The organism is Chelativorans intermedius (genome assembly GCF_025398255.1).
GTDB classification, from domain to species: Bacteria; Pseudomonadota; Alphaproteobacteria; order Rhizobiales; family Rhizobiaceae; genus Chelativorans; species Chelativorans intermedius.
Map to the genome: position 1 here is coordinate 1 of NZ_JAODNW010000019.1, position 56,525 is coordinate 56,525.

Annotated in this window: 53 protein-coding genes and 1 tRNA gene (1 of these 54 running past the window's edge); 27 read left to right on the forward strand and 27 right to left on the reverse strand. The window is 65.2% G+C overall.

Annotated elements, in window-relative coordinates; all coding sequences use genetic code 11:
* Nucleotides 1-45: 45 nt before the first annotated feature.
* From NYR58_RS13910 to NYR58_RS13940, 7 genes are all read right to left on the reverse strand, one after another.
* The gene (locus NYR58_RS13910; RefSeq protein WP_261521506.1) at nt 46-393 is read right to left on the reverse strand and encodes a hypothetical protein; all 348 of its coding nucleotides are present in this window, start codon (nt 391-393) and stop codon (nt 46-48) included.
* A 14-nt stretch (nt 394-407) separates the two neighbouring features.
* Entirely contained in the window at nt 408-1,946 is a 1,539-nt protein-coding gene (locus tag NYR58_RS13915) for a CapA family protein (protein WP_261521507.1), read from the reverse strand.
* Between the two features lie 280 nt (nt 1,947-2,226).
* Entirely contained in the window at nt 2,227-3,432 is a 1,206-nt protein-coding gene (locus NYR58_RS13920) for a molybdopterin molybdotransferase MoeA (protein WP_261521508.1), read from the reverse strand.
* The gene (gene moaC / locus NYR58_RS13925; RefSeq protein WP_261521509.1) at nt 3,429-3,938 is read right to left on the reverse strand and encodes a cyclic pyranopterin monophosphate synthase MoaC; all 510 of its coding nucleotides are present in this window, start codon (nt 3,936-3,938) and stop codon (nt 3,429-3,431) included. Before moaC ends, NYR58_RS13920 begins: the two co-directional genes overlap by 4 nt.
* Nucleotide 3,939: 1 nt before the next feature.
* Nucleotides 3,940-4,755: an indole-3-glycerol phosphate synthase TrpC gene (gene trpC, locus NYR58_RS13930; protein WP_261521511.1), complete on the reverse strand. Its 816-nt coding sequence runs from the start codon at nt 4,753-4,755 to the stop codon at nt 3,940-3,942.
* 9 nt (nt 4,756-4,764) lie between these two features.
* Nucleotides 4,765-5,787 (reverse strand): anthranilate phosphoribosyltransferase, encoded by a 1,023-nt coding sequence (trpD, locus tag NYR58_RS13935; RefSeq protein ID WP_261521513.1) that lies wholly within the window; start codon nt 5,785-5,787, stop codon nt 4,765-4,767.
* Nucleotides 5,788-5,795: 8 nt separating this feature from the next.
* Complete coding sequence (locus NYR58_RS13940) at nt 5,796-7,682, reverse strand: peptidyl-prolyl cis-trans isomerase (protein ID WP_261521514.1); 1,887 nt, start codon at nt 7,680-7,682, stop codon at nt 5,796-5,798.
* 137 nt (nt 7,683-7,819) lie between these two features.
* On the opposite strand from NYR58_RS13940, the gene tpiA reads away from it, so the two are divergent.
* From tpiA to NYR58_RS14020, 16 genes are all read left to right on the forward strand, one after another.
* Nucleotides 7,820-8,584, forward strand: a complete 765-nt coding sequence (tpiA, locus tag NYR58_RS13945) for a triose-phosphate isomerase (protein ID WP_261521515.1) — start codon at nt 7,820-7,822, stop codon at nt 8,582-8,584.
* Between the two features lie 144 nt (nt 8,585-8,728).
* A complete protein-coding gene (secG, locus tag NYR58_RS13950) occupies nt 8,729-9,127 on the forward strand; it encodes a preprotein translocase subunit SecG (protein WP_261521516.1) in 399 nt (132 codons plus the stop codon).
* Nucleotides 9,128-9,279: 152 nt separating this feature from the next.
* Nucleotides 9,280-10,908, forward strand: coding sequence for a CTP synthase (locus tag NYR58_RS13955; protein ID WP_261521517.1), 1,629 nt, complete (start codon nt 9,280-9,282; stop codon nt 10,906-10,908).
* Nucleotides 10,909-10,978: 70 nt separating this feature from the next.
* Nucleotides 10,979-11,833, forward strand: coding sequence for a VOC family protein (locus NYR58_RS13960; RefSeq protein ID WP_261521519.1), 855 nt, complete (start codon nt 10,979-10,981; stop codon nt 11,831-11,833).
* Nucleotides 11,830-12,660 (forward strand): 3-deoxy-8-phosphooctulonate synthase, encoded by an 831-nt coding sequence (gene kdsA / locus NYR58_RS13965; RefSeq protein WP_261521521.1) that lies wholly within the window; start codon nt 11,830-11,832, stop codon nt 12,658-12,660. The genes NYR58_RS13960 and kdsA overlap by 4 nt, the downstream gene beginning before the upstream one ends.
* A 139-nt stretch (nt 12,661-12,799) precedes the next feature.
* The gene (gene eno, locus NYR58_RS13970) at nt 12,800-14,077 is read left to right on the forward strand and encodes a phosphopyruvate hydratase (RefSeq protein ID WP_261521523.1); all 1,278 of its coding nucleotides are present in this window, start codon (nt 12,800-12,802) and stop codon (nt 14,075-14,077) included.
* Nucleotides 14,078-14,221: 144 nt separating this feature from the next.
* The gene (locus NYR58_RS13975; protein WP_261521525.1) at nt 14,222-14,548 is read left to right on the forward strand and encodes an FtsB family cell division protein; all 327 of its coding nucleotides are present in this window, start codon (nt 14,222-14,224) and stop codon (nt 14,546-14,548) included.
* Between the two features lie 233 nt (nt 14,549-14,781).
* Nucleotides 14,782-15,870: a pyruvate dehydrogenase (acetyl-transferring) E1 component subunit alpha gene (gene pdhA / locus NYR58_RS13980; protein ID WP_261521528.1), complete on the forward strand. Its 1,089-nt coding sequence runs from the start codon at nt 14,782-14,784 to the stop codon at nt 15,868-15,870.
* Nucleotides 15,871-15,886: 16 nt separating this feature from the next.
* Nucleotides 15,887-17,305, forward strand: coding sequence for a pyruvate dehydrogenase complex E1 component subunit beta (locus tag NYR58_RS13985; RefSeq protein ID WP_261521532.1), 1,419 nt, complete (start codon nt 15,887-15,889; stop codon nt 17,303-17,305).
* A gap of 15 nt (nt 17,306-17,320) precedes the next feature.
* Nucleotides 17,321-18,703 carry a pyruvate dehydrogenase complex dihydrolipoamide acetyltransferase gene (locus NYR58_RS13990; protein ID WP_261521533.1) on the forward strand — a complete coding sequence of 461 codons (1,383 nt, stop codon included), beginning with the start codon at nt 17,321-17,323 and terminating at the stop codon, nt 18,701-18,703.
* 90 nt (nt 18,704-18,793) lie between these two features.
* Nucleotides 18,794-19,432: an SGNH/GDSL hydrolase family protein gene (locus tag NYR58_RS13995; protein ID WP_261521537.1), complete on the forward strand. Its 639-nt coding sequence runs from the start codon at nt 18,794-18,796 to the stop codon at nt 19,430-19,432.
* A gap of 18 nt (nt 19,433-19,450) precedes the next feature.
* Nucleotides 19,451-20,005, forward strand: a complete 555-nt coding sequence (locus NYR58_RS14000; protein WP_261521539.1) for an HdeD family acid-resistance protein — start codon at nt 19,451-19,453, stop codon at nt 20,003-20,005.
* Nucleotides 20,006-20,053: 48 nt separating this feature from the next.
* Nucleotides 20,054-21,517, forward strand: a complete 1,464-nt coding sequence (gene lpdA / locus NYR58_RS14005; RefSeq protein ID WP_261521542.1) for a dihydrolipoyl dehydrogenase — start codon at nt 20,054-20,056, stop codon at nt 21,515-21,517.
* Nucleotides 21,518-21,598: 81 nt separating this feature from the next.
* A complete protein-coding gene (locus tag NYR58_RS14010; protein WP_261521543.1) occupies nt 21,599-21,853 on the forward strand; it encodes a GlsB/YeaQ/YmgE family stress response membrane protein in 255 nt (84 codons plus the stop codon).
* Between the two features lie 118 nt (nt 21,854-21,971).
* Nucleotides 21,972-22,949, forward strand: coding sequence for a lipoyl synthase (gene lipA, locus NYR58_RS14015; RefSeq protein ID WP_261521545.1), 978 nt, complete (start codon nt 21,972-21,974; stop codon nt 22,947-22,949).
* A gap of 9 nt (nt 22,950-22,958) precedes the next feature.
* A complete protein-coding gene (locus NYR58_RS14020; protein WP_261521546.1) occupies nt 22,959-23,414 on the forward strand; it encodes a type II toxin-antitoxin system RatA family toxin in 456 nt (151 codons plus the stop codon).
* Here the strand turns inward: NYR58_RS14020 and NYR58_RS14025 are convergent.
* Both NYR58_RS14025 and NYR58_RS14030 read right to left on the reverse strand, forming a co-directional pair.
* On the reverse strand, nt 23,396-23,890 hold the full coding sequence (locus NYR58_RS14025; protein ID WP_261521547.1) for a CinA family protein: 495 nt from the start codon (nt 23,888-23,890) through the stop codon (nt 23,396-23,398). The genes NYR58_RS14020 and NYR58_RS14025 overlap by 19 nt on opposite strands.
* Nucleotides 23,891-23,897: 7 nt before the next feature.
* The gene (locus tag NYR58_RS14030; protein WP_261521548.1) at nt 23,898-25,124 is read right to left on the reverse strand and encodes a bifunctional 2-C-methyl-D-erythritol 4-phosphate cytidylyltransferase/2-C-methyl-D-erythritol 2,4-cyclodiphosphate synthase; all 1,227 of its coding nucleotides are present in this window, start codon (nt 25,122-25,124) and stop codon (nt 23,898-23,900) included.
* A gap of 111 nt (nt 25,125-25,235) precedes the next feature.
* On the opposite strand from NYR58_RS14030, the gene dusB reads away from it, so the two are divergent.
* The 9 genes from dusB to hflX all read left to right on the forward strand — a co-directional run bounded on the left by dusB (nt 25,236) and on the right by hflX (nt 36,829).
* Complete coding sequence (gene dusB, locus NYR58_RS14035; RefSeq protein WP_261521550.1) at nt 25,236-26,282, forward strand: tRNA dihydrouridine synthase DusB; 1,047 nt, start codon at nt 25,236-25,238, stop codon at nt 26,280-26,282.
* Nucleotides 26,279-27,418 (forward strand): two-component system sensor histidine kinase NtrB, encoded by a 1,140-nt coding sequence (locus NYR58_RS14040; protein WP_261521551.1) that lies wholly within the window; start codon nt 26,279-26,281, stop codon nt 27,416-27,418. Before dusB ends, NYR58_RS14040 begins: the two co-directional genes overlap by 4 nt.
* On the forward strand, nt 27,415-28,896 hold the full coding sequence (ntrC, locus tag NYR58_RS14045; RefSeq protein WP_261521553.1) for a nitrogen regulation protein NR(I): 1,482 nt from the start codon (nt 27,415-27,417) through the stop codon (nt 28,894-28,896). Before NYR58_RS14040 ends, ntrC begins: the two co-directional genes overlap by 4 nt.
* A gap of 163 nt (nt 28,897-29,059) precedes the next feature.
* On the forward strand, nt 29,060-31,348 hold the full coding sequence (locus NYR58_RS14050) for a sensor histidine kinase NtrY-like (protein ID WP_261521554.1): 2,289 nt from the start codon (nt 29,060-29,062) through the stop codon (nt 31,346-31,348).
* Complete coding sequence (gene ntrX / locus NYR58_RS14055) at nt 31,338-32,699, forward strand: nitrogen assimilation response regulator NtrX (RefSeq protein WP_261521555.1); 1,362 nt, start codon at nt 31,338-31,340, stop codon at nt 32,697-32,699. Before NYR58_RS14050 ends, ntrX begins: the two co-directional genes overlap by 11 nt.
* Nucleotides 32,700-32,791: 92 nt before the next feature.
* On the forward strand, nt 32,792-34,168 hold the full coding sequence (gene trkA / locus NYR58_RS14060) for a Trk system potassium transporter TrkA (RefSeq protein ID WP_261521556.1): 1,377 nt from the start codon (nt 32,792-32,794) through the stop codon (nt 34,166-34,168).
* 39 nt (nt 34,169-34,207) lie between these two features.
* The gene (locus NYR58_RS14065; RefSeq protein WP_261521558.1) at nt 34,208-35,071 is read left to right on the forward strand and encodes a D-amino-acid transaminase; all 864 of its coding nucleotides are present in this window, start codon (nt 34,208-34,210) and stop codon (nt 35,069-35,071) included.
* 147 nt (nt 35,072-35,218) lie between these two features.
* Nucleotides 35,219-35,467: an RNA chaperone Hfq gene (gene hfq, locus NYR58_RS14070; RefSeq protein ID WP_261521559.1), complete on the forward strand. Its 249-nt coding sequence runs from the start codon at nt 35,219-35,221 to the stop codon at nt 35,465-35,467.
* Nucleotides 35,468-36,829, forward strand: coding sequence for a GTPase HflX (gene hflX, locus NYR58_RS14075; protein ID WP_378074621.1), 1,362 nt, complete (start codon nt 35,468-35,470; stop codon nt 36,827-36,829). It begins immediately after the preceding gene.
* Between the two features lie 6 nt (nt 36,830-36,835).
* On the opposite strand, the gene mazG is transcribed toward hflX, so the two are convergent.
* A complete protein-coding gene (gene mazG / locus NYR58_RS14080; RefSeq protein WP_261521560.1) occupies nt 36,836-37,648 on the reverse strand; it encodes a nucleoside triphosphate pyrophosphohydrolase in 813 nt (270 codons plus the stop codon).
* 197 nt (nt 37,649-37,845) lie between these two features.
* On the opposite strand from mazG, the gene NYR58_RS14085 reads away from it, so the two are divergent.
* Entirely contained in the window at nt 37,846-39,189 is a 1,344-nt protein-coding gene (locus NYR58_RS14085; protein WP_261521562.1) for an MFS transporter, read from the forward strand.
* A 159-nt stretch (nt 39,190-39,348) separates the two neighbouring features.
* On the opposite strand, the gene NYR58_RS14090 is transcribed toward NYR58_RS14085, so the two are convergent.
* The 8 genes from NYR58_RS14090 to NYR58_RS20535 form a co-directional block, all read right to left on the reverse strand.
* The gene (locus NYR58_RS14090; RefSeq protein ID WP_261521563.1) at nt 39,349-39,819 is read right to left on the reverse strand and encodes a YbaK/EbsC family protein; all 471 of its coding nucleotides are present in this window, start codon (nt 39,817-39,819) and stop codon (nt 39,349-39,351) included.
* A gap of 17 nt (nt 39,820-39,836) precedes the next feature.
* Nucleotides 39,837-40,655: an MBL fold metallo-hydrolase gene (locus NYR58_RS14095; RefSeq protein ID WP_261521565.1), complete on the reverse strand. Its 819-nt coding sequence runs from the start codon at nt 40,653-40,655 to the stop codon at nt 39,837-39,839.
* A gap of 2 nt (nt 40,656-40,657) precedes the next feature.
* Entirely contained in the window at nt 40,658-41,452 is a 795-nt protein-coding gene (locus tag NYR58_RS14100) for a TatD family hydrolase (RefSeq protein ID WP_261521567.1), read from the reverse strand.
* A gap of 5 nt (nt 41,453-41,457) precedes the next feature.
* The gene (metG, locus tag NYR58_RS14105; protein WP_261521569.1) at nt 41,458-43,017 is read right to left on the reverse strand and encodes a methionine--tRNA ligase; all 1,560 of its coding nucleotides are present in this window, start codon (nt 43,015-43,017) and stop codon (nt 41,458-41,460) included.
* A gap of 80 nt (nt 43,018-43,097) precedes the next feature.
* Complete coding sequence (locus NYR58_RS14110; RefSeq protein WP_261521571.1) at nt 43,098-44,162, reverse strand: DNA polymerase III subunit delta'; 1,065 nt, start codon at nt 44,160-44,162, stop codon at nt 43,098-43,100.
* Nucleotides 44,155-44,808, reverse strand: a complete 654-nt coding sequence (gene tmk / locus NYR58_RS14115; RefSeq protein ID WP_261521573.1) for a dTMP kinase — start codon at nt 44,806-44,808, stop codon at nt 44,155-44,157. Before tmk ends, NYR58_RS14110 begins: the two co-directional genes overlap by 8 nt.
* 91 nt (nt 44,809-44,899) lie before the next feature.
* The gene (locus NYR58_RS14120) at nt 44,900-46,057 is read right to left on the reverse strand and encodes a D-alanyl-D-alanine carboxypeptidase family protein (protein ID WP_315903341.1); all 1,158 of its coding nucleotides are present in this window, start codon (nt 46,055-46,057) and stop codon (nt 44,900-44,902) included.
* A gap of 103 nt (nt 46,058-46,160) precedes the next feature.
* Nucleotides 46,161-47,345, reverse strand: a complete 1,185-nt coding sequence (locus tag NYR58_RS20535) for a septal ring lytic transglycosylase RlpA family protein (RefSeq protein WP_315903342.1) — start codon at nt 47,343-47,345, stop codon at nt 46,161-46,163.
* A gap of 238 nt (nt 47,346-47,583) precedes the next feature.
* On the opposite strand from NYR58_RS20535, the gene NYR58_RS14130 reads away from it, so the two are divergent.
* Nucleotides 47,584-47,673, forward strand: a tRNA-Ser gene (locus NYR58_RS14130).
* 61 nt (nt 47,674-47,734) lie between these two features.
* Here NYR58_RS14130 and NYR58_RS14135 read toward each other — a convergent pair.
* The 9 genes from NYR58_RS14135 to kynA all read right to left on the reverse strand — a co-directional run.
* Complete coding sequence (locus tag NYR58_RS14135; protein WP_261521574.1) at nt 47,735-48,034, reverse strand: hypothetical protein; 300 nt, start codon at nt 48,032-48,034, stop codon at nt 47,735-47,737.
* A gap of 344 nt (nt 48,035-48,378) precedes the next feature.
* Entirely contained in the window at nt 48,379-49,194 is an 816-nt protein-coding gene (locus NYR58_RS14140; RefSeq protein WP_261521576.1) for a porin, read from the reverse strand.
* Between the two features lie 13 nt (nt 49,195-49,207).
* Nucleotides 49,208-50,665 carry a metal-dependent hydrolase family protein gene (locus NYR58_RS14145; protein ID WP_261521577.1) on the reverse strand — a complete coding sequence of 486 codons (1,458 nt, stop codon included), beginning with the start codon at nt 50,663-50,665 and terminating at the stop codon, nt 49,208-49,210.
* Nucleotides 50,666-51,014: 349 nt separating this feature from the next.
* Complete coding sequence (locus tag NYR58_RS14150) at nt 51,015-52,214, reverse strand: ABC transporter substrate-binding protein (RefSeq protein WP_261521579.1); 1,200 nt, start codon at nt 52,212-52,214, stop codon at nt 51,015-51,017.
* Between the two features lie 165 nt (nt 52,215-52,379).
* Nucleotides 52,380-53,330 (reverse strand): branched-chain amino acid ABC transporter permease, encoded by a 951-nt coding sequence (locus NYR58_RS14155; protein WP_261521581.1) that lies wholly within the window; start codon nt 53,328-53,330, stop codon nt 52,380-52,382.
* 10 nt (nt 53,331-53,340) lie between these two features.
* The gene (locus NYR58_RS14160; RefSeq protein WP_261521582.1) at nt 53,341-54,213 is read right to left on the reverse strand and encodes a branched-chain amino acid ABC transporter permease; all 873 of its coding nucleotides are present in this window, start codon (nt 54,211-54,213) and stop codon (nt 53,341-53,343) included.
* A gap of 17 nt (nt 54,214-54,230) precedes the next feature.
* Nucleotides 54,231-54,938 (reverse strand): ABC transporter ATP-binding protein, encoded by a 708-nt coding sequence (locus NYR58_RS14165; protein ID WP_261521584.1) that lies wholly within the window; start codon nt 54,936-54,938, stop codon nt 54,231-54,233.
* On the reverse strand, nt 54,935-55,705 hold the full coding sequence (locus NYR58_RS14170; protein WP_261521585.1) for an ABC transporter ATP-binding protein: 771 nt from the start codon (nt 55,703-55,705) through the stop codon (nt 54,935-54,937). The genes NYR58_RS14165 and NYR58_RS14170 overlap by 4 nt, the downstream gene beginning before the upstream one ends.
* Nucleotides 55,706-55,913: 208 nt before the next feature.
* A protein-coding gene (gene kynA, locus NYR58_RS14175; RefSeq protein ID WP_261521589.1) for a tryptophan 2,3-dioxygenase crosses the window boundary here: on the reverse strand, nt 55,914-56,525 show its 3' portion. It continues 234 nt past the right edge of the window; 612 of the gene's 846 nt are visible here — the last part of the coding sequence; its start codon lies beyond the right edge, outside the window — the gene reads right to left on this strand; it ends in the stop codon at nt 55,914-55,916.

Sequence of the window (56,525 nt, forward strand, 5' to 3'; positions counted from 1 at the left end):
TCTTTCGCATTCGTCTGCTCCTTCAAAGTTGGCGCAGACTCTACATCACGGTGAGGGATTTTGCGGGGGGCAGGTCACCGGCAGAAGCAGATCGGCGGAGGAATGCCGCGCCGGGTCGAAGCGGTCGGCGGCCTGAAGGTCGTCATACATGTTGTGAAGCGGAACACCTTCCGGCAGAAGCCCGCTTGAGCGCAGAAGGGCTTCGGCATGACGCAATCGTGGGTTGTATCGGGCGGTCAGTATGGAGGGCGAGATGCCAAGCTCTCGGGAAAACAAAACGGCGCGCAGCAGCGATGCGTTTTCAACGCCCGATCGCTGCCGCCCCATGTCTATGTTGAGAAAGCTGAAGCGGCACTGCTCGATGGGAATGGGGCGTCGCTTGTCGAGGTTCATCGCAGCCCTCGTTCTCATAGCGGGTTGACGAGCCCGACTTCGATATCGAGCTGTGCGTTGCGAAGACTGTTGGAGGCCGGGGGGCGCAGCCCAACATAGTCACGGTAGATCTGACGGGGCTGCCACCTGGTCGTCGGCAGCATCCAGTCGCATGGGTCGTGATCCATCCCGCCGCCCCAGACGACGGGCGTTGCCCGGTCGTTGGACACGGCCCTTATGTCGAGCCGCCAGTTGGCTGTCGGCGTCTCAAGGCAAATCCAGAAACTTTCGACCCAGAGCATCGCCCGGCCAGTCAGCTTCCTTGTGCTGCAGCGCAGGCCGAGAAGAACGAGCGGACCGAGGCGGATCGGATTGTCGAGGCGCGCGTCAGCGGGAACCTCCCGCGCAATCCATTCGTTCCGCACCCCGATTGTGGCCAGCGCGGATGCAATTGCGTCGTCGGATACGAAGGGCTCTCTCGAAACCGCAGATTCCGGTTGGCGGGGCGGGCTGCAGCATTCGCGGATGGTGAGCGTCGCGGAGCCGTCGTCTTCGAGCTCGACTGCGCTTCCGAGTTCGGAGCACAAGGCCGCAAAATTCTCGCTGATCTTTGCTGCTTCAGCCTGCGGGAGTTCATGGGTGTGGCCGAACCTTGCGCGCGCAGGCGCAAACTGGACACGATAAACGCCTTCACTGTCGACGTGAAGTCTGAAGACTCCGGTGTCGTATTCGCCTTGTATCGAGTCAAACAGGAGGTTGCCCGCATCATAGATGATGGGCTTTCCCTTATAGATCTCTGTCCCCTGCAATATATGTGCAGAAGAGCCCAATACGGCGTCTGCGCCAAGGTCGATGATCGTATGGCCGAGCGCTATTTCAGCCTCAGTGGGCCTTGCCGCGAAATTCTTCCCCCAATGCAGGGCAATCAAGACCAGATCGGCATTTCCGCGGGCTTCCAAGATCCGTTTTTCAAGAGTCCGTCGCCATAGATCCGGCTTCTGGATATCGAGATAGGCGATACCGGCCGCATTCTCGGTTGCGGCGAAACGATGCTGAGTCGTATCAAAGGAGAAAAATGCGATCCGGTACGGTCCGGCTTGCGCGTAGCACGGTTCAAAGGCCTCATGAATGTTGTTGCCGGCGCCGGCGTGCTTGATTGCGAATGTATCCAGCCACTTGCCTTGCTCGATCAAAGCCTCTCGCCCATAGTCGCCGGAGTGGTTGTTTGCCACGGCTACCACATCGATCCCGGCAGCGCGGAGTATGTGCAGCATCTCCGGGCGCGCACGATAGTAGAACGGGCCAGACTCGCCCTTGTCGATGCCGAATTGGCCACAGGTTGAAACCACGCATTCAAGATTGACGATTCTCAAGTCGGCCGTTCGCATCGCGGGAAGGTCGAGGACGTTGTGAACCCCGATCTCCTCGGTTCTGTAGTGCTGCCGGCGTCCGAGGTTGACATCGCCTCCCCAGCAAATGATGGCGCTCTCGGGCTTGCCGGAGGCAGGCTGGGATGATCCGCGTGCCGGCTGTTGCACGTCCGCGCCGCTCTTTGTGTTCTCGAACTCGGTCATCATCTCGTCAAATACAGTTATCTCTGGTATTCGTATGATTTGGTATGTCGTGTTAAATATATGATTTTATGAGTAGAAATTCTGTATATTCGCACCATTTGCGCCGTGCCCTGCAGTTTGCACGTCGGGCGTATAAACAATACGTCGTCTGCGTTTACTTTTCCAGTCGTTTGCAGCAGGCGGCCTGCGTCTGCCTTCGATGATGGATGCGCCGTCTATAACGGTGTGGTGCTGCTGGCGCCGTTGCGGGCTCCTGTTCCGTCGGCCGCCGCAGCCGGTCTCAACGCAGCATCAGCACCTGGCAGCGCGCGCCGGCTTCGCTCGCCGGTGCACCGGCCTCACGCACGATGAGGGCGTTGGCGGCGGCCAGCGTGCTGAGCATGGAGGAGTCCTGAATCTGAAAGGGTGTGGCGACCAGACCGCGCGGCCCCGCCGTCACCGTGGCGCGCACATAGTCGCGCCGCCCGCCTGTGGCTTCCATCGGCGCGGCAAGCTCTGCCTGGCGCAGATCGGGCGTGAAGAGGCGGCTGCAAAGTCGCGCAATCGCCGGCCGCAGGAAGAGATGCGCGCAGACAAGCGCGGAGACCGGATTGCCGGGAAGGCCGAGCACGCGCGCCGCCTCCAGACGGCCATACATCATCGGCTTTCCGGGGCGCATGGCGATCTTCCAGAAGGAAAGCCGAGCACCTTCGCTATCAAGGGCCTGGTGCACCAGATCGTGGTCGCCGACTGAGGCGCCGCCGAGCGTCACGACAATGTCGCTGCCTGCGGCGAGCGCCTGGCGCAGCGCCGCAGCGATGGCCTGCCGCTCATCGGGAACGATGCCCAGGTCAAGCACGCGGGCGCCATCCAGGCTGGCAAGAGCCGCGATGCCGCAGCTGTTGGATGCGACAATCTGGTCCGGGCCCGGCTCGCCTCCCGGCGGCACCAGTTCGTCACCCGTTGCGATGATGGCCACCAACGGGCGGCGCACCACCGGCAGCACCGCATGGCCGGCCGCCGCGGCGAGGGAAAGGGCTGCCGGGTCCAGAACGCGGCCCTGTTCGAGAACCGTTTCGCCGGCGCGGAAGTCGAGCCCGGCGCGGCGGATGTGCCGCCCGGCGGCCACGCCTGCGGTGGCCGTGATGCGCCCGTCCTCCAGCCTCTCGGTGTTCTCCTGGATGAGAATCGTGTCTGCCCCCGCGGGCACCGGCGCGCCGGTGAAGATGCGCACCGCCTCGCCGGAGCCGACTTTCCCGGCAAAGCGCCGCCCGGCCGCCGATTCGCCGATGACCGCCAGCACCGCCGGCGCCTGCGCGACATCAGCGGCGCGCACCGCATAGCCGTCCATGGCGGAGGCATCGAAGGGTGGCTGCGTACGCCGGGCGGTCAACGGAGCGGCCAGCACGCGCCCGGCCGCCTCGGCCAGCGGCACCGTCTCGTGGTCGAGGGGCGCAAGTCCCTCCAGAACCCGTTCCAGCGCCTCGTCAACGGGAATGAGGGTCATCGGCCGCCGGACTCCTCTGCCCGCCAGTCACCGGATTTGCCGCCGCTCTTTTCGAGAAGGCGCACCGCCCCGATCACCATGCCTCTGTCGAGCGCCTTGGCCATGTCATAGATCGTCAGGCAGGCCACGGAAACGGCTGTGAGCGCCTCCATCTCCACACCCGTCTTGCCTGTCACCCGCGCCATCGCTTCCACGCGCAGGCCGGGCAGCCTCTCGTCGGGCACGATGTCGACGTTCACGCGGGTGAGCGGCAGGGGATGACAAAGGGGAATGAGGTCGTGCGTCTTCTTGGCCGCCATGATGCCGGCGAGCCGGGCGACGGCGATCACGTCGCCCTTCTTGGCATTGCCCGCCAGGATGGCCCGCAGCGTTTCCGGCGCCATGGTGACGGTGCCGGCGGCGACCGCCGTGCGCGCCGTCTCGGGTTTGTCTCCCACATCCACCATCTGCGCCCGCCCATCGGCGGCGAGATGGGTCAGCCTGTCTTTCGCCGCGTCGCCCGCCATCTCAGCTTGCCGCCCGTGCGGCGGTCTCCCGGCCCAGCAGCGCGCGTGTGGCCGCCTCCACGTCGTCCTCGCGCATCAGGCTCTCGCCGACCAGAAAACTGCGGATGCCGACCCGGGCGAGCCTGTGGCAGTCCTCGTGGGTGAATATTCCGCTCTCGCCGATCACGATCCGCCCTTCGGGCACCAGCGGCGCCAGCCGTTCACTGGTGGCAAGCGTCGTCTCAAAGGTGCGCAGGTTGCGATTGTTGATGCCAATGAGCGGGGAGGAAAGCTTCAGCGCCCGTTCCAGTTCCGCCTCGTCGTGCACTTCGATCAGCGTATCCATTCCGAGCGCGCCGGCCGTCTCCTCCAGCGCGCGCGCCTCCGCGTCGCTGACGCTTGCCATGATGATGAGGATGGCATCGGCGCCCCAGGAGCGGGCCTCGTAGACCTGATAGGGCTCGAACATGAAGTCCTTGCGCAGCACGGGCAGCGCCGTGGCCTGTCGCGCCTCTCTCAGGAAGGCTGGCGCGCCCTGAAAGGAGGGAGCGTCGGTGAGCACCGAAAGGCAGGCAGCCCCCGCCCGCTCATAGGCTTCTGCCAGGCGGGGCGGGTCGAAATCGGCGCGGATAAGCCCCTTGGAAGGGCTGGCCTTCTTGATCTCGGCGATGAGCGCGAAGCCGCCTGCCGCGTGCCGGGCACGCAAGGCGGCGGCGAAGCCGCGCACCGGGGGCGCCCGGCGTGCCTGCTGCGCAAGTGCCGCCTCGGGCAGGGCGGCCTTGGCGTCGGCGATCTCCCGGCGCTTGTAGGCTTCGATCTTGCGCAGAATGTCGGCCATGGCCGCTCCCTAGGACGGATTTTTACGGTTGGATACTTCGATCAGCTTTTCGAGCGCGGCCAGCGCGCGGCCCTCGTCCAGGGCTGCGGCGGCCTGCGCCACGCCCGCGCGCAGCGTGTCGGCCTTGCCGGCCACCACCAGCGCACCGCCGGCGTTCAGAAGGGCGATGTCGCGATAGGCGTTCTTCTCACCTTCCAGAACGGCGCGCAGCGCCCTGGCATTGTGCACGCCGTCGCCACCCTTGAGCGCGGCCATCTCGGCGCGGGCCAGCCCGACCTCCTCGGGCGTGACCTCGAAGATGCGCACCTCGCCATCCTCCAGCGCAGCCACGCGGGTGGTGCCGGCCGTCGTCATCTCGTCGAGCCCGTCGCCATGCACCACCCAGGCGCGCTCCGCGCCGAGCTGCCTGAGCACATGGGCGAGCGGCTCGACCCATTCGGGCGAAAAGACCCCGACGAGCTGGCGGCGGACGCGTGCCGGGTTCGACAGCGGCCCCAGCAGGTTGAAGATGGTGCGCGTGCCGAGCTCCACGCGGGTGGGGCCCACATGGCGCATGGCCGCATGGTGGGAGGGCGCGAACATGAAGCCGACACCCGCCTGCGCGATACACGCGGCAATGCGGTCGGGCCCGATCTCGATGTCGACACCCAGCGCGGCCAGACTGTCGGCCGCGCCCGAGCGCGAGGAGAGCGCCCTGTTGCCATGCTTGGCCACAGGCACCCCGCAACCCGCGACGATGAAGGCGGCGCAGGTGGACACGTTGTAGGTGCCGGAGGCATCTCCGCCGGTACCCACGATGTCGATGGCATCTTCCGGGGCTTCCACCGGCAGCATCTTGGCGCGCATGGTATCGACGGCGCCACTGATCTCGTCCACCGTCTCGCCGCGCACTCTGAGCGCCATCAGGAAGCCGCCGATCTGGCTCGGCGTGGCCTCTCCCGACATGATGATGTCGAAGGCCTCGCGCGCTTCGGCAAAGGAAAGTGCTGCTCCGCTGGCCGCCTTGGCGATGTAGGGCCTCAGATCCGCCATAGCCTGCCTCAGAAGCTCAGCGCCTGCTGGAGGGCGGTCTGGTTGACCGTCACCTCGTGCTCGCTCTGCAGGCGGGCGATGAGCTGGTCCAGCAGGTCGTTGGATATGCCCTGCGCCAACGCTGTGGCCACCTCCTGGGGAACCGCATCGGCCGATGCCGATGCCGGCTCGAAGACCTCGGTCACCTTGAAGAGAAACTTGCCCTGTCCTGCCGGGTTGTCGAAAACGCCTGTGCCGTTCTTGGGCACGCCGAAGACGGCGGCCACGCCCGCGCGGCCGAGATCGGCATCGTCCGCCTGGCGTTTCAGCCCGCGCTTGACCACCTTTTCCTGGCCGACTTCGGCGGCGATGTCGTCAAGCGTTCTTCCCTCCGCCAATGCGCGCTCCAGTTCGCGTGCGCGCTCGGCGAGACGCGCCTCGGCTTCGGCCTCGCGCCAGTCCTCCATTGCCCGCTCGCGCACCTCATCGAGGGTCCGCTCGCGCGCCGGCGTGATCTCCGCCACCTCGTAGAAGAGGTAGCCGTTGCCGGGCAGGCTGATGGGGGGATTTTCCAGCCCCTTGTCGGTCTCGAAGGCTTCCCTCAGAAGCTCGCGCGACTGCGGCAGGTCGTCGATCACCGAGCCGTCCGGACGGCGGCCGGTGCGGTCGACCGCCTCGACCGTGCGCATGGTAAGCCTCAGTTTCTCGGCGGCTTCCTGCATGGTCTGGCCGGCGGCGCGCGCATCCTCATAGGCATCGTAGGTGTCGTGCACCAGCGCGCTTGCCTCGTCGAGCGCCAGTTCTCGGCGGATCTCCTCGCTCACCTGTTCGAGCGGAGTCACCTTTTCCGGCTCGACCTTGGTGACGCGCAGGAGCACGGGGCCGAAGGTGCCATCCACCACGTCGCTTACCGCCCCTTCACGCAGGGCGAAGGCGGCTTCGGCGATCGCCTCGTCGGCCACTTCTTCTCGCGTAAAGGTGCCAAGCAGGATGTCCTCTTCGGTGCGATCCTGCATCTGGGCCACGTCGAGGAAGGTTGCGCCGGTGCGCAGGCTTTCGCGCGCTGCGGCGGCATCCTCGCGGCTGGCGAAGTTGATCTGCTCGATGGTGCGGCGCTCCGGCGTGGTGTAGCGTTCCAGATTCCGTTCGTAATAGGTGCGCACCTGCTCGTCGGAGATCACGGAGGGGTCGGCGATGTCCTCGGCCTCCAGCTTCACATACTGGATCGTGCGATATTCGGGGGCGGCATAGTCCTGCTTGTGCTCCTCGAACCAGCGCTCCAGTTCCACCGCAGCGGGAGCTTCGACCGGCTCGACCAGGGAGCGGGGCAGGGGCACGTATTCCACGGTCCTGTCCTCTCCGCGATAGAGCGCCACATTGTGCAGAAGCGTATCGGGGGCGGCAATTCCGCTCACCACGACATCGACGATCTGCTGGCGTTTGGCGGCCTGCTCGCGGTTTTTCAGATAGTCCTCGGGGCGCATGCCCACCTGGCTCAACACGAAGTCGAACTGGCGCCGGTCGAAGCGCCCGTCAGCCCCCCTGAAGGCAGGGTCGGAGGCCGCCAGCTCGGCGAGCTTGTCCTGGGAGATGCCCAGGTCCATGGTGCGCGCCGTTTCGTCCAGCACGGCGCCGGCGGCGAGCTGGGCGAGAACCTGGTTGTCGACGCCCAGCGCCACAGCCTGTTCACGGGTCAGCCGCGTGCCTAGGCGCTGGGAAAGCTCCGCAACCTGGCGATCATAGGCGAGCCGGAAGTCGAGGGGCGAGACGCTGGTCTGCCCGGCCGTCAGCACTGCGCCGCCCGGGCCGCTCAGGATCTGACCCGAGATACCCCAAACGGCAAAACTGAGGACCAGAAGGCCGATCAGAAGCTTCGCAATCCATGTGGAGGCCGCTTTTCTCAGGCTGTCGAGCATGACGATCCGCTAAAAGTTCCCGTTGTCTGTGGTCATTGTTGGCAATAACGCCGTTGAGGGCCAGTGTCGATTGCTTTGTCATGCCTTTTTGGTAGTGAAGGCGTCTTGAGCGCAGTCGAGAAGCAACCGGAGGCCCCATGACACCCGCGATCCGTCCCCTCATTGCCGGGAATTGGAAGATGCACGGCACATCCGCGTCTCTTGGCGAGTTGAAGGCCATCGCCGAGGGCTTCGCCGGTGCCGCCGGGCAGGGGGCGGATGGGCTGGTCTGCGTGCCGGCGACGCTTCTGTCGCGGGCGGTGGAGGCGGTGCGCGGAACACCGCTCGCCATCGGCGCGCAGGATTGCCACGCCGCCGAAAGCGGTGCGCATACGGGCGACATCGCCGCCGGGATGATCGCAGACTGCGGCGCCACCCACGTCATCGTCGGCCATTCGGAGCGGCGCACCGATCATGGCGAGAGCGATGCCGAGGTGGCGGCCAAGGCCGCGGCGGCCTGGCGCGCCGGACTTGTGGCCATGATCTGCCTGGGCGAAACTAGGGCCGAGCGCGAGGCAGGCGAGACGCTTGCCGTCCTGTCGCGGCAGCTTGCGGGCTCCGTGCCGGAGGGGGCGACGGCGGCCAACACGGTCATCGCCTACGAACCAGTGTGGGCCATCGGCACGGGGCTCACGCCGACGGTCGAGGATGTGGAAGAGGCACACGCACACCTTCGCACCGAGCTGGAAACCCGGTTCGGCGCGGAAGGCGGGCGGATGCGCCTCCTCTATGGCGGCTCGGTCAAGCCGGCCAATGCGCACGAGCTTCTGTCGGTCGCCAATGTCGACGGTGCGCTTGTCGGGGGCGCCAGCCTCAAGGCCGTCGACTTTCTGGGCATCGCCTCCGCCGTGCGCTCCTCTTAGGGCAGCGCTCCGTCTTTGCCTTGCAATGGTGCGCAGCCGTCCTATCTCCCTTGGGCACGGGGCTTGGAAAAGCGGACAAAGGGGTGTAATGAGCCGCGCGTCTAAGCTCACAGGCCCGCTTTGCTCCAGGCGCCGGAAGGAATCATGCAAACGATAGTCATCGTCATCCACCTGCTCGTCGTGATCGCGCTTGTCGGCGCGGTGCTCCTGCAGCGTTCCGAAGGCGGGGGGCTCGGCATTGGCGGCGGCTCCGGCTTCATGACGGCGCGCGGAGCGGCCAATGCGCTGACGCGCACGACGGCCATTCTCGCCGCTGCCTTTTTCGCGACCTCGCTCACCCTGTCGCTGCTTGCCCGCTATCAGAGCCAGCCGACCGACATCTTCGAGCGGCTTCCGCAGACGGAGCAGCAAGAGGGCGAGGGCGGCGGCGCCGGCATTCTCGATGCGCTCGGCGGCGGCGAGGGCACGGCCGTGCCTTCCGGGGATGCAGAAGCGCCGGCGGCGCCGGCCCCTTCCGAGCCACAGGTGCCCACGGGTCAGTGACGGGTTCTGCCGCAAGCCCTTGCAAGGCGGAGACAGGATCGGCATAGACGGCGGGCACGCCGATGGTCGGGCGTTGCCTTCAGCAAAAATCAAGTGGGCGCGGGCATTTTGCTCTGGCGGAATCGCGCGCGTCCGGTTAAGCGATGAGTCCCATGGCGCGATATGTTTTCATAACCGGCGGCGTGGTTTCCTCCCTTGGCAAAGGCATTGCATCGGCGGCCCTTGGCGCGCTGCTGCAGGCACGCGGCTATCGCGTGCGCCTGAGGAAGCTCGATCCGTACCTCAATGTCGATCCCGGCACCATGTCGCCGTATCAGCACGGCGAGGTGTTCGTCACCGACGACGGCGCGGAGACCGATCTCGATCTCGGCCATTATGAGCGCTTCACCGGCCGCTCGGCCAGCAAGCAGGACAACATCACCACCGGCCGGATCTACCAGAACATCATCGAGAAGGAACGGCGCGGCGACTATCTTGGCGCCACGGTTCAGGTCATCCCGCATGTGACGGACGAGATCAAGCAGTTCATCCTCGAGGGCAACGAGGACGTCGATTTCGTCCTGTGCGAGATCGGTGGCACGGTGGGCGACATCGAGGCCATGCCGTTTCTGGAGGCGATCCGCCAGCTCGGCAACGAGCTGCCGCGCGGCAGCGCCGTCTATGTGCATCTGACGCTCATGCCCTGGATTCCGGCCGCTGGAGAGCTCAAGACCAAGCCCACCCAGCATTCCGTGAAGGAACTGCGTTCCATCGGCATTGCCCCCGACATCCTGCTGGTGCGCGCCGACCGCGAAATCCCCAGGGAGGAGCGGCGCAAGCTTTCGCTCTTCTGCAACGTTCGCGAGTCCGCCGTCATTCAGGCGCTCGACGTGGCCCATATCTACGACGTACCGATGGCCTATCACCGCGAGGGGCTGGATTCGGAAGTGCTCGCCGCCTTCGGCATCGACCCGGCGCCCAAGCCGCGTCTGGAGCGCTGGCAGGAAGTTTCCCACCGCATCCACAATCCCGAGGGCGAGGTGACCATTGCGGTGGTGGGCAAGTATACCGGCCTCAAGGATGCCTATAAGTCTCTCAACGAGGCGCTGGCCCATGGCGGCATCGCTAACCGCGTGCGAGTCCGCCTGGAATGGATCGAATCGGAAATCTTCGAGAAGGAGGATCCGGCGCCGTGGCTGGAAAAGGTGCACGGCATCCTGGTGCCTGGCGGCTTCGGCGAGCGTGGTGCGGAAGGCAAGATCCTTGCCGCCAAGTTCGCGCGTGAGCGCAAGGTGCCCTATTTCGGCATCTGCTTCGGCATGCAGATGGCTTGCATCGAGGCCGCCCGTTCGCTCGCCGGCATCGAGAATGCCTCCTCCACGGAGTTCGGCCACACCGAGGAGCCCGTGGTCGGGCTGATGACCGAGTGGCTGAAGGGCAACATGCTGGAGAAACGCACGGCCACCGGCGATCTCGGCGGCACGATGCGCCTCGGCGCCTATGAGGCGCGGCTTCAGCCGGGTTCAAAGATTGCCGCCATCTATGGCCGCGAGGAGATTTCCGAGCGACACCGTCACCGCTACGAGGTGAACATCGGCTACCGCGAGCGGTTGGAGAAGTGCGGGCTGATCTTTGCCGGCCTGTCCCCGGATGGCGTGCTGCCGGAGACCGTGGAATATGCCGATCATCCCTGGTTCATCGGCGTGCAGTACCACCCCGAGCTCAAGAGCCGCCCCTTCGAGCCGCACCCGCTCTTCGCGTCCTTCATCGCCGCTGCGGTGGAGCAGTCGCGGCTGGTGTAGCGCCGCCGCGTCCCGTCGCGGTATCGCGGCGGCTTGTCGTTTCTGCGCCGGACAATCGGGAGGTTCGTGAATGATGGTCGATCATTGCGTTCTGCCAACGGCCACCCTCGGCGCGGCAAGGGAAAGGCTGGAGGCATTGGGCTTCACCGTGGCGCCGGATGCCCGACATCCTTTCGGCACCGCCAATTGCTGCGTCTTCTTCGAGGATGGTTCCTATCTCGAACCGCTGGCCGTGGCGGATCGCGCTGCCGCACAGGCGGCTGCCGATGCGGACAACACCTTTGTCCTGCGCGACCGGTTGTTCCGGCTGCACAGCGGGGAGGAGGGATTTTCCGCGCTCGTTCTGCGCACGCAAGACGCGGCAGCCGACCAAGCGCGCTTCGTCGAACAGGGAATTTCGGCTGGCCCACCGCTGTCCTTCTCCCGGCCGATGGTCGATCGCGATGGCGTTCGCGGAGAAGCTTCCTTCCGCCTGGCCTTCGCGGCGCCGGACTCGCCCGCATGCTTCTTCTTCACCTGCGAGCGGGTGGCGATGCCGGCAACGGGCGCCCGCCTGTCGCAAGGCCATGACAACGGTGCTCTGGGCATCGCCAAGGTGCTGGCCGTGGCAGGGGAGAGGCAGGACGATGCGGCGTTCCTCGCGCGCCTTTTCGCAGGCGCGGGCGATGTGCAGGACTGGGCGCTCGGCGATGCCGTCTTCAGCCTGCTTGCGCCCCGTGAGGCCCGCCGCCTCTACGGCATCGAGACCGGTGGCGAGAAGAGGCTGAGGCTTGCCGGCATCGTCTTCCGGGTGCGGGAAACCGCGGTGCTGCTGCAGCGGCTTGCCGTTGCGAAGATCGCGCATACGGTGCATGAAGGCAGCATCGTGGTGCCGCCCGCGCCGGGGCAGGGCGCCCATTTCATCTTCGAGGAGCCTGCAGCATGAAGCCCAATCCGCGCGTCGAGATCGGCAGCGCCGTCTTCGCCAACGACGCCCCGCTTGCCCTGATCGCCGGTCCCTGCCAGCTCGAATCCCGCGACCATGCCTTCGAGATGGCCGGCCGGCTGAAGGAAATGGCCGAAAGGCTTGGAATGGGTTTCGTCTACAAGACGAGCTTCGACAAGGCCAACCGCACCTCGCTTTCCGGCAAGCGCGGTGCCGGGCTCGATGCTGCACTTCCCATCTTTGCCGATCTGCGCCGGCAGCTCGGCGTGCCGGTGCTTACCGATGTGCATACGCAGGAGCAGTGCGGCGCGGTCGCAGAGGTCGTGGACGTGTTGCAGATCCCCGCCTTCCTGTGCCGCCAGACGGACCTTCTCATCGCCGCGGCGAGAACGGGAAGGCCGGTAAATGTGAAGAAGGGCCAGTTCCTTGCTCCCTGGGACATGAGGAACGTGATCGCCAAGATCACGGGCTCCGGCAATGGCAATGTGCTGGTGACCGAGCGCGGCACGTCCTTCGGCTACAACACGCTGGTCAACGACATGCGCGGCCTGCCCATCATGGCGGAGATGGGCGCGCCGGTCATCTTCGATGCCACCCACTCGGTGCAGCAGCCGGGCGGACAGGGCAGTGCCACCGGTGGCGAGCGTCGTTTCGTGGAGACGCTGGCGCGCGCAGCGGTGGCGGTCGGGGTTGCCGGCGTCTTCATCGAAACGCACGAGGACCCGGACAACGCCCCCTCGGACGGGCCCAACATGGTGCGGCTTTCCGACATGCCGGCCCTTCTCGAACGGCTGATGGCCTTCGACCGGGTGGCAAAGGGGAGATGAGCCCAGGGGCGTTTGCCCGGTGTGCCTCCTGGCCTGCATTTCGCCCCTCTCGGGCCGCCCGCTGCATTGTCTTTTTCGCCGCGTGCGCTAAGAGGAGCCACAAGCTCTCCAACACCAATCCGAGCCAGAGGAACAAGTCATGACTGCCATTGTCGACATCGTCGGACGTGAAATCCTTGACAGCCGCGGCAATCCCACCGTCGAGGTCGATGTCGTGCTGGAGGACGGCTCCACGGGCCGGGCGGCGGTGCCTTCCGGCGCTTCCACCGGCGCTCATGAAGCGGTGGAGCTGCGCGATGGCGGCCCCCGTTTCCTCGGCAAGGGCGTGGCCCGCGCCGTCGAGGCGGTCAATGGCGAGATCTTCGAAGCCATCGGCGGCATGGAAGCGGAGGACCAGATCCATATCGACCGCACTCTGATCGAGCTCGACGGCACACCCAACAAGAGCCGGCTGGGCGCCAATGCCATTCTCGGCGTTTCTCTGGCTGTCGCCAAGGCGGCCGCGGCGGCCTCCGGTCTGCCGCTCTACCGCTATGTCGGCGGCGCAGCGGCGCATGTGTTGCCCGTGCCGATGATGAACATTGTCAATGGCGGCGCACATGCCGACAACCCCATCGACTTTCAGGAGTTCATGATCATGCCCGTCGGCGCCGAGACGCTGAAGGATGCAGTGCGCTGGGGTTCGGAAATTTTCCATACGCTCAAGGCCGGCTTGAAGGCGACCGGCCACAACACCAATGTGGGCGATGAGGGCGGCTTTGCGCCGGGCTTGAAGAGTGCGACTGAAGCACTTGATTTTATTATGAAGTCTGTCGAAAAGGCGGGTTACAAACCCGGCGAGGACGTCGCGATCGCGCTCGACTGCGCAGCCACCGAATTCTTCAAGGACGGCAAATATGTCTATGAAGGAGAAGGCAGGACGCGCGGGGCTGAGGAGCAGGCAAGGTATCTTGCCGAGCTTGCCGGCAACTATCCCATCGTCTCCATCGAGGACGGCATGGCTGAGGACGACTTCGAGGGCTGGAAGGTTCTCACCGACCTTGTTGGCGACAAGGTGCAGCTTGTCGGCGACGACCTGTTCGTGACCAACTCGCAGCGGCTTTCCGACGGCATCAAGATGGGAATCGCCAATTCGATCCTCGTCAAGGTCAACCAGATCGGAACGCTCACGGAAACGCTCGACGCGGTGGAGACGGCGCACAAGGCCGCCTATACGGCGGTCATGTCGCACCGCTCCGGCGAGACGGAGGATTCCACCATCGCCGACCTGGCCGTGGCCACCAATTGCGGGCAGATCAAGACCGGCTCGCTGGCCCGGTCCGACCGGCTTGCCAAGTACAACCAGCTCATCCGCATCGAGGAGGCGCTCGGCAAGCAGGCGCGTTATGCGGGGCGCGCGGTGGTCAAGGCCGGGTAGGCTCTTTCGCGCTTCCGGCAGGCCGCCGCGGGTGCGGCCTGCCGTCTTCAGGCGCAGATGATGCCGGCGCCGCGATTGCCGGCTTCGGCTAACGCTCCATTAAGCAAGATATGGCCACATGCGGGCTGCAAGGAAGTGTGCCGCATGTGGACCCGCCATCACAAACGCCGCAACACCGGTCGGCTGATCGTCCCAGCGATCGCCACGCTGGTGCTCGCCTATTTCGGCTTTCACGCCTATCATGGCGACTATGGCCTGATCGCCAAGGAAAGGCTGGAGGCGCGCATCGCCACGCTTGAAGGCGAGCTCGAGGCTCTGCGCGAGGCCCGCAGGAAGCTGGAGCGGCGGGTGAGCCTGCTCAACGACGGTTCTCTGGAAAGGGACATGCTGGACGAGCAGGCGCGGCGGTCCCTGAATCTGGCGCGGAAGAACGAAATCGTCATATTCCGAACCGGCGGCAGCTTGAATTAACCGTTTTCAGGTTAATTTCTAATAATACTAACAATCACAACAAGTTAAGCGGCATAGCAGCCATGCATAAAAGCGCGTGGTGAAAGCCTCGAAGGCGTGATAGCGTCCGCGGCCGGTTGGGCTTGCTGGAGGGAGGCTTGCTTTGCGTGGACTAAAGGCGCGTCCTGCGGCAGTATGGGTTCACAACAAGCCAGATCACTTGTCCGCCAAGAGACATTTCTAGGGAGCGACAGATGGCGACAGCCGCCAGAAAAACTGCATCGAAATCCGCGTCGAAATCGCCGGCGCCGAAAACCCGCGGCAGGCGCGGCTCCTCGGCCGTGGCGACGGGAACCCCCGTCGTCAAGACGCCCCGGCCGGAAGAGTTCACCAAGGAACAGGAGCTTGCGGCCTACCGCGAGATGCTCCTCATCCGCCGCTTCGAGGAGAAGGCCGGCCAGCTCTACGGCATGGGGCTGATCGGCGGCTTCTGCCACCTCTATATCGGGCAGGAGGCCGTGGTGGTCGGAATGCAGATGGCGCTCAAGGAGGGCGACCAGGTGATCACCGGCTACCGTGACCATGGCCACATGCTGGCCACGGGCATGGAGGCGCGCGGCGTTATGGCGGAGCTGACCGGCCGCAGAAACGGCTACTCAAAGGGCAAGGGCGGCTCCATGCACATGTTCTCGAAGGAGAAGCACTTCTATGGCGGCCACGGCATCGTCGGCGCGCAGGTGCCGCTCGGCACCGGCCTTGCCTTTGCCAATCGCTACCGTGGCAACGATCATGTCTCGCTGACCTATTTCGGCGATGGCGCGGCCAACCAGGGCCAGGTCTACGAGAGCTTCAACATGGCCGCGCTCTGGAAGCTGCCCGTCGTCTACATCATCGAGAACAACCGTTACGCCATGGGCACCGCCGTCACGCGCTCTTCCGCGGAGACGAACCTTTCGCACCGCGGGCTCTCCTTCAAGATTCCGGGCATCCAGGTCGATGGAATGGACGTGCGCGCCGTGAAGGCTGCCGGCGACATGGCGGTCGAGTGGTGCCGGTCCGGCAAGGGACCAATCATCCTGGAGATGCAGACCTACCGCTATCGCGGCCACTCCATGTCGGACCCCGCGAAATACCGCTCCAAGGACGAAGTGCAGAAGATGCGCTCCGAGCGTGATCCCATCGAGCAGGTCAAGCAGCGGCTCATCGAGAAGAAGTGGGCGAGCGAGGAGGACCTCAAGGCTGTCGACAGGGAGGTGCGTGACATCGTCGCCGATGCGGCGGATTTCGCGCAGAACGACCCCGAGCCGGATCCTTCCGAGCTCTACACCGACATCCTGCTCTAAGAAGGGAGGCGCTTTCATGCCCACGGAGATTCTCATGCCCGCGCTCTCTCCGACCATGGAAGAGGGCAATCTCGCCAAATGGCTGAAGAAGGAGGGCGATCAGGTTGCCCCCGGCGATGTGATCGCCGAGATCGAGACCGACAAGGCCACCATGGAGGTGGAGGCCGTCGACGAAGGCCGGATCGGCAAGATCCTGATCGGCGAGGGGACGGAAGGCGTGAAGGTCAATACGCCGATAGCCATTCTCCTTGCCGACGGCGAGAGCGAGGAAGACCTGGCCAAGGCTGCCGACGGTTCGTCCTCCGGCAAGGCCAACGGAAGCGCCCAGACCGAGGAGAAGCAGGAGGCGAAGGCCCCGGCCGACGGCGAGGGCGAGGTCAAGGCTCCGGCTGCGCCCAAGCCTGCTGCCGAGGCCCTGCCGGCCGACCCCGACATTCCCGAAGGCACGGAGATGGTTCCCACCACGGTTCGCGAGGCGCTGCGCGATGCCATGGCCGAGGAGATGCGCCGAGACCCGGACGTCTTCATCATGGGCGAGGAGGTGGCCGAGTATGAAGGCGCCTACAAGGTCACCCAGGGGCTTCTGAAGGAATTCGGCGACAAGCGCGTCATCGACACGCCGATCACCGAGCACGGCTTTGCGGGCGTGGGCATCGGTGCCGCCTTTGCAGGGCTCAAGCCCATCGTCGAATTCATGACCTTCAACTTCGCCATGCAGGCGATGGACCAGATCGTCAATTCCGCAGCCAAGACGCTTTACATGGCCGGCGGTCAGATGGGGGCTCCCATCGTCTTTCGCGGCCCCAACGGGGCGGCGGCGCGGGTGGCCGCTCAGCACAGCCAGGATTATGCCGCCTGGTATGGCCATATCCCGGGCCTTAAGGTCGTCATGCCCTACACGGCGGCTGATGCCAAGGGACTGTTGAAGGCGGCGATCCGCGATCCCAACCCGGTGGTCTTCCTGGAGAACGAGATCCTCTACGGCCAGACCTTCGACGTGCCGAAGCTCGACGATTTCGTGCTGCCCATCGGCAAGGCGCGCATTCACAAGAAGGGCAGCGATGTCACCATCGTTTCCTTCGGCATCGGCATGACCTATGCCGTCAAGGCCGAGGAGCAGCTGCGCGAAATGGGCATCGACGCGGAGATCATCGACTTGCGCACCATCCGGCCGATGGATCTCGATACGGTGATCGAATCGGTGAAGAAGACGAACCGCCTGGTAACTGTCGAAGAGGGCTTTCCGCAGTCCTCCGTGGGCGATCACATCGCCTCCCAGGTCATGCAGCGCGCCTTCGACCATCTGGACGCGCCGGTGATCACCATAACGGGCAAGGACGTGCCCATGCCCTATGCCGCCAATCTGGAAAAGCTCGCTCTGCCCAGCGTGGCCGAGGTGGTCGAGGCGGTGAAGGCCGTCACATATCGGGACTGAGGAGAGGGAAGGTTCATGCCGATTCAAGTCACCATGCCGGCCCTTTCGCCCACCATGGAGGAGGGCAACCTCGCCAAGTGGCTGGTCAAGGAGGGCGACAGCGTTTCGCCGGGCGACGTGATCGCCGAGATCGAGACCGACAAGGCCACCATGGAAGTGGAAGCCGTCGATGAGGGGACCGTCGCCAGGATCGTCGTGCCGGAGGGCACCGAAGGAGTGAAGGTCAACGCGCTCATCGCGGTGCTGGCCGGCGAGGGCGAGGACCCCGAGGAAGCCGCCAAGGCCGCCGATGGCTCGTCCGCCGGCGGGGCGGGCAAGACCGCGCCGCAAGCGCCGGCGCAGGAAAAGCCCGTAAGAGCAGAGGCGAAAACGGACGAGAATGCCGGCGCCGAGCCGGCTGCGCGAAAGGCCGATGGCGGTGCCGGCCGGGCGGAAGCGGCTGCTGCCGCGCCCAAGGCGCAGGACGGCAAGCGCATCTTCGCCTCGCCGCTGGCTCGCCGGCTTGCCAGGGAGGCAGGCATCGACCTTGCCGCCGTCTCCGGCTCCGGCCCGCACGGGCGGGTGGTTAAGGCGGATGTCGAGGCGGCCGCCGCCGCGGGAACCACCAGTGCCCCGGCGCCCCAGGCTGTAGCCGAAGCGCCCAAGCCGATGGCCGACGATCAGGTGCTCAAGCTCTTCGAGGAAGGGTCCTACGAGCTCGTGCCGCACGACAACATGCGCAAGACGATCGCCCGTCGCCTGGTCGAGGCCAAGCGCACCATCCCGCATTTCTACCTCACCGTGGACTGCCACATCGACGCGCTTCTGGCGCTCAGAAAGCAGCTCAACGATGCCGCACCCAAGGCAAAGGCAGAGGACGGCGAGAAGCCGGCCTACAAGCTGTCGGTCAACGACTTCGTCATCAAGGCGATGGCCATGGCGCTGAAGGCCGTTCCGGAGGCCAATGTCTCCTGGACCGAAAGCGCCATGGTGAAGCACAAGCATGCGGATGTCGGCGTGGCCGTGGCCATTCCCGGTGGCCTGATTACGCCCGTTGTACGCCGTGCCGAGGAGAAGACGCTGTCGGCCATCTCCAACGAGATGAAGGATCTGGCGGCGCGGGCGCGCAACCGCAAGCTCAAGCCCGAGGAATATCAGGGCGGCACGACGGCCGTTTCCAATCTTGGCATGTTCGGCATCAAGGATTTCTCCGCAGTCATCAACCCGCCGCATGCCACAATCCTCGCCGTGGGCGCGGGCGAGCAGCGGGCGGTGGTGAAGGATGGCGAGATCAAGCCGGCCACCGTCATGTCCGTCACGCTGTCCACGGATCATCGCGCCGTGGACGGCGCGTTGGGTGCCGAGCTGCTCTCGGCCTTCAGGGAGCTTGTGGAGAACCCGCTTGGGATGCTGGTCTAGAACGTCCCTGGCAACGGGGAGGGCGGGCCGCCGGTCCGCGCCTTGCAACGCGGACGCGGCCTGCCGTGTCAGCCCGCAAAGGGGGGGCGCATGAAGACGATCCTCTGTTATGGCGACTCGCTTACCTGGGGCTACGACGCCGAGGGCCCCTCGCGCCATCCCTACGATGAGCGTTGGCCCTCCGTTCTGGAGGCGCGTCTCGGCGGCGCGGTGCGGGTCATCGCCGAAGGGCTCAACGGCCGCACCACGGCCTATGACGACTGGCTTTCCGGGGCGGACCGCAACGGCGCGCGCCTTCTGCCCACGCTGCTTTCCACCCATGCCCCGCTCGATCTCGTCATCTTCATGCTGGGCACCAATGATATGAAGCCCTTCATCTGCGGGCGTGCGATCGGTGCCAGGCAGGGCCTGGAGAGGCTGATCGGCATCGTGCGCGGCCATGATTATCCGCTGGATGCCGCCGCACCGGCAATTCTGCTCGTCGCGCCGCCCGTGCCGTGCGAGACGGGGGACGAGGACTTTGCGGCCATGTTCGAGGGTGCGGTCACGGAGGCGCGCAAGCTGGCGCCTCTCTACGCGCAGCTTGCCCGGGATACCGGCTGCACCTTTTTCGACGCGGGCACCGTCGCCCGCACCACGCCGCTCGACGGCGTTCATCTCGACGCGGAGAACACGCGCGCCGTGGGGGCGGCGCTGGAGCCGGTGGTTCGCCGCATACTCGGCCTTTGATCCAAGGAGGGAACGACAATGGCCAATTCCATCGAGCACGCGCAGTTGCGGTCATCCTGGGGGTGGCTTGCTGTTCTCGGCGCCATCTCTCTGGCCGGCGGGATTCTGGCGCTTGCCAATCCTTTCGCAGCCACCATGACCGCGGCACTGCTCGCGGCCTGGACGTTCATCCTTTACGGCGTGCTGCAGATCGTGCAGGCGTTTCGCGTGCGCGGGCGATGGCCCGTTTTCCTCGGGTCCCTGCTGCTCGGCGTGCTTGCACTTGCCATCGGCATTTCGCTGATCGCCAGGCCGATGGCGGGCATCATCTCGCTGACCATCCTTGTGGCCATCATCTTCATCGTGCTGGGGGTGGTGAAGCTGATGTATGCCTATGCGCTGCGCCCGATCTCCGGCTGGGTCTGGGTGTTCGTCTCGGGTCTCCTGTCGCTGGTGCTGGGCGGCATGATCCTGGCAGACATGCCGTGGTCGGCCGCCTCGATCCTGGGCATTCTGCTGGCCGTGGAGCTGCTGTCGAACGGGGCCTTCCTGCTGGCCGTGGCCTTCGGCCTGCGGGCCGCCAGCCGGCACTGACGCCATTGCCTGCCGCGCTTGCCAATCGAATGAAGGAGAAAGACAGCCGTGGCTGAAACCTACGACGTCATCATCATCGGCTCCGGTCCCGGCGGCTATGTGGCCGCCGTGCGGGCTGCCCAGCTCGGCCTGAAGACCGCCATCGTGGAGCGCGAGCATCTGGGCGGCATCTGCCTCAACTGGGGCTGCATCCCCACCAAGGCGCTGCTCCGCTCGGCCGAGATCCTGCACTATGCCGAAAACGCCAGGGACTACGGCCTCAAGATCGACGGCACGATCTCCGTGGATGCGGCAGCCGTCGTCGAGCGTTCGCGCAAGGTCTCTGGCAGGCTGAACGGCGGCGTCGGCTTTCTGATGAAGAAGAACAAGGTGGACGTCATCTGGGGCGAAGCCAGGCTGTCCAAGGCTCCGGCGGGCGCGCAGCCCGGCGAGATCAAGGTTTCCAAGCCGACAAAGAAGGCGATGGAGCCGCAGCATCCGGCTCCGAAGAACACGCTGGGCGAGGGAACCTACAAGGCCCGCCACATCATCCTGGCCACGGGCGCGCGCCCGCGCATCCTGCCCGGCATCGAGCCCGACGGCAAGCTGATCTGGACCTATTTCGAGGCCATGGTGCCCAGGGAAATTCCGAAATCGCTCATCGTCATGGGGTCCGGCGCCATCGGGATCGAGTTCGCCAGCTTCTACCGCACGCTCGGCGCTGAGGTGACGGTGGTGGAGCTTCTGCCGCAGATCCTGCCCGTCGAGGATGCCGAGATCTCCAAGTTTGCCCGCCGCCAGCTCGAGAAGCAGGGCATCAAGTTCCATGTCGAGGCGAAAGTGGAGAAGGTGGAGAAGGGCGCCGACACGGTGACGGCGCACGTGCAGATGAAGGATGGCAAGACGCAGAAGATCGAGGCCGAGCGCCTGATCTCGGCCGTCGGCGTCCAGGGCAATGTCGAGAATCTGGGGCTTGAGGCGCTGGGGGTGAAGGTGGAGCGCGGCACTGTTGCGGTCGATGGGTTCGGACGCACCAACGTCGCGGGCATCTATGCCATCGGCGATGTCGCCGGCCCGCCGATGCTCGCCCACAAGGCCGAGCACGAGGGTGTGATCTGCGTCGAGAAGATCGCCGGTGTGCCGGGCGTCCACCCGCTCGACAAGAAGCGGGTTCCGGGCTGCACCTATTGCCAGCCGCAGGTCGCCTCCGTGGGGCTGACGGAAGAGGAGGCGAAGAAGCAGGGCCGCGACATTCGTGTCGGCCGTTTCCAGTTCGGCGCCAACGGCAAGGCCATCGCGCTCGGCGAGGACCAGGGCTTCATCAAGACGATCCTCGACAGGAAGACGGGCGAGCTTCTGGGCGCCCACATGGTGGGCGCGGAGGTGACGGAGTTGATCCAGGGCTTCGTGATCGCCATGAATCTGGAGACCACGGAAGAGGAGCTCATGCACACCATCTTCCCGCATCCCACGCTGTCGGAGATGATGAAGGAGAGCGTGCTCGACGCCTATGGGCGGACGCTGAATGCGTGAATCGTCTTGCGCCGGTGGCTGCCGGCGCAAGAATATCGTGTATAATCGAAACCCACCCGCAACCAGAGCAGGAGAGTTGGAATGGAGGGTCTTGGTTGGATTTTGACGATTGTCATCGGCGGCATCGCCGGTTGGCTCGCCGAGAAGATCATGAAGGCCGAACATGGCCTTCTTCTCAACATCGTGCTGGGCATCGCCGGTGCCGTGGTCCTGAACGCGATCCTGTTTGCGGTCATGGGCGCCACCTTCGGCGGCATCATCGGCCAGCTCGTTGTCGCCGTCATCGGCGCCTGCCTGCTGATCTGGCTCTACCGGCTGGTGCGCGGGGCGAGCTGAGCCGGTAACGCATGTCTCGCCCGCCTGCCACCCGCGGGCGGGCTTTCCTATCCTCCGCCGCGTTCATATATGGCCTGCAGGCGCACATATGCGGGCGCCCTGGAAACCAGAGGAAGCAATGGTCACCGTTCTCGATACCGTCTCCGCCAGGCCGCGGCCGCGCCACCCGGAAAAGGCGCACCGGCCGGATCAGGAGGTGATGCGCAAGCCCGACTGGATTCGCGTCAAGGCGCCCACCTCCAAGGGCTATCTCGAGACGCGCGAGATCGTGAAATCGAACAAGCTCGTCACGGTGTGCGAGGAGGCGGGCTGCCCCAATATCGGCGAGTGCTGGGACAAGAAGCACGCCACCTTCATGATCATGGGGGAGATCTGCACGCGCGCCTGCGCCTTCTGCAACGTGGCGACCGGCATTCCCGGGCCCCTCGATCCACAGGAACCCGCCAATGTGGCCAAGGCCGTGCGCGAGATGGGGCTCAGCCATGTCGTCATCACCTCGGTCGACCGTGACGACCTTGCCGATGGGGGGGCGCAGCATTTCGCCGACGTCATCCATGCCGTTCGCGCTGCCTCGCCGGCCACGACCATCGAGATTCTCACCCCTGATTTCCTGCGCAAGGACGGCGCACTGGAGGTCGTGGTGGCGGCAAGGCCCGATGTCTTCAATCACAATCTGGAGACCGTGCCGTCAAAATATCTCACGGTGCGTCCCGGCGCCCGCTACTTTCATTCCATCCGCCTCTTGCAGCGGGTGAAGGAGATCGACCCCACCATCTTCACCAAGTCCGGCATCATGGTGGGGCTCGGCGAGGAGCGCAACGAGGTGCTTCAGCTCATGGACGACCTGCGCTCGGCCGATGTCGACTTCATCACCATCGGCCAGTACCTGCAGCCCACGCGCAAGCACCATCCGGTGAAGAAGTTCGTGACGCCGGAGGAGTTCAAGGCTTATGAGACCATCGCCTACACCAAGGGCTTCCTCATGGTCTCCTCCAGCCCGTTGACGCGCTCCTCCCATCATGCGGGCGAGGATTTCGCCCGGCTCCGGGCCGCGCGGGAGGCGCGCCTTCAGGCAGCAGCGGCGAAGACGGCATAAGCGCATCCCATGCCCAAGCATGAGACGGTCCGCCGGGTAAACCACCCGCCAGAACAGATGTTTGCCCTGGTGGCGGATGTCGAATCCTATCCCGCGTTCGTGCCAATGTGCGAGGCGCTCACCGTGCGCTCGCGCAAGGAGCGCGACGGGGTCACCGTGCTGGTGGCCGACATGACGGTGGGTTACAAGGCCATCCGCGAGACCTTTACCAGCCAGGTGGTGCTGAAGCCTGCGGAGCGCACCATCGACGTGCGCTACATCGACGGGCCGTTTCGTTTTCTGCAGAATTGCTGGCGCTTCGATCCCGTGGGCGAAGGGCAGACCGATGTCCACTTCTTCATCGAATACGAGTTCAAGAGCCGCATGCTGGGCGCGCTGATGGGCGCCATGTTCGACCGCGCCTTCCGCATGTTCGCCGAAGCCTTCGAGCGGCGGGCCGATCAGGTCTACGGGCGTTCGGCGTAGGCCGCTTCCAGCGCCAGTTCCAGGGCTTTTGCCACGCTGCTCCTGCGCACGGCATCGCGCGGGCCCGTAAAGAGCTGCCTTTCCACACGCACCTGTCCGTCACTGGTGGCCAGTCCGAACCAGACGAGGCCGACGGGTTTCTGCGCCGTGCCGCCGCCGGGGCCTGCCACGCCGGTGACGGAGACGGCGATCGCGGCGCGCGACCGGGCAAGCGCCCCCGCCGCCATTTCCCCCGCGGTCTCGGCGGAAACGGCACCGTGGGTTGCCAGCGTTTCCTGCGCAACCCCCAGCATCTCCATCTTCGCTTCGTTGGAGTAGGTTATGAATCCGCGTTCCAGCACATCCGATGCACCGGCGAGATCCGTCAGCGCCGCGGCGATCATGCCGCCGGTGCAGGATTCGGCAGTGGCCAGCATCATGCGGCGCGCCCGGCAGGCCTCCAGCACCTCTTTTGCCAAAGTCTCGACATCGCGCATGTCACCCTCACTCGGGCAGGAAGCCCGGATAGACGACGGTTGCCGTGGCGATTGCGGCAATGCCTTCACGTCGCCCGACAAAGCCCATCTTCTCGTTGGTCGTCGCCTTCACCGAGATTCGTTCGGGCGAAATGCCCAGCATGTCCGAAAGTTCCGCCACCATGGCATCACGATGCGGGCCGATGCGCGGCGCTTCGCAGATCAGCGTTATGTCGGCGTTGGCGATGCGCCCGCCGCGGGCGCGCAGCAGCGTCACCGCATGTTCCACGAAAAGCCGCGAGGCCGCCCCCTTCCAGCGCGCATCGGAGGGCGGGAAATGCGTGCCGATGTCGCCTTCGCCGCAGGTGGCCAGCAGCGCATCGGTCAGCGCGTGCAATCCCACATCGGCGTCGGAATGGCCACAAAGCGCCTTCTCATGCGGGATGGCCACACCACACAGCCAAACCTGGTTGCCCTCGGCAAAGGCATGTACGTCGTAGCCGTTGCCCGTGCGCACATCGGGCAGCCTTACGGCGCTCAGCCGCGCCTCGGCCAGCGCCATGTCACGCGGCCAAGTGAGCTTGATGTTCTCGGGCGAGCCCTCGACCAGCCGAACCGCTATGCCTGCCCATTCGGCAATGGCCGCATCGTCTGTGAAATCGAGCCGGCCTTCCCGGAAAGCCTTCTCATGTGCGGCGCGAATGGCGGGAAAGGGAAAGCCCTGCGGCGTCTGCGCGGCATAGAGGCCATCGCGGGAGACCGTGCCTTCCACCAGCATCCGCTTTCCTCCGCGCTTCAGCGTGTCGGAAACCGCGATGGCCGGCAGCGCGCCCTGGTTCTCCGCCAGGCCGTCAATCACACGGTCGATCAGATTCGCGTCAAGGAAAGGGCGCACCCCATCATGGATCAGCACGATGTCGGGAGCCTCCGAATCGAGGGCGGCGAGTGCCAGCCTGGTGGACTCCTGCCGCGTGGCGCCGCCATGCACCACGCGCACGGCGCGGCCCAGGCCCTGGGCAGCGGCGGAAAAGAGCGCATCGTCATCCCGGTGGATGGCGACGACAATGGTGCCGATCCGCGCATGTCCGGCGAAGGCTTCCAGCGTGCGCCGGATCACCGGCTTGCCGCCGATCGGCTGATACTGCTTGGGGCCATGCCCGTTTCGCCCGGCGCGTTCGCCGCGCCCGGCGGCCACGATCACCGCGGCGATCCGCCGCCCGGCGCCCCCCTTGCCCTGGTCATGATCTGCGTTCATGCCGGCAGGCATAGTCGGCACCGCTACGAAATGCCAGCGCATTTCTGCCTTTGTTGTGCGGCAAGCCCGTTGCGCGTCCCATTGTTTGTGTCTAAGAATTAAGCACGAAAGATGAGTGCTTTCTTTTTGAGCAAAAATCCTGTGAAGATACTCTCGCAGCCCTTGCAGGTTGGACCCGTCACGCTGCGCAACCGCGTCTTCCTGGCGCCCATGTCCGGTGTAACGGATCTGCCGTTCCGCCTGCGCGCGCATGCTCATGGGGCGGGCCTTGTGGTTTCCGAAATGGTGGCGAGCGGCGAATTGGCGCGCGGCCGCGCAGAAAGCGCGCGGCGTATCCGTCGTCACCCCGGAATCGATGTCCACATGGTGCAGATCGCCGGTCGCGAGGCCCGCTGGATGGCGGAGGCCGCCCGCATCGCCGTGGGCGAGGGGGCGGATATTGTGGACATCAACATGGGCTGCCCCGCCAAGAAGGTGACTGGCGGCTATGCCGGCTCCGCGCTCATGCGCGAGCCCGACCTTGCGTTGTCGCTCGTCGAGGCGGTGGTGGAAGCCGTTCGCGTTCCGGTGACGGTGAAGATGCGGCTCGGCTGGGATGAAAACGGTCTCAACGCGCCGGTGATCGCGCGTCGTGTGCAGGAAGTGGGCGTTTCCATGGTCACGGTGCACGGGCGCACGCGTTGCCAGTTCTACAAGGGCAGGGCCGACTGGCGGGCGATCGCCCGCGTGAAGCAGGCCGTCTCCATACCCGTCGTCGCCAATGGCGATTGCTGCGGGGCGGTGGAAGCCGAGGCCATGCTCGCCCAGTCGGGTGCCGATGCGGTGATGATCGGCAGGGCGCATTACGGCGCTCCGTGGACGGCGGGCGCGCTTGCCCACCATGCAGCCGGCGGTCAGGCGCCGGGCGTTCCGTGCGGCGGGCGCGATATGGCCGACTATGTTGCCGCCCACTACGAGGACATGCTGGCCCACTACGGGGTGGGACAAGGCGTGCGCCATGCACGAAAGCATCTGGGCTGGTATCTGGAGCGGCATGGCGGCGAGGCGGGCGCGGCGATGCGCACCGCCATCGTGACCGAGACGGAACCTGCCAGGGTTCTGCGCCTGCTTGCAACGGCCTTCGCCGCGCCCGACGCACCGCAAAGGATGGTCGCATGAATACGGGTTCCCCGCTTCCCGGCGATGGCTTGGCAAATGTCGCCCAGCTCGCCATCGACGCCATCGGCCATCCCGTCATCGTGGTTGACAGGCAGGGGCACATCCCATTTGCCAATGCCGAGGCGGAAGATTTCTTCCGTCTCAGCGCGACGATGCTGGCGCGCAACCGGCTGGCCGATTTCGTGCCCTTCGGCAGCCCGCTGCTCACCCTGGTCGAACAGGTGCGCGAGCGGCGCGCCCCGGTCAACGAATATCGCGTCGATATCTCTTCGCCGCGCCTCGGCACCGACAAGGTGGTGGACATCTATGTCGCACCGGTCGCGGAGCTGCCCGGCTGTGTCGTCATCATGTTTCAGGAACGTTCGATGGCGGAGAAGATCGACCGCCAGATGACGCACCGCGGCGCGGCCCGCTCCGTAACCGGCCTTGCCGCCATGCTGGCACACGAGATCAAGAATCCGCTGTCGGGCATCCGCGGGGCCGCACAGCTTCTGGAAAATGTCGTCTCCGACGAGGATCGGGCGCTTGCCCGCCTGATCACCGAGGAGACGGACCGCATCGTCAAGCTGGTCGATCGCATGGAGGTCTTCTCCGACGAGCGCCCGGTGGACCGCGAGCCGGTCAACATTCACGTCATCCTCGATCATGTGAAGGCGCTGGCGTCCAGCGGCTTTGCCAGCCATATCCCGATCGTCGAGGAGTATGATCCCTCGCTGCCGCCCGTGCTGGCCAACCGGGATCAGCTCATCCAGGTTTTCCTGAACCTCATCAAGAACGCCGCCGAGGCCATCGGCGACAGGAGCGGCGGCGAGATCCGGCTTTCCACGGCCTTCCGGCCCGGAATCCGCTTTTCCGTGCCCGGCACCCGCGAGCGCGTCTCGCTGCCCATGGAGTTCTGTGTCCACGACAACGGCCCCGGCGTGCCGGAAGACATCCGCGCTATCATCTTCGATCCCTTCATCACCACCAAGCAGAACGGCTCGGGGCTCGGGCTTGCGCTGGTGGCGAAGATCGTCGGCGCCCATGGCGGCGTGATCGAATGCGATTCATCCTCCCGCGGCACCACATTCCGCATTCTCATGCCGGCCTGGCGCGAACAGACGCAGACGGAGCAGACAACGGAAGCCAAGCCATGAGCGTGCAAGGCAGCATTCTCGTCGCCGATGACGACGCGGCCATCCGAACCGTCCTCAACCAGGCCCTGTCGCGTGTCGGTCATCATGTGCGGGTCACGTCCAATGCCGCCACCCTGTGGCGCTGGGTTTCGGCGGGCGAGGGGGATCTCGTGATCACCGATGTGGTGATGCCCGACGAAAATGCCTTCGACATGCTGCCGCGCATCCGCAAGCTGCGCCCGGACCTGCCGGTCATCGTGATGAGCGCCCAGAACACCTTCATGACGGCCATCCGCGCCTCGGAGGTGGGAGCCTATGAATATCTTCCGAAGCCTTTCGACCTGACGGAGCTTCTCGGCATTGTCGGTCGTGCGCTGGCCGAGCCAAAGGGCAAGCCTGCCCAGCCGCGGGCCAGCGAGCAGCCGGAATCCATGCCGCTGATCGGCCGCTCGCCGGCCATGCAGGACATCTACCGCATGCTCGCGCGCATGATGCAGACGGATCTGACCGTCATGATCACCGGCGAGTCCGGCACCGGCAAGGAGCTGGTGGCGCGCGCGCTCCATGAGTTCGGGCGCCGGCGCAACGGCCCGTTCGTGGCCATCAACATGGCCGCCATCCCGCGCGACCTCATCGAGTCGGAGCTTTTCGGCCACGAGAAGGGCGCCTTCACCGGCGCTCAGCACCGCTCCTCGGGCCGTTTCGAGCAGGCGGAGGGCGGCACGCTGTTCCTCGACGAGATCGGGGACATGCCCATGGAAGCCCAGACACGCCTGCTGCGCGTTCTGCAGCAGGGCGAGTACACGACGGTCGGCGGGCGGACGCCCATCAAGACGGACGTGCGCATCGTGGCCGCCACGAACAAGGACCTGCGTGCCCTCATCAATCAGGGCCTTTTCCGCGAGGACCTCTTCTACCGGCTGAACGTCGTTCCCCTGCGCCTGCCGCCGCTGCGCGAGCGCGTGGAGGACATTCCCGATCTCGTGCGCCACTTCTTTGCCGAGGCGGAGAAGGAGGGGCTGCAGTCCAAGCGCATCGACAAGGGCGGGCTCGGCGTCATGATGCAGTATTCCTGGCCGGGCAATGTGCGCGAGCTGGAGAATCTCGTGCGCCGGTTGGCTGCGCTCTATCCGCAGGACGTGATCACCGAAGAGATCATCGCCAGCGAGCTGCGCGGCGCCACGTCCATCGAGACGCCGCGCACCGGCGAGGGGCTGCCGGAGGACATGCCCCTCGGCCAGGCCGTTGAGCAGTATCTGCAGCGCCACTTCCGCAGCTTCGGAACCGCGCTGCCGCCGCCAGGGCTCTATCACCGCATCATCGCCGAGGTGGAATATCCGCTGGTGCTGGCCGCGCTCGCTGCCACGCAGGGAAACCAGATCCGCGCTGCGGAGCTGCTGGGCCTCAACCGCAACACGCTGCGCAAGAAGATCCGCGAGCTGGGCGTGGATGTGTACCGCGCCTCCAAGCACCCCTCGGGCGAGCCGGTGTCGGGATAGGGCAGGGAGCGGAAATCCCCTGAAAATTGCCCTAATTTCCCCTTTTCACCACTGTGAAATGGGCAAACGTTGCAAAGTCGCCACATTGCGTTGCATACCTGCAACGCATATGGGGTCGCCCGAATGGGGTGCCCGGCGCTTGCGCCGCCAGACAGGCAATGAGATGAGCACACAGGCTTCTGCCATAACCGGAGAGCGGGACCATCAATCCGCGGCCAGGGAAGGCCGCCGGCTGATGGCATGGCCCGGCATTCTTGCAACAGCCGGTGCGCTGGCGACGGCGGCGGTCTCCTTTGCCGTGCTGCTCGGTCTGACGCCGCTCACCCCCGACGCCGACACCACGCTCGCCCTGATCGCCATCAATGCCGCCTTCGTACTTCTGCTTCTGGTGCTCATCGGCCGCGAGGCCCATCGCATCTACACTGCACGAAAGGGGGCCAGGGCGGCCTCGCGGCTGCATGTGCGCATCGTCGCCATGTTCTCGCTGGTGGCGGCGATTCCGGCCATTCTGGTGGCTATCGTCGCTTCCATCACGCTCGATCTCGGCCTCGACCGCTGGTTCGAGCTTCGCACGCGCGTCATCGTGCAGTCCTCCCTGTCGATCGCCGAAGCCTATGTGCTCGACCATGCGCGCAACCTCCAGGGCACCACGCTTTCCATGGCGATCGACCTTGACCGCCTGCGTTCCTACTACAGCCTGGATCGCACCGGCTTTCGCCAGCGGCTCACCCAGCAGGCGGTGGTGCGCGGCCTGGCCCAGGCGGTGCTGATGCGCGAGGAGGGCGAGGTCATCATGGGCGCCGACATGCCCGATTCGATCGAGGTGCCCGCTCCGCCCGAAGGCGCCCTTCAGCGGGCTGCGGAAGGCCGGCCCGTGCTGTTCGATCTGCCGCCGGGCAACCTGATCGGCGCCATCGTCCGGCTGCGCGAGATCCCGGACGCCTATCTCTACGCACTGCGCGAGCTCGATCCCCAGCTCATCAAGGCGCAGCGTCTGGTGGCTGAGAACACGGGCGAGTATCGCTCCCTCGAAGAAAACCGCTTCAACACGCAGGTGGCCTTCGCGCTGCTCTATCTCATCGTCACCCTGGCCATCGTTCTGGCGGCGATCTGGACGGGCATTGCCGTGGCCGACCGGCTGGTGAGGCCGATCCGGCAGCTCATCGGTGCTGCCGGCGCGGTCTCCGCCGGCAATCTCGACGTGGCGGTGCCCGTGCGCGCTTCCGATGGCGATGTCGCCTCGCTCGGCGACACCTTCAACAAGATGATCCTGCAATTGAAGACCCAGCGCGACCAGCTCATCGCCGCGCGCGACACGATCGACGAGCGCCGTCGCTTCACCGAGGCCGTGCTTTCCGGCGTCAGCGCGGGTGTGATCGGTGTCGATGCGCGCGGCACGGTCACCATGGTCAATCCCTCCGCCGAGACCATGCTGGCGATTTCGGCCGACAACGCGATCGGTCGCAACCTCTCTGCCGTTTTGCCGCAGATCGGTCGCGTGTTCGAGGTGGGGCGCACCTCCGATCGCGAGGTCTACCGCGATCAGGTCACCTTCTACCGCGCCGGCGCGGAGCGCACCTTCAACGTGCAGATCACCACCGAGGAAAGCGTCGAGGAGACGGAGGAGCGCTCCTATGTGGTGACGGTGGACGACATCACCGACCTCGTGCAGGCGCAGCGCGCTTCCGCCTGGGCGGATGTGGCGCGCCGCATCGCACATGAGATCAAGAACCCGCTCACCCCCATCCAGCTTTCCGCCGAGCGCATCCGTCGCCGCTACGGCAAGGTGATCACCGAGGACCGCGAGGTCTTCGACCAGTGCACCGACACCATCATCCGCCAGGTGGGCGACATCGGCCGCATGGTGGACGAGTTTTCCGCCTTTGCGCGCATGCCCAAGCCCGACATCCAGCGGCTTGACCTGCGAGAGCCGCTGCGCGAGGCTTCCTTCCTCATCGAGGTCAGCCGCACGGACATCACCATGGAGCGCGATCTGGGGGAGGAGCCGCTGATCGGCCGTTTCGACACGCGGCTGATGAGCCAGGCCTTCGGCAACATCATCAAGAACGCTGCGGAGGCCATCGACGCTGCGGCCCGCGAGGAGGGCGAGCTGCGCGGCATCATCCGCATCACCGCGCGCCGGGCCGGCGAAAACATAGAGGTTGCCGTCATGGACAACGGCAAGGGCCTGCCGCGGGAAAACCGCCAGCGCCTGCTCGAACCCTATATGACGACGCGCGAGAAAGGCACGGGCCTCGGCCTTGCCATCGTCAAGAAGATTATCGAAGACCACGGGGGACAGCTGGAGCTCCATGATGCGCCAGCCGATTTTCACGGCGGGAAGGGCGCGTTGATCCGCATGATTCTGCCGGCAGCGCCAGAGGAGGGCGCCGGCGGACAGGCGGCGGACAATTCTTCTGGAAAGACGGAAAAGGTCGACAATGGCGTCTGACATACTGGTCATCGACGACGAGGAAGACATCCGCGAGCTTGTCGCCGGAATCCTGAGCGACGAGGGGCATGAGGCGCGCACCGCCGGCAACAGCGATGCGGCCCTTGCAGCCATCGCCGAGCGCGTGCCGCGGCTCGTTCTGCTCGACATCTGGCTGCAGGGCTCGACGCTGGACGGGCTGGCGCTGCTCGACAAGATCAAGGAGATGCATCCCGATCTGCCGGTCGTGATGATCTCCGGCCATGGCACCATCGAGACGGCGGTCTCGGCCATCAAGCGCGGCGCATACGATTTCATCGAGAAGCCCTTCAAGGCCGACCGTCTCATCCTCATCTGCGAGCGCGCGCTGGAGACCTCCAAGCTCAGGCGCGAGGTCATGGACCTGAAGAAGCGCAGTGGCGAAAGCTTCGACCTCGTCGGCAATTCGCCCGCCATGAACGCCCTGCGCCAGACCATCGAGCGCGTGGCTCCCTCGAACAGCCGCATCATGCTCATCGGCCCCTCGGGCTCCGGCAAGGAGCTGGCGGCGCGCGCCATCCATGCGCTTTCGCAGCGCGCCAACGGGCCCTTCGTCTCCGTCAACGCGGCCTCCATCACGCCCGAGCGCATGGAGATCGAGCTGTTCGGCACCGAGTCGAACGGCGCCGAGCGCAAGGTGGGGGCGCTCGAAGAGGCGCATCGCGGCACCCTCTATCTCGACGAGGTGGCCGACATGCCGCGCGAGACGCAAGGCAAGATCCTGCGTGTGCTCGTCGATCAACAGTTCGAGAGGGTGGGCGGCACCAAGCGGGTGAAGGTGGATGTGCGCATCATCTCCTCCACCGCCCGCAATCTGGAACAGATGATTGCCGAGGGCCGCTTCCGCGAGGACCTTTATCACAGGCTGGCGGTTGTCCCGGTTGCGGTGCCGGGCCTGTCGGAGCGGCGGGAGGACATTCCGCTGCTCGTCGAGCATTTCATGCAGCAGATCGCCACCCAGGTGGGCATAAAGCCGCGGCGCCTGGCGGAGGATGCCATGGCCGTTCTGCAGGCGCACAACTGGCCCGGCAATGTCCGCCAGCTTCGCAACAATATCGAGCGGCTGTTGATTCTCACCCGCGGCGAGGAGGGCGATGCGCCGATCACCGCCAGCCTGCTTCCCGCCGAGATCGGCGACGTCATGCCGCGTGTGCCGAACCAGTCGGACCAGCATATCATGGCGCTGCCCTTGCGCGAGGCCCGTGAGATGTTCGAAAAGGAATACCTTCTTGCGCAGATCAACCGCTTCGGCGGCAACATCTCGCGCACGGCGGAGTTCATCGGCATGGAGCGCTCGGCGCTGCACCGCAAGCTGAAGTCGCTGGGAGTATAGGTGTTGAGGCAACAGGCGGATCAAGCAGGGATTTGCCGGCACGCCGTGCCGTCTCTGCCGGCTGTTTCCTCGTTTGACGGGACCAGAAGCGCATGAAGGTCATCATCTGCGGCGCCGGGCGCGTGGGCTACGGCATTGCCGAGCAGCTTTCCGTGGAGCAGAACGACGTCTCGGTGATCGACACGTCGGTGGAGCTTATCCGCGCGATCCGCGACACGCTCGACGTGCGCGGTTTCGTCGGCCATGGCGCGCACCCGGAGGTGCTGGCCGCAGCCGGTGCCCAGCAGGCGGACATGATCATCGCCGTCACCCTCTATGACGAGGTCAACATGGTGGCCTGCCAGGTGGCGCATTCGCTCTTCAATGTGCCAACAAAGGTGGCCCGGATCCGCTCCCAGTCCTATCTCCAGTCCCACTATATGGACCTGTTTTCGCGCGATCACCTGCCCATCGACGTGATCATCTCGCCTGAGCGCGAGGTGGGCGAGATGGTCCTGAGGCGCATCGCGCTTCCCGGTGCCACGGATGTCGTGGCCTTTGCCGACGGGCAGGTGGCCATGGTTGCCATCGAGTGCCAGGAGGAGTGCCCGGTGATCGACACGCCGCTGGCGCAGCTCACGGAGCTGTTTCCCGATCTGCCGTCCACCGTGGTCGGCGTGTCGCGCGGCGGCAGCCTGTTCGTTCCCCACTCGCGGGATCAGCTCATGGCCGGTGACATGGCCTATGTGGTGACGACGAAGGACCAGGTGCGCCGCACCCTTGGCCTGTTCGGGCACGAGGAGACGGAAGCCACGCGCATCGTGATTGCCGGCGGCGGCAATATCGGCCGCTATGTTGCCCGCTCGCTGGAGAAGAAGGGCAGCCGCACCAAGGTGAAGATCATCGAGAGCAACCGCGAGCGCGCCGTGGCCATCGCCGACGATCTGCGCCGCACGGTCGTGCTGCACGGCAGCGCGCTGGAGCAGAAGCTGCTCCTGGAGGCAGATGTCGACCATGCGGACCTGATGGTCGCGCTCACCAATGACGACCAGGTCAACATCCTGTCCAGCGTGATTGCAAAGCGTCTTGGATGCAAATCCAACCTGGTGCTGATCAACAACCCGACCTATCACGACTTCGCCAAGACCCTCGGCATCGACGCTCATGTGAACCCGCGTGCCGTGACCATCTCCAAGGTGCTTCAGCACGTGCGCCGCGGCCGCATTCGCGCCGTCCACAACATCCAAAAGGGGGCAGCGGAGGTCATCGAGGCCGAGGCGCTCGAAACCTCGCCGCTGGTGGGCTTGCCGCTCAGCGAGCAGGATCTGCCGGATGGAATGCGCATCGGTGCCGTGTATCGCGAAGGCAGGTTCATCAAGCCGAGCGGCGCATTGCGCATCAAGCCGAAGGACCGCGTCGTCATCTTTGCGCTGGAAAGCGCTGTGCGGCAGGTCGAACAGCTCTTCCGCGTCAGCCTGGAGTATTTCTGAGCGTCCGCCGCAGGGGTTCATTTCACTGAGGGAGAAGACATGCCGCGCATTGCCTATGTGAACGGCCGCTATGTCCGCCATGCCGAGGCGGCAGTGCATATCGAAGACCGGGGCTATCAGTTCGCCGACGGTGTCTATGAGGTCTGCGAGGTGGCGCGCGGCTTCATCGTCGACATGACACGCCATCTCGACCGGCTCGACCGTTCCCTGTCGGAACTGTCCATTGCCTGGCCCATGCGCCGCAAGGCGGTGGAGCTGATCATGCGCGAGGTGGTGCGGCGCAACCGCGTGGCCAATGGGCTCGTCTATCTGCAGGTCACGCGCGGTGTCGCGCCGCGCGATCACGTCTTTCCCGCGCCCGGCACGAGGCCGGCGCTCGTCGTCACGGCGAAGCGCCTCGACAAAGAGGCGGCGGAAAAGCGGGCGCAGACGGGCATCAAGGTCATCACCGTGCCGGAGAACCGCTGGGAGCGGGTCGACATCAAGACGGTGGGACTCCTGCCCAACGTGCTGGCGCGGCAGAAGGCGCGCGAGGCGGGCGCTGCCGAGGCATGGTTCGTCGATTCCGACGGCATGGTGAAGGAGGGGGCAGCCACCAACGCCTGGATCGTGACCGCAGAGGGCAAGCTGGTTACGCGGCCTGCCGATTTTGGCATCCTGCGCGGCGTCACGCGCGCCGGCGTGCTCGACCTGGCAGCCCGGATGGGGCTTGAGGTGGAGGAAAGATCGTTCTCGGTGGAGGAAGCGCAGGGTGCGCGCGAGGCTTTCATCACGGCTGCGTCCACCGTCGTCATGCCGGTCGTGGAGATCGACGGCAAGCCGGTGGCCAACGGCCATCCCGGCTCGCTGACTCTTGATCTGCGCAGAGCGTTTTTTGACATTGCGGAAAAAAGTCCTGCCTGATAACCCTCAAGGCCGTACAGCCAGCCGGCTTCGATGTTGAACGATTGCGGGCGCGTGGCAGCAGCAGAGAACACCGCGCTTGACAGGGCGGGGTGACATTTGCGCTACTGCCATGCGATGCGCAGGGGATGGTGAAAGAAAAGAACAATGGCGGACCGTTCGCAGAATTTGCAGGATCTGTTCCTCAACACCGTTCGTAAGAGCAAGAACCCGCTGACGATTTTCCTGATCAACGGCGTAAAACTGACTGGCGTGGTAACATCGTTCGACAACTTCTGCGTTCTTTTGCGCCGTGACGGCCACTCGCAGCTCGTCTACAAGCATGCCATCTCCACGATCATGCCGAGCCAGCCGGTGCAGCTCTACGATGCCGAGGAAAGCGGTCGGGAAGGCTGATTGGCAGAGAACACAAGGGCTGCCGGCGGTGCACGCCGGAATGACGGGGCAACGGCCGGCGAGGTTACGAGAGCCGTCGTCATAACGCCGGTGCTGAACGCAGCCCGGGGCGAGGGCGCTGCACGCCTGACACGCGCCCCCGCAGCACGCCTCGAAGAGGCGATGGGGCTAGCCCGGGCGATCGATCTGGAGATTGTCCACAGCGAGGCGATCATGCTGGCCGCCCCGCGCCCGGCCACGTTGATCGGCGCCGGCAAGGTCGAGGAGATTGCGGCCGTCGTCGAGGAGGCGGGGGCGGAGGTGGTCATCGTCGACCATCAGCTTTCCCCTGTCCAGCAGCGCAATCTGGAACGCGCGCTGAAGGCCAAGGTGCTCGACCGCACGGGCCTGATTCTGGAAATCTTCGGCCGCCGTGCGCGCACAAAGGAAGGCCGGTTGCAGGTCGATCTTGCGCATCTGGAGTATCAGCGCGGGCGGCTTGTCAGAAGCTGGACACACCTGGAGCGCCAGCGCGGCGGCGGCGGCTTCATGGGTGGTCCCGGCGAGACGCAGATCGAGGCGGACCGGCGCCTTCTGCAGGATCGCATCGTGCGGATCCGGCGCGAGCTGGAGACGGTGCGGCGCACCCGCGATCTGCACCGCGCCAAGCGGCGCAAGGTGCCGTTTCCGGTGGTCGCCATCGTTGGCTACACCAATGCCGGCAAATCGACCCTCTTCAACCGGCTGACCGGCGCTTCGGTGATGGCCGAGGACATGCTGTTCGCCACGCTCGACCCGACCCTGCGGCGTGTGCGCTTTCCACATGGCACCGTGGTCATCCTGTCGGATACGGTGGGCTTCATCTCCGATCTGCCCACACATCTGGTCGCCGCCTTCCGGGCCACGCTGGAGGAGGTGGTGGAGGCGGATCTCGTCATCCACCTGCGTGACATCTCCGATCCCGATACCGTCGCCCAGGCGGGCGATGTCGGAGAGGTGCTGGCAAGTCTCGGCGTTGATGCCGCCGACACAAGCCGCGTCATCGAGGTGTGGAACAAGATCGACCGGCTGGCCGACAGCGACCGCGAGCGGCTTCTGCGCGACAAGGCCAATGCCGCGCCGCCGATCGCCATCTCGGCCGTGACGGGCGAGGGGATCGACGATCTGATGCGCCTGATCGAGGAACGCGTCGCCGGCCGGCTTTCGGAGACTTCCTTCACCCTCCCGGCCGATCAGATGGGGCTCGTGGACTGGATCTATCGGCACGGCGAGGTGACGGCGCGTGAGAATCACGAGGACGGCAGCATCACCATCCGCCTGCGCGCCACAGGTGCTGCACAGGAAGAGCTGAAGAGAAAATTGTCGAGCAATAACAGTATCTAAAGCTCGTCAGCTCGCGTTTTTCTCGCGCTGCCAGATGCCCTCCATCTCCGCAAGGGACACCGCGCCCAGCGCCTTGCCTTCCGCGGCAAGCCCCCGCTCGACGGCGTTGAAGCGGCGGCGGAACTTTTCATTGGCATCGCGCAGTGCGACTTCCGGGTCGAGCTGGAGGTGTCGGCCGAGGTTGACCAGCGCAAACAGCAGGTCACCAAACTCCTCGGCCACGGCCGCCTGCCGGCCTTCGGTCATCGCTTCCCGCAACTCGGCGACTTCCTCCTCGATCTTGTCGAGAACCGGCTCGGGCGCGCCCCAGTCGAAGCCCACCCGTGCCGCCTTTTCCTGCAGCTTCAGGGCGCGCATGAGTGCGGGCAGGGCGCGCGTCACGTCGTCGAGATAGCCGCTGTGCTCCTGCTCGGCGCCGTTGCGGCGTGCCCGGCGCTCGGCCTTCTCCTCGGCCTTGATGCGCTCCCACATGCCCTTGGCCATGCCGGCCTCGCGCGCCTCGGCATCGCCAAAGACATGCGGATGGCGGCGGATCATCTTCGTCGTAATGGTTTCGACCACGTCGCCGAAGTCGAAATGGCCGGCCTCCTCGGCCATGCGCGCGTGGAACACGACCTGCAGCAGGAGATCACCCAGCTCTTCGCGCAGGTCGCCCATATCGCCGCGCTCTATGGCGTCGAGCACTTCATAGGCTTCCTCGATGGTGTAGGGCGCCACGGTCGCGAAGGTCTGCTTGGCGTCCCACGCGCAGCCCGTCTCGGGATCGCGCAACGCGGCCATGATTTCGATGAGGCGCGAGATGTTCTTGGATGGCTCCATGGGTGCGGCTCCATTGGCTGGTGGACAAGCCGTAGCGCGCCGCGCGCTCATTCTCAAGCCGCTCATCCAGGCCGAATTCGGGTTCACGGCGCCAGGGACGGCACCTATACTGCTGCGGTCCGTGGCATCCCGCTTTCATTGCTCGCTTGGGGGGTGGCCGCGACGATATCCGATCCTTGACATATCCCAGGGGCCCCATGCTCGGAATCCTTTCAAGCCGCATCTATCGCCACCTGTTTCTGGCCCAGGTGGTGGCCCTTCTCGGCACGGGACTTGCCACCGTGGCGCTCGGGCTTCTGGCTTTCGATCTGGCGGGAGGCAACGCCGGTGTGGTTCTGGGAACTGCACTCGCCATCAAGATGGTCGCCTATGTGGGCGTCGCTCCGGTGGCGGGAGCATTTGCCGAGAAGCTGCCCCGGCGTGCCATGTTGGTGAGCCTCGATCTCGTGCGTGCGCTCATCGCATTGCTGCTGCCGTTCGTGACGGAGGTCTGGCAGGTCTATGTGCTCATCTTTGTGCTGCAGTCGGCCTCGGCGGCTTTCACGCCCACATTCCAGGCTACGATCCCGGACGTTCTGCCGGATGAGCGGCAATACACGCGCGCGCTGTCACTTTCGCGCCTGGCCTACGATCTGGAAAGTCTCATCAGCCCCATGCTGGCAGCGGCGCTGCTGGCGGTGATGAGTTTCCATAGCCTGTTTGCCGGCACGGCGCTTGGTTTCCTTGCCTCCGCGGCCCTGGTGTTGTCGGTTCGTCTCCCCGATCCGAAGGCGGGCAGGGCGCGCGGCTTCTACGAACGGGTGACACGCGGCCTGCGCATCTATCGCGCGACGCCGCGCTTGCGCGGCCTCCTGGCCGTCAACATGGCGGTGGCTGCCGCCGGAGCCCTGGTGATCGTCAATACGGTGGTCTACGTGCAGGGTGCCTTTGGCCTTGGCCAGAGCCACACGGCGCTGGCTCTGGCCGGCTTCGGCGGCGGCTCCATGCTTGTTGCTGTGGTCCTGCCGCGCCTGCTCGAACAGATACGGGATCGCCCCGCCATGCTCGGCGGCGTCGTCATGCTTTCTGCTGGGACATTCGCGGCGTCGATGCTCGCCGATTACGCGACGCTTGTGGCGCTGTGGTTTCTGATCGGCGCAGGGTACTCCCTGGCTTTGACGCCGTCCGGCCGCCTGCTGAGGCGCTCGGCACACCCGGAGGACCGTCCGGCATTGTTCGCTGCGCAGTTCGCGCTTTCCCATGCCTGCTGGCTGGTCACCTACCCGCTGGCGGGGTGGGCTGGCGCTACCATCGGTCTTCCGGAAACGGCGCTGATGCTCGGCGCGTTGGCAACGGTGGCGGCCGGCGCTGCATTCTGGTTCTGGCCTGCCGCCGACCCCGAGGCGCTCCCGCATGTCCACGATGAACTCCCACCCGGCCATCCCCATTGGGCTGAAGGCCGGGCGCTCTCCGGCAGGAGCCACGTCCATGCCTTCGTGATCGATGATCTCCACCCTGCGTGGCCTGCGCTTGCCTGGGACAGCAGAAGACCGGTGAATTGAACAGACAGAGCGCAATCAAGGCTTGGGTTTGTGGCTGCGCTTCCTCGCGGGTTCGACCCAGAGGGCAGAGGCGGCGACTCTCGCATCAAAAAACAAAAGTCGCATAATATGGATTATGGAACTCAGCCCTGCACCGCGCCCTTCCTGCTGGTCATTCCGTCACGTCACAATGTCGGCCACCTCGGCCTTTGCTGCGTTGATCAGCGCCCGCGGTTCTGCGGCGAAGACGGCGTCGTGGGCGCCGGCGGCGGCCCACACGATGGGAAAGCCGAGCAGCGTTCGGTCGGCATAGCGGCGCACGGTCTCGTCGTGACCGAGCGGTGAAACGCCGCCGATGGCAAAGCCCGTTTCCTCGCGCACCTTGCGCGGATCGGCGCGCACCAGCTTCTCGCCGGCCACGGATGCGGCTTTCTCCAGGTCGAGCTGCCGGCTGCCGGAGACCAGAAAGAGATAGAGCCTGCCGGAGTCTTCGCCGGCGAAGATCAGCGACTTGACGATCTGCTCGACCGAACAGCCGCATTGCCGGGCCGCCTCGGCGGCCGTACGGGTCGATTCGCCCATGCGCCGGATCTCGATCTCCAGGCCGGCCCGGGCTGCGGCCTCGGCCACGCGCCTGATGCTCTTCGACATAGGAAACCTCTATTTTTTCAAATGGATGAAATCTCTTTTTCAATCACCATGCCATCGAAGGCCGGCTCCACGTGATCGGGTGTCTCCCGCCGCACGGCGTCATAGTCGAGCGGCGTGTGCATATGAGTTAGAACGGCGCGGCTGGGTGCCAGCCGTTCGATCCACTCCAGCGCCTCGGAAAGCGAGAAATGGCTGGGATGCGGGCGGTGCTGCAGAGCGTCGATCACCAGGAGATCGAGACCGGCCAGCAGCGGCACGGTTTCGGGCGGGAAGTCGTTGACATCGGAACAATAGGCGAACGGACCGATGCGAAAGCCCAGAGAGCGGATGTCGCCGTGAACCTGCGGCAGCGGGACAAAGGTGAGAACGCCGCCCGCCCCCTCGATGGCGAAAGGCGCCTCGTGACGGATGAGATGCGGCGTGACGATGGGTGGATAGTTGCTGCCGGGCGGTGTCTCGAAGCAATAGGCAAAGGCTTCACGCAGGCGCTTCAGTGTCGGCTCGTCGGCGTGGATGTCCATCCGCCTGTTCTGTACCAGCACGAAGCCGCGCAGATCGTCAATGCCGTGGATGTGGTCGGCATGGGGGTGGGTGTAGACGACGGCGTCGAGATGCGTCACGCCAGCTGCGATCATCTGGGCGCGGAAGTCCGGCCCGGTGTCGATGGCCACCCGCGTGGTGCCTCCGTCCGGCCTGATGCGTTCCACGAGCGCGGCCGCGCGGCTGCGCCGGTTGCGCGGGTTGGCCGGGTCGCAATTGCCCCAGTCGCCGTTGATCCGCGGCACGCCTGGCGAGGAAGCGCAGCCCAGGATGGTAAGCCGCAGCCGGTCCGCCAAGGTCAGGCCCCTTCCTGAAGCGTACGCGGCACCTTGGTGAAGAGGCGGAAGAAATTGGCTGTCGTGATCTGCGCCACGTCCTCGGGTGTCGCACCGATGGTCTCGGCAAAAAGTGCAGCGGTATGGGCCACATAGGCCGGCTCGTTGCGCTTGCCGCGGTGCGGCACGGGCGCCAGATAGGGCGCATCGGTCTCCACCAGAAGCCGCTCGCGCGGCACGTCCCGCGCGATTTCGCGCAGCGCTTCGGACTTCCTGAAGGTCAGGATGCCCGAAAAGGAGATATAGCCGCCGAGCTCCACGCCCGTGCGCGCCAGCGCTGGGCCGGAGGAGAAACAGTGCAGGATGAAGGGGAAGGCCCCCTTCCCCGCCTCTTCGCGCAGGATCGCCGCCATGTCGTCATCGGCATCGCGCGCATGGATGACGAGCGGCAGCCCGGTGCGCCGTGCCGCCTCGATGTGGGTGCGGAAACCCTGCGCCTGTGCCTCGCGCGGAGACTTGTCGTAGAAGTAGTCGAGCCCCGCTTCGCCGATGCCCACCACCTTGGGATGCTCAGCAAGCCTGACCAGGTCATCGGCTGTCACATGCATCTCCTCCCCGGCATTGTGCGGGTGCGTGCCGACGGTGCAGAAGACGTTGGGATAGCGCTCGGCAATTGCCTTCACGTCCTCGAATCTTGCCACGCGGGTGGAGATCGTCACCATCAGGCCCACGCCGCTCTCGCCGGCGCGGGCCACGATTTCGTCCCGTTCCTCCTCGAAATCGGGAAAGTCGAGATGGCAATGGCTATCGACCAGCATGGCGTCTAGCTCCCCTGCCCCGTCTCCTCGGCCTCCACATGGCGTGGAAAGACGGGCGCCGGCGGCGGCAACGGTGTGCCGGGCACGAGCATATGCGCCTCGCCGATGTCGGCAAAGGTACGTCCCTCCGCCGGAACGGCCAGAAGGTCGAGCAGCCTGGCCGCCGAGCCTGGCATGTAGGGCTGGCAGAGAATGGCCAGCCGGCGCAGCACCTCGGCCGTGGTGTAGAGCACGGTTTCCATGCGCGCCGGATCCGTCTTGCGCAGCGCCCAGGGCGCTTCGCCGGCAAAGTAGCGGTTGGCCTCCGCCACCACCTCGAAGACGGCGGCAAGCGCGGCGTGAATCGCCTGCCGGCCCATCGCCTCGCGCCCGGCGGCCAGCGCTGCCTCGGCGCGCGCGAGGATGGTCTTGTCAGGCTCGGCCAGCGTGCCGCGCGCAGGCACCTTGCCGCCGCAGTTCTTGGCGATCATCGACAGCGAACGCTGCGCCAGATTGCCCAGATCGTTGGCAAGGTCGGCGTTGATGCGGCCCGCGATCGCCTCGTGGCTGTAGCTGCCGTCCTGTCCGAAGGGCACCTCGCGCAGGAAGAAGTAGCGCACCTGGTCGAGGCCGTAATGCTCCACCAGGGTGAAGGGATCGACCACATTGCCGACAGACTTCGACATCTTCTCCCCGCGATTGAAGAGGAAGCCGTGGCTGAACACCCGCCTGGGCAGCGGCAGGCCAGCCGACATCAGGAAGGCCGGCCAGTAGACGGCGTGGAAGCGGGTGATGTCCTTGCCGATCACATGCACGTCCGCCGGCCAGTAGCGCCACCTCTCGCCGTGGGTATCGGGATAGCCGAGCGCGGTGATGTAGTTGGTCAACGCGTCCACCCACACATACATCACATGCTTCTCGTCGCCCGGCACCGGCACACCCCAGTCGAAGGTGGTGCGGGAGATGGAAAGATCGCGCAGGCCGGAGCGCACGAAGCTCACGATCTCGTTGCGCCGTTCCGCCGGACCGATGAAGTCCGGGTTTTCCTCGTAGTGCTTGAGCAGCCGTTCCTGATAGGCCGAGAGGCGGAAGAAATAGCTCTCTTCCTCGACCCACTCCACGGGCGTTCCCTGCGGGCCGTAGCGCACGCCGTCCTCGCGCAGCTCCGTCTCCTCTTCGCCGTAATAGGCTTCGTCGCGCACCGAGTACCAGCCGGAATAGCTGCCCAGATAGATGTCGCCGTTCCCGGCCATGGCCTTCCAGATGGCCTGGCAGGCCTTCCTGTGCCGCTCCTCGGTGGTGCGGATGAAATCGTCGTTGGAGGCGCCCAGCACCTCTGCCATGCGCTGGAACTGCGGCGTGTTGCGTTCCGCCAGGTCGCGCGCCGACAGCCCCTCCTTGCGCGCCGTCTGAAGCATCTTGATGCCGTGCTCGTCGGTGCCGGTCAGAAACATGACGTCCTTGCCGTCGAGGCGCTGAAAGCGTGCCAGGGCGTCGGTCGCAATCAGCTCGTAGGCATGGCCGATATGCGGGCTGCCATTGGGATAGGAAATCGCGGTTGTGATGTAGAAGGTCTCGCGCGTCATGGGAAATGGTTGTCCGGTGTCGAGATTGGCTGGCGCCCAGATAGCGCATCGCCGTGGTGAATGCCATGCATCGAACCGCTTCACAAGGCAGGCATTTCGCCAAGCGCCTCGTGAAGCCGCCGCATCAGCCCCATGGCGTGCTGCTTGCGGTCGAGATTGAAGGTCTCCGTCTGGCGCACGGCGTCGCTGGTCTCCTCCCAAAGCGTCGCCAGGCGTGCCGCCCTGCCGAGGTCTCCTGCCTCTGCCGCCTGTGTCGCGGCCTCGGCCAGGCGGTCGCTCACCAGGCGGTTGAAGATGTCGAACTGCACCTGGGCGTCCCGCGCCGCCACGGCCTCGGCCAGCCGGTACGCCTCGGCCAGGTCGAAGCGGCGCCCCTCTGCTGCCTGTGCAAGGGTCTGGGCAATCTCCAGCCCCCCGAACTGGGTAAGCAGAATGGCGCTGCGGGGGCTTCCCCCCGCCCGCTCGACAAGCAGGTTTCTCTCCTGCCCATCCTCGGGCAACGGCGCGTCCAGCCGGTGCAACAGATCCTCCAGCGTCGCCGCCTCCAGCGGCTGCAGCTTGATCGTCTGACAGCGGGAGCGGATGGTGGGCAGCAGCCGGCCGGGCGAATGGGCGATCAGCACGAACAGGGTGCGCGCCGGCGGCTCCTCCAGATTCTTGAGCAGCGCATTGGCGGCGCTGGTGTTCAGGTCGTCGGCCGGGTCCACGATGACGATGCGATAACCGCCATGCGAGGCCGTCATCGAGAGGAAGCGGCTGATGCGGCGGATCTCGTCCACCGTGATCACGGTTTTGAACTTCTTTCCACGCTCGTCAAAGGGCCGGGTGAGGTGCAGAAGACCGGGATGAGCGCCGCGCGCGAGAAGCCGGAAGGTCTGCGCCTGCGTGTCCGGCGCCTCCAGCCGCGCAGGCGCCGCCGCGGGGTCGGGATGGGCCAGAAGATGATTGGCCAGATGAAAGGCAAGCGTCGCCTTGCCGGTGCCGCGCGGGCCGGCAAAAAGCAGCGCATGGTGCAGCTTGCCGGCGCGATAGGCCGCGGCGAGCATCGCGCGCGCCTCCGCGTGGCCGAAGAGAAGCGGGTTCTCTGCCGGCTCGGGAATGTCGGGCAGGCTGTCGTGCTGTTCGGGGGCCGTGCGTTCAAACATTGTCCAGCCCTTCCCTTCCCATCGCCCTCTCCACGGCCTTCGCGACAGCCCTGGCCACCTGCGCGCGCGGCCGCGAGGCGTCGATCACCACGCAGCGTTGCGGCTCTCTGGCGGCGATGTCCAGAAAGGCGGCGCGCCTGTGGCGATGGATCTCCAGTGTTTCCTTCTCGAAACGGTCGGCCCCTGCCTCGCCACGCCTTTCGGTCGCCCGGCGCAGCCCCTCCTGCGGGTCGATGTCGAGGATGATCGTCAGATCGGGCATCACCCCGTTCACCGTCACGCGCTCCAGCCGCGCCATGAAATCGGGGTCGAGCCCGCCGGTCACGCCCTGGTAGACGCGCGAAGAATCGACGAAGCGGTCGCACAGCACCACCGCGCCTCGCCCGATTGCCGGGCGGATGACCTGTTCCACATGGTCGAGCCGCGCGGCGGCGAAAAGGAGGGCTTCCAGCGCCGGGCCGAAGGGCTCCGCCGCGCCGGACAGAAGCACGTGGCGCACGGCCTCCGCCCCCGCCGAGCCGCCCGGCTCACGGGTCACGACCACTTCGTGGCCCTGTTTTTCGAGGCGTTCGGCAAGCAGCCGGATGTGGGTGGACTTGCCTGCCCCCTCGCCCCCCTCGAACGTGATGAAAAACCCGCGCGGCAAGCTGCCTCCGTCCGTTGTCGGCCCATATGCTCGGCTCTTCATAGTCGCGCCGGCGGGGAAAATCCAACCGCGTCTCGAAATGCCGGCAGGTTCAGCGCAGCCAGCCGAGCAGAAGCTCGCCCAGTGCCTCGAGCGCCCGCTGGCGCAGGCTGCCGCGCTCCACCGACCGGGCGGCGTGAAGCGGCACCTCGCGGCTCAGCGTGCCGTCGAGGCGTATCTGCAGCGTGGCGACCTCCTCCCCCTCCTCCACCGGCGCGGGCACCGGTCCGCGATAGACGATGCGCGCCGTAAGACGTTCGGGCTCTTCGACCGGCACCAGCAGCGAGAGTGGGCGCGCCGTGCGCACCGGCAGGCGATCCGTCCCGCCACCATAGACCTCCACCTCGCCGACCGTCTCGCCGTTGGCAAAGAGGCGGCGCTCCTCGAAACCGCGCAGCCCCCACTCGATGATGCTGCGCGCCTCCTCCGACCGCTCTTCGGCGCTGTCCAGACCGCTGAGCGTCACGAAGATCCGCCGCCCTCCCTGCCGGGCCGAGGCCGCGATGGCATAGCCGGATTGATCGGCATGGCCGGCGACGAGCCCATCGACGCCGACCTCGAGCGCCAGCAGCGGATTGCGGTTGCGCTGGTAGATGCCGTTCCACTCGAAGGCCGGTTCGGCGAAATACCGATAGTAGGCGGGGTATTCGAGCCACAGATGGCGCGCCAGAGCCGTGATCTCGCGCGCCGTCACCTGCTGCCCTTCGGCTGGCAGGCCGGTGGGGTTGACGAAGGTCGAGCTTTCCAGCCCCAAAGCGCGGGCACGCGCATTCATCAACCTTGCAAAATCCGACTCGGAGCCTGCCATTGCCTCGGCGATCACGATGCAGGCATCGTTTGCAAGCTGCACGACGGCACCCCGTATCAGCGCCTCCAGCGGCACGGAGGATTTCACCTCCGCGAACATGGTCGCAAGGCGCGAGGGCGCGCCGCCGGTGCGCCAGGCGTGCTCGCTCACGAAGAAGGTCTGCTCGAGGGAGAGTTGCCCCTGCTTGAGGTCGCGGAAGACAAGCTCCATGGTCATGAGCTTGGCAAGCGAGCCCGGAGGAAAGGGCTCGTCGGCTCCCTTCGCATAGAGCACGGCGCCGGTGGCCGCGTCGATCATGAAGGCGCGCGGCGCCTTGGACTGAAAGCCCTCCGCCATGGCAGGCGGGGACAACAGAAGAAGGACAGCCACAAGCGGCGCCCATCGCCTGACATCGTGCGGCAACGCACCCTCCCCGTCGGTCCGCGAAGCTTGAAGAGGGTTTAAGCACGGATGAGGCGCAGCGCCAACCGCGCCTTGGCCGGCGCGGGTTCAACGCGGTGCAGGATCAGCCGCGCACCGCGAAGGCGTCGGCGGCACCCGCCGCCCAGGCGGCACGCAACGCGCGGTCGAGGTCGCCTCCCGGCGCGGGCACGAGCGACAGCGCGTAGACGCGCCTGCCCGCCTGCCGGGTCTCTTCGATGCGGACCTCGCCATAGGCGGAAAGGGCATCTTCAAGCCGGTCCGCCGCGGCGCGCGAGCTCCAAACGCCCAGATTGATGTAAGAGCCCGGCGCCTGCGTGCGCTCCGCACCCCATGAAGCCAGGGTCTCGGCATCGAGCCCAGGCCTGAGAACGGCGTCGAAGGCGTCGGCAGCACGACGCACCCGCCTGTCGGCATAGGAGAGCAGCGCCAGTTCATGGGCGGCCAGCTCGGGTGCAGTGTGCGGCCTGTCAGGCAGAACGGGGCCGATGACCGGCAGCGCCGTGCTGCCTTGCGCCTGCCGCGCTGTCGGCAGACCGGCAAAGGCGGTGGTGGCCTGCGGCACGGCCCGGGAAGGCGTCGGCCCGTTCATGGCCACCATTACGCCCGAGGCCAGCCCGTCGGAAGGATCGGGCGTCCGGCCACCCGGCCGGTACGAGGCGAGAAGAAAGCTATCGTCCTGTCCGTGCAGCGGTGCGGGCCCCACATATTCCACCCGCACCCGCGCCACACCGTCCTGGTGGTAGTCGAGCAGCTCGGCGGCCCGTTTCGACAGGTCGATCACGCGCCCGCGCGCGAAGGGCCCGCGATCGTTGATGCGCACGATCACCGAGCTGCCGTTTTCGAGATTGGTGACGCGCGCATAGCTCGGCAGCGGCAGGGTCGGATGGGCCGCGGTGAGGTGCGTCATGTCGTAGACTTCGCCATTGGCGGTCAGCCGTCCGTGGAAGGCCGCGCCGTACCACGAGGCCGTTCCTTCGGCCACATAGTCCGGATCCTCTTTGGGATGGTACCAGCGGTTCTTGATCCTGTAGGGCTTGCCGATGTGATAGCGCCCGCCCCCGCGGCGCAGGCCCGAGGCATCATGGGCCATGCGGGGGCTCGCCTTCACGCCATATTCGGCTTCGGAGAAATATTCCTTCGTATCGGTATTGCCGAGGCCGACCTTCGGCGTGGTTTCCGCGCAACCGGCAACAAGCAGCGCACACGCCGCCGTCGCCGCCATGCCGAAACGCCACCGCCCCGGTGCCCCCCTCCTGCCTTGCTTCATGAACGCCTTTCCCCGGGCAATCCCTTGAAAACCCAATCAACCGCCTTCACGCCGGCCCCGCCGGCAAAAACCGCAAGCACCCAGCCGCCGCCCCCAGCTCATGGGCACGAAATCATTGTCAGAATGTGAATCAATCAATATGGCGGGAAAACGGCGAAAACAAGAAATGGACGGGGCGCCACCCTTTTCCCGCCGCCTGCTTGCAATAACACCCGTTCGCGCCTACACGGATTCGGCCGGAGGAGTGGCCGAGTGGTTGAAGGCACCGGTCTTGAAAACCGGCAGGCGGGCAACCGTCTCGTGGGTTCGAATCCCACCTCCTCCGCCACAACATTAATAAAAAACAGCAGGTTATGTTTCCATTCATAGCCGTGCCATACCGAGAGCCATCATCTTTTCTGTGGAGACTCGGCTTTGCTGCGGTCGCCTGCGACCAGGTCGAGCCCATCCTCACTCGCTGGTGCATCGCATTCGGTCGCACCGGGATCGTTCAAGTGAGCGCTCATGATGCGGGCCGCAGTGGGGGACAGAAAATAAGTAACTCCATCGTCATCGGAACGTCGATCATAAACCGCGGCCTCCACGGCGGAAGGATCATTCATTAATCCGGCAGAATATGCGTCGAGGATAGCAGTGCCCTTGTCGGCTGCGACATCCCTTTGCGATAGTCTGATCATGTACCACGGCATCTGTTCGCCCCTGGTTTTTTTCAGCGCGATCAGCGAACCACCAAAAAAGCAAGCGGCAACCTGCCAAGAATTGGGAACGCCGCCCCGGACGACCGAAGCGGCTTGGGTTTCACTATTGAAGCTCCTGCGGCCGGGCAGTCAGACAGCGCGCCGCGAGTCAGGCCGCAATCGATTCCATGAACCGGAGCAACACGCGCTCCCCAAAAACATTGGAGCCTCCGGCAATCCTGGCGCGGTTCACCGCGCCGGGATTGACGCTTTCCTGCAGCCGAATGACGACGGAGCGAAGAGAGATGCTTTTCGCAGGGACGCAAGGCAGCGCTCGCGACGACATTCTCCCCGGCTCAAAACCGGAAAGTCATGCCCAGAACCGGACCGGACAGCGTGGTGTCGAATACATGTCCATCGTCCTCGTAGTCCACAGACAAGACCTTGTAACCCGCGGAAAGCGCAAGCTTGTCGTTGAACGAGTAATTGGCTGTCGTAAGCATCTGCCAGGTGAAATCGGAGCCCACTCCGAAGCCGCCGACATCACCCTGGACGAGAATGGAGAACCTGTCGGTCAGATGAAAATGGGCGCGCGCACCGATGACCGGATCCAGCCAGTCGAACTCGCTTTCCAGCTTGAATGTCCGGCCGGTCACGTGAACGTTGAGATCGTTCCAGATGCGCCAGTATCGCGCACCGCCCATGAGATCGAAGGTGAACTGCGGCGTATCATAGACCCGGTATCCAGCCTGCAGCGTGGCGGCAAACTGGGTCGTATCGTAATCGGCCCTGACGGCACCGATGATCGGCAATGGTCCGGTTGTCGCGCTTTCGGTAATATTGACGTATATCACGTCGCCAGAAACGACGAAGCGATCATTGCGCGCCCAGAAATTGACGAAGCTGGCAAAGTTGAGGTCGTCGAGAATATCGGAAAACGACTTTTCCACATGCACGGTCGGGGCCCGCCGGAACGGTGAGACATCGCCCTCCATGCCCGCAGCCCAGACGTAAGGCGTGACCTGAAACACCCAGCCGAACGGGGCCGTTCCCGGCGCTGCCGGCCGCCGGGGAGCCTCTTCCAGCGGTGCCATATCCGCGCCTTGGGCAAGGCTTGCTGAAAGGAGAACAACCACGGCGGCCAAGACGGGAGAAATCGCCGCTTTGATCATGTTGCCAATCCTCTCAGCTCGCGGTCAACGTGTTCTTGTAAATGCGCCCATCCTTCATGATGAGCTTCATGTTTGCCTCGGGATCGGCGATCAGAGAGATGTCCTCCAACGGGTTGCCGTCTATGATCAGCAGATCGGCGAGCGCTCCCGGCTCGATCACTCCCAACTTGGCACGGTAAGGGTTGCGCTCGCCGGCCATCGCAAGGAGTTCGCCGTTGCGGCCGGTGGCCATGCGCAAGACGTCTGCGTTGTCGAACCAGCGGGAGAGCTTTGCGAGTTGCTTGCCCTGGGTGGGCGGGCCCTTCGGGTTGAAGAGGATATCGGTGCCCCAAGCCATGTTGACGTTGTGCTTCTTCCCGAGTTCGTAGGCGCGTACCGTGCCTTGGGCAATGTCCTTCTGCTGCTGGCGCTGGATCGGCTCGGATTTGGGATTGGCATCCTCATCGGCCAGAAAGGGCTGAAGGCTCCACCAGGCGCCTTCCCCGGCGATCATCTTGACGGTTTCCTCGTCGGCGAGCTGTCCGTGCTCGATCGACTTGACGCCGTTCCGCAAGGCCCGCTGGATGCCTTCGGGCGTATAGACATGGGTACAGACGTAAGTGCCCCAATCAGACGCTGCATCCACGGCGGCACGGATCTCCTCTGCCGTGAACTGGTTCACGTGAATCGGGTCGTAAGTGGAGGAGACGCCGCCGCCGGTCATGATCTTGATCTGGCTCGCACCGAGGAGAAGCTGCTCCCGCACGCGGCGAAGCACTTCGGGCACGCCATCGGCAATGGCGGCGATGCCGGCTGCTTCCGGGTGGCTCAGATCATTGCCGGAATGGCGTGGCACTTCGTAGCGCATGCGGAAGTCGCCATGGCCTGACGTCTGCGAGATCATGGCGCCGGAGGGGAAGATGCGCGGGCCCGGAAACCTGCCCTCGTCGATGGCACGCTTCAGTGAGAAGGACGGGCCCCCGACATCGCGAACGGTGGTAAAGCCGCGCATCAGCGTGCGCCCGGCCTCTTCGGCGGCGACCAGGTGGATGTATGGCACGTCGGCCGTAAGCGCCAGTACCTCAGGGATCGCTGCCATGAGGGTATGCCAATGCGCATCGATCATCCCGGGCATCAGCACCCGTCCACCGCCATCGACGATCTCCACGTCGCCGGGATCTTCGCCGGCCGGCAGCACCGCCTCGATCACATTGCCTGAGATACGCAGATTCGATCCTTCGATCAGCTTGGCCGACTTGCCGTCAAAGATGCGCACATTGGTGAACAGCAAAGGCTTGGCCGGCTCCTGGGCAAAGACTCGGGAAGGCGTAAGAGAGAGAGCGGCGAAGGTGGTGGCGATGCCGCGCAGGACAGAGCGACGAGACAAGCCCATGTTCAACCGATGGTTGATTCTGGCAAAAGCCGGGGTATGGCAAGCACAGCCAAACCCCTGCACCAGGCTCTGATATTTTCTGCCGATGCGTAGCTGCATGACACCCTTCGATTGTGAAAAGATCCCCTATGGAACCCATACTTGCTTTATGTCGGGTTCGCAAGTGAACGCCGGAAACCGCCCGGAATGGTTTCGTTTTTCTGCAGCATGATGATCAGCCCGATCGCATCGTCTTTATAGACGCCCACGGCTTGTATCCGTGCCGCCGGAAACCGGGTCCGCGACGGCACTGTTCCCCTGCTCAAGACGGATCCTCAGGCCCTCGTCGGGCTTCGGAGATGCCATCGCCTTTACCGAGGCGATGGCTCTTTCGCGCCGGCATCCGCCTGCCTTGTGCGCCGGCGCTGAGACGCAACCTCCGATCGGTCCTTCCGGGAGAGGATCAGGCTCACTTCATCTCGGCATCGACGACGAAGGCGCCGTCCTCGACCTTGAAGAGCGCATAGGCGCCCGGCACGTCGCCGCGCTCGTCGAAGTCGTGGTCGCCCGCCGCGCCTTCGTAGTCGATGTCGGTTCCGGCAGCGATCAGCTCCTTGGCCTTTCTCCATTCGCCCGGCAGGATGACCTCGCCTCGGCCGTCGGAGACCGAGCGCAGCGCCTCGGCCACCTTCGTCTTGTCGCCTCCTGCCTTCTCGATGGCGAGCGCGGCGAGGAAGGTGGCGTCATAGGACGTCGTCACGAAAATGGCATCCGGGTCGCCGCCGGCCGCCTTGAAAACCTCGTTGAACAGCTCCAGGGCCTGCGACGTCTCGCCCACCGGCGAGGATGCGGTGAAGGTCGTCAGGTTTTCCGCGCCGAGCGCCTTGATCGGAGCATCGGACTTCATGCCGTCGCCACCAACGAAGTTCTCGAAGAAGCCGTTCTCGAGCGCCTGGCGCAGCATGGTCAGGCCCGCGCCGTCACCGTAGTCGAAGATGACGAGCGTATCGGCACCGCCCGCGGCGAGCTCGGCAAGGTCGGAGCGATAGGACGCCTTGCCGTCCTCATGTGCGGCGAAGGCCGTGATCTCGCCGCCTCTCTCTTCGAACTCCGACTTGAACGCCTCGGCCAGACCCTTGCCGTAGTCGTTGTTGAGGTAGGCGACCGCCACCCTGTCGGTGCCACGCTCAAGCAGTGTGCGGGCCAATGCACGCCCCTGGAAGTCGTCGGAAGGCACCGTTCGATAGACGAGATCCTTGTCGTCGAGCCTGCTGATCTCCGGCGAGGTGCCGGACGGGGTGATCATCGTAATGCCGGCGGGCACGGTCACGGAATTGGCTGCGGCAAGGACGGCGCCGGAGCAATACGGCCCGACAATCGCGATCACGCCTTCGATGTTGACGGCCTTGGTGGCTGCATCCGTCGCGTTCTGCGGATTGCAGGCACTGTCGCCGACAACGGTGACGAGCTTCTGGCCGTCCAGGATGCCGCCCTGTTCGTTGACCTGCTGAACCGCAAGCTGCGCGGCGTCGATCATCGGCGGTGCCATGGGCGCGATTGGGCCGGATACGCCCGCCAGCAGGCCGATCTTGACGTCGGCATGGGCCGGCGCGGCCATCGCCGTAGCGCCGAGAAGGGTGGCGGCAAATGCGAGATGCACTTTCTTCATTGCAAAACCTCCATCGTTGTTTGCGGCGGCTTCTGGCCGCCTTTCATCGGCTTCGCAGGCCGGACGGCAATCGCCTCCCCGCCCCTGCGCACGAAGGCACGGCGGAGCGCTTTATGAGGCGAAGTCTTCAACGCGGGCATCCGCTTCTCACCCCCGTTGCCAAGATCATCGCTTCTCTTTGGCGGCAGCACCGCGCTGCGGCTCGGGCAGGATGCCCTCCGGGCGGAAGCGAAGCACGACCTGCAGCATGAGGCCGATCAGGAAGACGCGTATGTACTTCGCCTTGACCGCGACTTCGGGTGGAAAGCGGTCGGTCAGGATCTCGGAGAACGACCAGATCACCCACACGACGGCGACGCCGAGGATGGCCCCGCGATTGTTTCCCGACCCGCCTAGAATCAGCATGATCCAGACAAGGAAAGTGGCCACCATCGGGTCGATCGCCTCCGGCGTGATCGCCCGGTTGAGGTGAGCAAAGAGCGCGCCTCCCAATCCCATCAACGCCGCACCGAAGACAAAGGCCTCCAGTCGACGGGAGGGCACGTCCTTGCCCATGGCGCGCGCGGCCAGCTCGTTGTCGCGGATGGCGCGCATCATCCGCCCCCAAGGAGACCGGATCTGGCGTTCCACCAGCAGATAGACGACCAGCAGGACACCGGCGACCAGCGCCAGATAGGCGAGTTGCGAATGGATGTAGGGAAGATCGCCGAACGGCCGCGGAATGCCTGTTATTCCTCGCGCGGAACCTGTCAGCCAGTCCTCCGACTTGATGACGAGGCGGATGATCTCGGCAATGCCGATGGTGGCAATTGCCAGATAGTCGGACCGGAACCTGAGGCACACCTTGCCGATTGGCCAAGCAACCAGCGCGGCCAGCACCATGGCACCGGCCCAGCCGACGGGAACCGGCATGTCGAAACCGCCGACGCGGCCGGCCTCCGGTGGTGAGGTCAGGATCGCCGAGGTATAAGCGCCCACGGCGAAGAAGCCGGCGATACCGGCGTTGAAAAGCCCCGTGAACCCCCATTGGATGTTGAGGCCGATTGCCAGCAGGGCATAGATGCAGATGAAGATCGCCATGAAGACGGCGTAGTTGAGAAGTCCGAGCCATTCCATCGCCGCCTCCTCAAAGCACCTTGCCGCGCAAAAGCCCGGTCGGGCGGACGATCAGCATCACGAGCAGAATGGCGAATGCCGTCGCCGCCTTGTATTCACTCGGCAGGAACATCACCGACACCTCCTCCACCACGCCGACGACCAGTCCCCCGATCACCGCTCCCTCGATACGCCCAACCCCTCCGAGGATCGCCGCCGCGAACATCGGCAACAGCATCTGCCAGCCCATCATCGATTTCAGCTCGGTGTTGAGGCCGAGGAAGAAGCCGGCAGCGGCGCACAGGCCGCCGACGATCATCCAGGTCACGAAAACCACCTTGGCATTGTCGACGCCCGACAGAAGGGCAAGATTCGGATTGTCGGACATGGCGCGCATCGCCTTGCCCCACTTCGTCTTCATCAGAAAGAGCTGCAGGCACAGGACAAGACCGATCATGGTCAGCACGGTCGCGATCTCGCGATCTTTCAGGCGTATGCCCCACCAGTTCTCCGGCCGCACGATGCCGCGCGTGTAGGTCTCCGCGTCCACACCCCAGATGACCTGGACGACGGAACGCACCATCAGCGCCACGCCGAGCGAGGCCATGACAGTGACGATGCGCGGCCGCTCCCGCAGGTAGTCGTAAAAGAGCCTGTCGATCCCCACCGCCACCAGGGCGGTTGCGACCATGGCGATCGGCAACGCCGCGTAGAGGGGCACTCCGGCGAGTGTGACCGCAGCGAAGGCGACAAAGGCGCCGAGCGTTGCCATGTCGCCGTGCGCCAGATGCGCGTAGCGCAGGATGGCGAAGACGAGCGTGATGCCGACCGCGCCGAGCGCATAGATCGACCCAAGCACGAGGCCCGGCACGATGTAGAAGTTCACGAACTCCAGGAAATCCATGATCCGTTTCCCAGCCGCTATCCGCCGAGGAACATCTCGGCGACCTCGCGGTCAGCCAGAAGTTCCGCACCCGTTCCCTCATGGCGATTGCTTCCCGAGGCAAGCACATAGCCACGGTTGCAGAAGGCAAGCGCCTGCTTGGCATGCTGTTCGACCAGAAGCAGCGCGACGCCCGCATCACGCACGTCGCGGCAAATCTGGAAGATCTGCTCCATGTAGCGCGGTGAAAGCCCCGCTGTCGGTTCATCGAGCAGCAGCACCTTCGGGTCGAGCATCAGCGCGCGGCCCATGGCAACCATCTGCCGCTGGCCTCCCGAAAGGTTGCCGGCAAGCGTTCTGCGGCGTTCCCTGAGATCGGGGAAAAGCCCGTAGACCCGTTCGAAAGCGGAGGAGAGATCGCCGGATCTCAGGAAAGCACCCATCTCGAGGTTCTCGTGCACCGTCATCTCGCGGAAGATGTTGTCGACCTGGGGCACGTAGCATACGCCTGCCTGCACGATCTGGTTCGGCTTGAGCCCAGTGATGTCCCTGCCTTCGATCGTTATCGATCCGCCGCGAATGTTCAGCAGGCCGAAGATCGCCTTCATCGCGGTGGATTTGCCGGCGCCGTTCGGGCCGACGATGGCAACGATCTCGCCGGCCGCGACGTTGAGCGAGACATCCTGCAGGATGTCCGCATCGCCATAGCCGCCCCGCACGTCCCGCATTTCGAGAAGCGGCGTCATGCGGCATCTCCGACCGTTTCGCCGAGATAGGCTTCCAGCACGCGCGGATCCGAGCGCACCGTCTTGAAGTCACCCTCGATCAGCACCCGTCCCTCGGCCATGCAGATCACCGGATGGCAGAGCTTCTCGATCATTTCCATGTCGTGTTCGATGAGGATGAAGGTGTAGCCACGTTCGCGGTTGAGAATCGCAATCTTCTCCTCCAGCTTGCGCAGAAGCGTGCGGTTGACGCCGGCTGCTGGCTCGTCGAGCAGCACCAGCTTGGCATCCGTCATCATCGTGCGGCCCAGTTCCAGCAGTTTCTTCTGGCCGCCCGACAGATTGCCTGCCTTTTCATCGGCAACGTGGCCGAGTTCGAGGAAATCGAGCGTTTCGTGCGCGCGTGCTTCGATCTCGCGCTCGTCCTGCGCGACCTTGCCCCATGCGAACCAGTTCGCAAGAAGGCTCTCGCCCGCCTGACGACCCGGCACCATCATCAGGTTTTCTAGAACGGTCAGACGGTGGAATTCGTGCGGGATCTGGAAGGTTCTGACGAGCCCCCTGTGAAAGCGCTTGTCGGCCGGCAGCCCAGTGATCTCCTCGCCCAGATAGCGAATGCGCCCCGAGGTGGGGGTTATGGCGCCGGCAATCATGTTGAAGAGCGTGGTCTTGCCCGCGCCATTCGGCCCGATCAGGCCAGTGATGTGCCCCTTCTCCACCGTCAGGGTGCATCGGTCGACGGCACGAAAGCGGCCATATTCCATGACGAGCTGTTCAACTTCCAGCATGCGGGCGCTTGCCTCCATCCCCTCTTTGCCGGTCGGGCAGCGCGAAGACGCCAGGGGCTCAACGCGACGGCCGTCCGATCTTCTTCTGTTTTTCACTCCCCACGCGTTCTCTCGAACGCGCGATACTCCGCATCGCCCGGAAAGACGGCCATGCCCGGCCGCAGGGGCGGCGTGATGTCTATGAAACGGGCCATGGCTTGCCGCATCCTCAAAGGTCGGCCCGGATCGACCACAGCTCGGGGAACAGAACGACGTCGAGCATTCGCCGCAGATATGCGACGCCCGATGTCCCGCCTGTCCCGCGCTTGAAGCCGATCACGCGCTCCACGGTGGTGACGTGGTTGAACCGCCAACGCCGGAAATAGTCCTCGAAGTCGACGAGCTTCTCGGCCAGTTCGTAAAGGGGCCAGTGCCGGCGCGGATCGCGGTAGATCTCGATCCATGCCGCGCGCACGCTCTGATTTTCCTGATGCGGAAGCGAAAGGTCCCGCTCGAGCACGGACGCGTCGATGGCGAAGCCCTCGCGCGCCAGCAGCCGGAGCGCTTCGTCGTAGAGGCTCGTATCCTTCAGGAGCCCTTCCAGCCAGCCGTGCACCTGCGGAAGATGGGCATGCGGGCGCAGCATGGCGGCGTTCTTGTTGCCGGCCAGATACTCGATCGCGCGATACTGATAGGACTGAAAGCCGGACGACTGGCCGAGCTGGTCGCGAAACTCCTCGTATTCCGAGGGTGTCATGGTGCGCAGCACCTGCCAGGCGGAATTGAGCTGCTCGAAGATCCGCGCCACGCGGGTAAGCATCTTGAACGCCGGAGACGGGTC

Excerpts from the sequence above, each read along its gene's own strand:
- NYR58_RS13910 (WP_261521506.1), bottom strand. The coding sequence starts at position 393 with ATGAACCTCGACAAGCGACGCCCCATTCCCATCGAGCAGTGCCGCTTC.
- NYR58_RS13915 (WP_261521507.1), bottom strand. The coding sequence starts at position 1,946 with ATGACCGAGTTCGAGAACACAAAGAGCGGCGCGGACGTGCAACAGCCG.
- NYR58_RS13920 (WP_261521508.1), bottom strand. The coding sequence starts at position 3,432 with ATGACCCTCATTCCCGTTGACGAGGCGCTGGAACGGGTTCTGGAGGGA.
- moaC (WP_261521509.1), bottom strand. The coding sequence starts at position 3,938 with ATGGCGGGCGACGCGGCGAAAGACAGGCTGACCCATCTCGCCGCCGAT.
- trpC (WP_261521511.1), bottom strand. The coding sequence starts at position 4,755 with ATGGCCGACATTCTGCGCAAGATCGAAGCCTACAAGCGCCGGGAGATC.
- trpD (WP_261521513.1), bottom strand. The coding sequence starts at position 5,787 with ATGGCGGATCTGAGGCCCTACATCGCCAAGGCGGCCAGCGGAGCAGCA.
- NYR58_RS13940 (WP_261521514.1), bottom strand. The coding sequence starts at position 7,682 with ATGCTCGACAGCCTGAGAAAAGCGGCCTCCACATGGATTGCGAAGCTT.
- tpiA (WP_261521515.1), top strand. The coding sequence starts at position 7,820 with ATGACACCCGCGATCCGTCCCCTCATTGCCGGGAATTGGAAGATGCAC.
- secG (WP_261521516.1), top strand. The coding sequence starts at position 8,729 with ATGCAAACGATAGTCATCGTCATCCACCTGCTCGTCGTGATCGCGCTT.
- NYR58_RS13955 (WP_261521517.1), top strand. The coding sequence starts at position 9,280 with ATGGCGCGATATGTTTTCATAACCGGCGGCGTGGTTTCCTCCCTTGGC.
- NYR58_RS13960 (WP_261521519.1), top strand. The coding sequence starts at position 10,979 with ATGATGGTCGATCATTGCGTTCTGCCAACGGCCACCCTCGGCGCGGCA.
- kdsA (WP_261521521.1), top strand. The coding sequence starts at position 11,830 with ATGAAGCCCAATCCGCGCGTCGAGATCGGCAGCGCCGTCTTCGCCAAC.
- eno (WP_261521523.1), top strand. The coding sequence starts at position 12,800 with ATGACTGCCATTGTCGACATCGTCGGACGTGAAATCCTTGACAGCCGC.
- NYR58_RS13975 (WP_261521525.1), top strand. The coding sequence starts at position 14,222 with ATGTGGACCCGCCATCACAAACGCCGCAACACCGGTCGGCTGATCGTC.
- pdhA (WP_261521528.1), top strand. The coding sequence starts at position 14,782 with ATGGCGACAGCCGCCAGAAAAACTGCATCGAAATCCGCGTCGAAATCG.
- NYR58_RS13985 (WP_261521532.1), top strand. The coding sequence starts at position 15,887 with ATGCCCACGGAGATTCTCATGCCCGCGCTCTCTCCGACCATGGAAGAG.
- NYR58_RS13990 (WP_261521533.1), top strand. The coding sequence starts at position 17,321 with ATGCCGATTCAAGTCACCATGCCGGCCCTTTCGCCCACCATGGAGGAG.
- NYR58_RS13995 (WP_261521537.1), top strand. The coding sequence starts at position 18,794 with ATGAAGACGATCCTCTGTTATGGCGACTCGCTTACCTGGGGCTACGAC.
- NYR58_RS14000 (WP_261521539.1), top strand. The coding sequence starts at position 19,451 with ATGGCCAATTCCATCGAGCACGCGCAGTTGCGGTCATCCTGGGGGTGG.
- NYR58_RS14010 (WP_261521543.1), top strand. The coding sequence starts at position 21,599 with ATGGAGGGTCTTGGTTGGATTTTGACGATTGTCATCGGCGGCATCGCC.
- lipA (WP_261521545.1), top strand. The coding sequence starts at position 21,972 with ATGGTCACCGTTCTCGATACCGTCTCCGCCAGGCCGCGGCCGCGCCAC.
- NYR58_RS14020 (WP_261521546.1), top strand. The coding sequence starts at position 22,959 with ATGCCCAAGCATGAGACGGTCCGCCGGGTAAACCACCCGCCAGAACAG.
- NYR58_RS14025 (WP_261521547.1), bottom strand. The coding sequence starts at position 23,890 with ATGCGCGATGTCGAGACTTTGGCAAAAGAGGTGCTGGAGGCCTGCCGG.
- NYR58_RS14030 (WP_261521548.1), bottom strand. The coding sequence starts at position 25,124 with ATGAACGCAGATCATGACCAGGGCAAGGGGGGCGCCGGGCGGCGGATC.
- dusB (WP_261521550.1), top strand. The coding sequence starts at position 25,236 with ATGAGTGCTTTCTTTTTGAGCAAAAATCCTGTGAAGATACTCTCGCAG.
- NYR58_RS14040 (WP_261521551.1), top strand. The coding sequence starts at position 26,279 with ATGAATACGGGTTCCCCGCTTCCCGGCGATGGCTTGGCAAATGTCGCC.
- ntrC (WP_261521553.1), top strand. The coding sequence starts at position 27,415 with ATGAGCGTGCAAGGCAGCATTCTCGTCGCCGATGACGACGCGGCCATC.
- NYR58_RS14050 (WP_261521554.1), top strand. The coding sequence starts at position 29,060 with ATGAGCACACAGGCTTCTGCCATAACCGGAGAGCGGGACCATCAATCC.
- ntrX (WP_261521555.1), top strand. The coding sequence starts at position 31,338 with ATGGCGTCTGACATACTGGTCATCGACGACGAGGAAGACATCCGCGAG.
- trkA (WP_261521556.1), top strand. The coding sequence starts at position 32,792 with ATGAAGGTCATCATCTGCGGCGCCGGGCGCGTGGGCTACGGCATTGCC.
- NYR58_RS14065 (WP_261521558.1), top strand. The coding sequence starts at position 34,208 with ATGCCGCGCATTGCCTATGTGAACGGCCGCTATGTCCGCCATGCCGAG.
- hfq (WP_261521559.1), top strand. The coding sequence starts at position 35,219 with ATGGCGGACCGTTCGCAGAATTTGCAGGATCTGTTCCTCAACACCGTT.
- mazG (WP_261521560.1), bottom strand. The coding sequence starts at position 37,648 with ATGGAGCCATCCAAGAACATCTCGCGCCTCATCGAAATCATGGCCGCG.
- NYR58_RS14085 (WP_261521562.1), top strand. The coding sequence starts at position 37,846 with ATGCTCGGAATCCTTTCAAGCCGCATCTATCGCCACCTGTTTCTGGCC.
- NYR58_RS14090 (WP_261521563.1), bottom strand. The coding sequence starts at position 39,819 with ATGTCGAAGAGCATCAGGCGCGTGGCCGAGGCCGCAGCCCGGGCCGGC.
- NYR58_RS14100 (WP_261521567.1), bottom strand. The coding sequence starts at position 41,452 with ATGCTGGTCGATAGCCATTGCCATCTCGACTTTCCCGATTTCGAGGAG.
- metG (WP_261521569.1), bottom strand. The coding sequence starts at position 43,017 with ATGACGCGCGAGACCTTCTACATCACAACCGCGATTTCCTATCCCAAT.
- NYR58_RS14110 (WP_261521571.1), bottom strand. The coding sequence starts at position 44,162 with ATGTTTGAACGCACGGCCCCCGAACAGCACGACAGCCTGCCCGACATT.
- NYR58_RS20535 (WP_315903342.1), bottom strand. The coding sequence starts at position 47,345 with ATGAAGCAAGGCAGGAGGGGGGCACCGGGGCGGTGGCGTTTCGGCATG.
- NYR58_RS14135 (WP_261521574.1), bottom strand. The coding sequence starts at position 48,034 with ATGCCGTGGTACATGATCAGACTATCGCAAAGGGATGTCGCAGCCGAC.
- NYR58_RS14140 (WP_261521576.1), bottom strand. The coding sequence starts at position 49,194 with ATGATCAAAGCGGCGATTTCTCCCGTCTTGGCCGCCGTGGTTGTTCTC.
- NYR58_RS14145 (WP_261521577.1), bottom strand. The coding sequence starts at position 50,665 with ATGCAGCTACGCATCGGCAGAAAATATCAGAGCCTGGTGCAGGGGTTT.
- NYR58_RS14150 (WP_261521579.1), bottom strand. The coding sequence starts at position 52,214 with ATGAAGAAAGTGCATCTCGCATTTGCCGCCACCCTTCTCGGCGCTACG.
- NYR58_RS14155 (WP_261521581.1), bottom strand. The coding sequence starts at position 53,330 with ATGGAATGGCTCGGACTTCTCAACTACGCCGTCTTCATGGCGATCTTC.
- NYR58_RS14160 (WP_261521582.1), bottom strand. The coding sequence starts at position 54,213 with ATGGATTTCCTGGAGTTCGTGAACTTCTACATCGTGCCGGGCCTCGTG.
- NYR58_RS14165 (WP_261521584.1), bottom strand. The coding sequence starts at position 54,938 with ATGACGCCGCTTCTCGAAATGCGGGACGTGCGGGGCGGCTATGGCGAT.
- NYR58_RS14170 (WP_261521585.1), bottom strand. The coding sequence starts at position 55,705 with ATGCTGGAAGTTGAACAGCTCGTCATGGAATATGGCCGCTTTCGTGCC.